General features: G+C 53.0%; 40 protein-coding genes and 1 pseudogene (1 of these 41 running past the window's edge). 28 read left to right on the forward strand and 13 right to left on the reverse strand.

What is annotated here, in order from left to right:
- The first annotated feature begins 189 nt into the window (after positions 1-189).
- Together NTX71_10350 and NTX71_10355 are read left to right on the forward strand one after the other, a co-directional pair.
- On the forward strand, positions 190-1,611 hold the full coding sequence (locus tag NTX71_10350) for a radical SAM protein (GenBank protein MCX6340296.1): 1,422 nt from the start codon (positions 190-192) through the stop codon (positions 1,609-1,611).
- A gap of 604 nt (positions 1,612-2,215) precedes the next feature.
- The gene (locus NTX71_10355) at positions 2,216-3,979 is read left to right on the forward strand and encodes a hypothetical protein (protein ID MCX6340297.1); all 1,764 of its coding nucleotides are present in this window, start codon (positions 2,216-2,218) and stop codon (positions 3,977-3,979) included.
- 24 nt (positions 3,980-4,003) lie between these two features.
- On the opposite strand, the gene NTX71_10360 is transcribed toward NTX71_10355, so the two are convergent.
- Genes NTX71_10360 through NTX71_10395 form a run of 8 tightly spaced genes read right to left on the reverse strand, consistent with a single transcriptional unit; the run spans position 4,004 to position 14,848 of the window.
- Positions 4,004-6,121 (reverse strand): glycosyltransferase family 39 protein, encoded by a 2,118-nt coding sequence (locus NTX71_10360; protein ID MCX6340298.1) that lies wholly within the window; start codon positions 6,119-6,121, stop codon positions 4,004-4,006.
- Between the two features lie 10 nt (positions 6,122-6,131).
- Complete coding sequence (locus NTX71_10365) at positions 6,132-7,550, reverse strand: radical SAM protein (protein MCX6340299.1); 1,419 nt, start codon at positions 7,548-7,550, stop codon at positions 6,132-6,134.
- Positions 7,547-8,296, reverse strand: a complete 750-nt coding sequence (locus NTX71_10370) for a glycosyltransferase family 2 protein (protein MCX6340300.1) — start codon at positions 8,294-8,296, stop codon at positions 7,547-7,549. Before NTX71_10370 ends, NTX71_10365 begins: the two co-directional genes overlap by 4 nt.
- 25 nt (positions 8,297-8,321) lie before the next feature.
- Entirely contained in the window at positions 8,322-9,677 is a 1,356-nt protein-coding gene (locus NTX71_10375) for a radical SAM protein (GenBank protein ID MCX6340301.1), read from the reverse strand.
- A gap of 34 nt (positions 9,678-9,711) precedes the next feature.
- Entirely contained in the window at positions 9,712-11,211 is a 1,500-nt protein-coding gene (locus NTX71_10380; GenBank protein MCX6340302.1) for a radical SAM protein, read from the reverse strand.
- Positions 11,212-11,259: 48 nt separating this feature from the next.
- Complete coding sequence (locus NTX71_10385; protein MCX6340303.1) at positions 11,260-11,979, reverse strand: class I SAM-dependent methyltransferase; 720 nt, start codon at positions 11,977-11,979, stop codon at positions 11,260-11,262.
- 8 nt (positions 11,980-11,987) lie between these two features.
- Positions 11,988-13,421, reverse strand: a complete 1,434-nt coding sequence (locus tag NTX71_10390) for a radical SAM protein (GenBank protein ID MCX6340304.1) — start codon at positions 13,419-13,421, stop codon at positions 11,988-11,990.
- Positions 13,418-14,848, reverse strand: coding sequence for a radical SAM protein (locus NTX71_10395; GenBank protein MCX6340305.1), 1,431 nt, complete (start codon positions 14,846-14,848; stop codon positions 13,418-13,420). Before NTX71_10395 ends, NTX71_10390 begins: the two co-directional genes overlap by 4 nt.
- 288 nt (positions 14,849-15,136) lie before the next feature.
- On the opposite strand from NTX71_10395, the gene NTX71_10400 reads away from it, so the two are divergent.
- The 9 genes and pseudogenes from NTX71_10400 to NTX71_10440 all read left to right on the forward strand — a co-directional run bounded on the left by NTX71_10400 (position 15,137) and on the right by NTX71_10440 (position 29,372).
- Entirely contained in the window at positions 15,137-15,985 is an 849-nt protein-coding gene (locus NTX71_10400) for a glycosyltransferase family 2 protein (protein ID MCX6340306.1), read from the forward strand.
- Between the two features lie 311 nt (positions 15,986-16,296).
- A complete protein-coding gene (locus tag NTX71_10405; GenBank protein ID MCX6340307.1) occupies positions 16,297-18,090 on the forward strand; it encodes a hypothetical protein in 1,794 nt (597 codons plus the stop codon).
- 356 nt (positions 18,091-18,446) lie between these two features.
- Positions 18,447-18,917 (forward strand): annotated as a pseudogene (locus tag NTX71_10410) (alpha-ketoacid dehydrogenase subunit beta).
- A gap of 24 nt (positions 18,918-18,941) precedes the next feature.
- Positions 18,942-20,423, forward strand: a complete 1,482-nt coding sequence (locus NTX71_10415) for a radical SAM protein (protein MCX6340308.1) — start codon at positions 18,942-18,944, stop codon at positions 20,421-20,423.
- A 15-nt stretch (positions 20,424-20,438) separates the two neighbouring features.
- On the forward strand, positions 20,439-21,956 hold the full coding sequence (locus NTX71_10420; protein MCX6340309.1) for a hypothetical protein: 1,518 nt from the start codon (positions 20,439-20,441) through the stop codon (positions 21,954-21,956).
- Between the two features lie 8 nt (positions 21,957-21,964).
- The gene (locus NTX71_10425) at positions 21,965-23,575 is read left to right on the forward strand and encodes a glycosyltransferase family 39 protein (protein ID MCX6340310.1); all 1,611 of its coding nucleotides are present in this window, start codon (positions 21,965-21,967) and stop codon (positions 23,573-23,575) included.
- Between the two features lie 94 nt (positions 23,576-23,669).
- Positions 23,670-25,430, forward strand: a complete 1,761-nt coding sequence (locus NTX71_10430; protein MCX6340311.1) for a hypothetical protein — start codon at positions 23,670-23,672, stop codon at positions 25,428-25,430.
- 141 nt (positions 25,431-25,571) lie between these two features.
- Positions 25,572-26,981: a radical SAM protein gene (locus NTX71_10435; GenBank protein ID MCX6340312.1), complete on the forward strand. Its 1,410-nt coding sequence runs from the start codon at positions 25,572-25,574 to the stop codon at positions 26,979-26,981.
- A 60-nt stretch (positions 26,982-27,041) separates the two neighbouring features.
- Positions 27,042-29,372, forward strand: coding sequence for a YfhO family protein (locus NTX71_10440; GenBank protein MCX6340313.1), 2,331 nt, complete (start codon positions 27,042-27,044; stop codon positions 29,370-29,372).
- Between the two features lie 13 nt (positions 29,373-29,385).
- Here the strand turns inward: NTX71_10440 and NTX71_10445 are convergent, their stop codons facing one another.
- A complete protein-coding gene (locus NTX71_10445) occupies positions 29,386-30,225 on the reverse strand; it encodes a polysaccharide deacetylase family protein (protein MCX6340314.1) in 840 nt (279 codons plus the stop codon).
- Positions 30,226-30,746: 521 nt separating this feature from the next.
- On the opposite strand from NTX71_10445, the gene NTX71_10450 reads away from it, so the two are divergent.
- From NTX71_10450 to NTX71_10475, 6 genes are all read left to right on the forward strand, one after another.
- On the forward strand, positions 30,747-32,165 hold the full coding sequence (locus NTX71_10450) for a radical SAM protein (protein MCX6340315.1): 1,419 nt from the start codon (positions 30,747-30,749) through the stop codon (positions 32,163-32,165).
- A 64-nt stretch (positions 32,166-32,229) separates the two neighbouring features.
- Complete coding sequence (locus NTX71_10455; GenBank protein ID MCX6340316.1) at positions 32,230-33,213, forward strand: glycosyltransferase; 984 nt, start codon at positions 32,230-32,232, stop codon at positions 33,211-33,213.
- The gene (locus tag NTX71_10460) at positions 33,210-34,028 is read left to right on the forward strand and encodes a polysaccharide deacetylase family protein (GenBank protein MCX6340317.1); all 819 of its coding nucleotides are present in this window, start codon (positions 33,210-33,212) and stop codon (positions 34,026-34,028) included. Before NTX71_10455 ends, NTX71_10460 begins: the two co-directional genes overlap by 4 nt.
- Positions 34,025-34,804 (forward strand): formyltransferase family protein, encoded by a 780-nt coding sequence (locus tag NTX71_10465; protein MCX6340318.1) that lies wholly within the window; start codon positions 34,025-34,027, stop codon positions 34,802-34,804. The genes NTX71_10460 and NTX71_10465 overlap by 4 nt, the downstream gene beginning before the upstream one ends.
- 69 nt (positions 34,805-34,873) lie before the next feature.
- Positions 34,874-35,590 (forward strand): glycosyltransferase family 2 protein, encoded by a 717-nt coding sequence (locus tag NTX71_10470; GenBank protein ID MCX6340319.1) that lies wholly within the window; start codon positions 34,874-34,876, stop codon positions 35,588-35,590.
- 31 nt (positions 35,591-35,621) lie between these two features.
- The gene (locus tag NTX71_10475; protein MCX6340320.1) at positions 35,622-37,079 is read left to right on the forward strand and encodes a radical SAM protein; all 1,458 of its coding nucleotides are present in this window, start codon (positions 35,622-35,624) and stop codon (positions 37,077-37,079) included.
- A 70-nt stretch (positions 37,080-37,149) separates the two neighbouring features.
- Here the strand turns inward: NTX71_10475 and NTX71_10480 are convergent, their stop codons facing one another.
- The gene (locus NTX71_10480) at positions 37,150-38,562 is read right to left on the reverse strand and encodes a radical SAM protein (protein ID MCX6340321.1); all 1,413 of its coding nucleotides are present in this window, start codon (positions 38,560-38,562) and stop codon (positions 37,150-37,152) included.
- Positions 38,563-38,752: 190 nt separating this feature from the next.
- On the opposite strand from NTX71_10480, the gene NTX71_10485 reads away from it, so the two are divergent.
- The 6 genes from NTX71_10485 (at position 38,753) to NTX71_10510 (ending at position 46,996) form a co-directional block, all read left to right on the forward strand.
- The gene (locus tag NTX71_10485; protein MCX6340322.1) at positions 38,753-39,781 is read left to right on the forward strand and encodes a radical SAM protein; all 1,029 of its coding nucleotides are present in this window, start codon (positions 38,753-38,755) and stop codon (positions 39,779-39,781) included.
- Positions 39,778-41,202, forward strand: coding sequence for a radical SAM protein (locus NTX71_10490; GenBank protein MCX6340323.1), 1,425 nt, complete (start codon positions 39,778-39,780; stop codon positions 41,200-41,202). The genes NTX71_10485 and NTX71_10490 overlap by 4 nt, the downstream gene beginning before the upstream one ends.
- Positions 41,203-41,208: 6 nt before the next feature.
- Positions 41,209-42,327, forward strand: a complete 1,119-nt coding sequence (locus NTX71_10495) for a radical SAM protein (protein ID MCX6340324.1) — start codon at positions 41,209-41,211, stop codon at positions 42,325-42,327.
- Positions 42,328-42,450: 123 nt separating this feature from the next.
- Positions 42,451-44,052 carry a hypothetical protein gene (locus NTX71_10500; protein ID MCX6340325.1) on the forward strand — a complete coding sequence of 534 codons (1,602 nt, stop codon included), beginning with the start codon at positions 42,451-42,453 and terminating at the stop codon, positions 44,050-44,052.
- Positions 44,053-44,303: 251 nt separating this feature from the next.
- Entirely contained in the window at positions 44,304-44,666 is a 363-nt protein-coding gene (locus NTX71_10505) for a DUF2304 domain-containing protein (GenBank protein MCX6340326.1), read from the forward strand.
- On the forward strand, positions 44,624-46,996 hold the full coding sequence (locus NTX71_10510; GenBank protein ID MCX6340327.1) for a discoidin domain-containing protein: 2,373 nt from the start codon (positions 44,624-44,626) through the stop codon (positions 46,994-46,996). Before NTX71_10505 ends, NTX71_10510 begins: the two co-directional genes overlap by 43 nt.
- On the opposite strand, the gene NTX71_10515 is transcribed toward NTX71_10510, so the two are convergent.
- Together NTX71_10515 and NTX71_10520 are read right to left on the reverse strand one after the other, a co-directional pair.
- Positions 46,993-48,105: a radical SAM protein gene (locus tag NTX71_10515; protein ID MCX6340328.1), complete on the reverse strand. Its 1,113-nt coding sequence runs from the start codon at positions 48,103-48,105 to the stop codon at positions 46,993-46,995. The two genes, NTX71_10510 and NTX71_10515, sit on opposite strands and share 4 nt — an antisense overlap.
- A 7-nt stretch (positions 48,106-48,112) precedes the next feature.
- On the reverse strand, positions 48,113-48,718 hold the full coding sequence (locus NTX71_10520; GenBank protein MCX6340329.1) for a class I SAM-dependent methyltransferase: 606 nt from the start codon (positions 48,716-48,718) through the stop codon (positions 48,113-48,115).
- Between the two features lie 189 nt (positions 48,719-48,907).
- Between NTX71_10520 and NTX71_10525 the strand changes: the two genes are divergently transcribed.
- The 5 genes from NTX71_10525 (at position 48,908) to NTX71_10545 (ending at position 57,493) form a co-directional block, all read left to right on the forward strand.
- Positions 48,908-49,870, forward strand: coding sequence for a radical SAM protein (locus NTX71_10525; GenBank protein ID MCX6340330.1), 963 nt, complete (start codon positions 48,908-48,910; stop codon positions 49,868-49,870).
- Between the two features lie 230 nt (positions 49,871-50,100).
- A complete protein-coding gene (locus tag NTX71_10530; GenBank protein MCX6340331.1) occupies positions 50,101-51,558 on the forward strand; it encodes a hypothetical protein in 1,458 nt (485 codons plus the stop codon).
- Between the two features lie 1,087 nt (positions 51,559-52,645).
- Positions 52,646-54,409: a hypothetical protein gene (locus tag NTX71_10535; protein MCX6340332.1), complete on the forward strand. Its 1,764-nt coding sequence runs from the start codon at positions 52,646-52,648 to the stop codon at positions 54,407-54,409.
- Positions 54,410-54,544: 135 nt separating this feature from the next.
- On the forward strand, positions 54,545-56,284 hold the full coding sequence (locus tag NTX71_10540) for a hypothetical protein (GenBank protein ID MCX6340333.1): 1,740 nt from the start codon (positions 54,545-54,547) through the stop codon (positions 56,282-56,284).
- A gap of 6 nt (positions 56,285-56,290) precedes the next feature.
- Positions 56,291-57,493, forward strand: a complete 1,203-nt coding sequence (locus NTX71_10545; GenBank protein ID MCX6340334.1) for a glycosyltransferase 87 family protein — start codon at positions 56,291-56,293, stop codon at positions 57,491-57,493.
- Positions 57,494-57,539: 46 nt separating this feature from the next.
- Here the strand turns inward: NTX71_10545 and NTX71_10550 are convergent, their stop codons facing one another.
- Positions 57,540-57,671, reverse strand: the 3' portion of a protein-coding gene (locus tag NTX71_10550) for a radical SAM protein (GenBank protein MCX6340335.1). The gene runs 1,317 nt beyond the window's last position; the window shows 132 of its 1,449 coding nt (coding positions 1,318-1,449); the start codon falls outside the window, past its right edge; its stop codon occupies positions 57,540-57,542.

Genomic DNA, 57,671 nt, shown 5'->3' on the forward strand with positions numbered 1-57,671 from the left:
CGTGTTCTCATGTCTAGCCCAGGCATCATCTCCACCTCCTAACAAACGATATACCAGCTTGTTAGGAGATATGTCACCACATTTTCGAGTACCTTTTACTTTTGAGTCAACGAATCCATTTGGAGTACTTTTATTATGAGGTAATGCGGGATATTGTCGAGCTCGGCTGATTCTTGTATAATAGTGTATATGCGCATCATGCTTGTGAACCAGCCCCTAATCCCCTCGGCAAGATATGGCCAGCTTGCTGCTGCGGGATCCTACTCGCCTCCTATGGGACTTTGTTCTCTTGCCGCTGTTGTGAAACACCAAGGACATGAGGTTTCTATCGTTGATGCTCAGTCCCTCGGCCTCGATTATGAGGGAACGCTCCGGCATGTTGAGAAAAACAGGCCCTCACTGATCGGAATAACCGCTTTTACGTCAACCTTCCCCAGCGGCAAGAAACTCGCTGAGATGGTGTCATCTCGCGTTTCGCCAAGGCCGCTTATTGTTTTTGGTGGCCCACATGTGACGGCTATGCCCGAGGATTCGATGCGGGAGTGCAATGCCATTGATATAGTGGCCATAGGAGAAGGGGAAGAGACCTTACGTGAGCTGCTGGACGCCCTTGCACACAAGAGACACGTCTCATCCGTCAACGGCATAGCATTCCGCGACAATGGCACGATCAACACAACCCCAAAGAGGGAATTCATCCGCGACCTCGACACCCTTCCATTCCCGGCGTGGCCCCTTCTCACCAATTTCCCGCGTGCATATAGCACGCAGCATTTCTCAATCGCGGCCGGGCCTTCCTCGTCCATCATCACTTCACGTGGATGCCCAAAGCGGTGTATTTTCTGTGACCGCTCCGTTTTCGGGAGGCATGTTCGAGGGAACTCCGCTGGATACATAGTGGAGATGATGGAATATCTTTACAATATTTTCGGCGTAAGAAGCTTTAATTTTGAAGATGATAGCTTCTTGGTTTTGCAGAAACGGCTGATTGAATACTGCGAGCTGGTAATAAAAAAGAACCTGCGTATCACCTGGGCGTGCCAAACGCCCGTAGATACGGTCTCGAAAGAACTCCTGCCCCTGATGAGGAGGGCTGGATGTGCGATGATAAACTTCGGAATAGAGTCTGGCAGCCAGAGGATACTGGACCGTATGCAAAAGGGAACAAGCGTCGAACAGATCGAGGAGGCGATCAGATTAACTCATGAGAGCGGTATACTCACCCGCGGGCTCATGATTGTAGGTTTTTTCGGCGAAAACAAGGAAACGATGGATGAAACGCTCGCATTTTTAAAGTGTAGCAAACTCGATGATATAAGCTGGCACTATTTCACCCCATTACCCGGCAGCGAAGCGTGGGGACATACGAGAGAATACGGCGCGTTTACACCTCAATGGGAGAGGATGAACCTTTACCAGCCCACCTTTATTCCATCGGGGCTGACAGCCGAAGACCTGATATCATTTGTAAAGAAGTCGTACCGGCAATTCTATTTCAGGCCATCTGTTGTGTCGTCATACCTAAAACGGCTCAGAAGCGTGGGCCAGTTTCGACAGATTTTGAAGGGCACGAGTGCGCTTTTTTCGTACGTCGTGAGAAGAAGGGACTGATGAAACAAAGCGCGCTCCTCCCGAACCCGCCCGGCAAATGCCTGTATGTCAGGGATTATTTCTATTCAAAAATATCGAAAACAGGTTAACTCCACTATCCTGTCGAGCTACTGGTTTTGAGCGGAACTTTATCGGCTGCCGGCTATAACGTCTACGTAATGACGCTCATGCGAGGCGCATCGGCGCGGAAGAAATACCCATGTGGTATGCGCCCGAATTCGGTGTCCGGAGGAAGTGCTACTTCTGCTGGAACAGCAGCTTTATCTATCCCAACGGCGATGTCTGCCCCTGTGAGTCTTTTTACTACAAGCTCGGCAATGTGAACGAAAGCACTTTTTTAGATATATGGCATAGCGAAAAGTATCGTCGGTTCAGGAATGTACTCAAAAGGTCGATTCTCCCCGCCTGCGCCCGATGCTGTAAGTTGTAGCCGTGTTTTTAGAGTCGTTATCCAGAACATGTCTCGTGTGCCATCGGATTTATAGTACAGGACAAAATGACTAAGGGTAAATATATATTTTCGGAAAATCAGGTTTTGCTGATAGGGACTGCCCTCTTTGCATTGATCCGAATAATTGTGCTGTTGTTTTCCAGGAAGGTTTACATGGATGACGTCGAGGAATTGATTGTAGGCAACCTTGCAGCTGATATTCTTACAGGCGGCAAAATTTTGCCACTTCGGCAATACTTCGCTCATGGGTGGTTCTGGGCTGGACAATCTGCCACGGCCTTTATGACTATCGCAGCCTATTATGTTCTCGGCAGTTCGTATTTATCTCTTAAATTGAGTTTCTTGGTGCTGCAACTTATCACGTTTGTGTTGCTCTTTGTAGTTATGGATCGGTATATTAGTAGAAAAGCAGCTACACTCGCCTGTCTTCTTTATCTATTTCCCTCGGCCACATTTATTTACTATCAACTCTGGGTAAATTCGTTTCACCAATGTATTATTACCTTTGTAGTTGCGATACTACTGATCTGGAGGAATGCTCAGATTTCTGTGCATCGAACGTCGCAGATGTTATGGGTCGTACTTCTAGGCTATCTCATGGGTCTTTCAACTCTTTTTTGGGGGAGCAATTTTATTGTGGCAGGTATAGTTGCAATGTTCTGCCTATGGGAGTGGAGAAGGGGCGGTGCGAGTCGGATTATAAAGAACTCTGCCTTGTTGTTGCTGGGATTCATTATAGGATATATTCCAGTATTATCTCGATTTTCTCAGGCACTGGCTCAGCTTAGTGCTGTAGGTTATGATCCAGGAAGAACTATCTCTCAGATTGTTAGAAGGTCGCTCATATTGGCAGGGCCGACATTATCTGCTGTTTATGAGCCATGGGTACCATGTAATATGCTCCTACATCAATTTGCCTATGCAGCAGGAATAATCGCCTACATATGGGTACTGTTTAGGCTGGTAGTGGATAATGAAAAAGGCAGATCTGCCATGCATCTGTTTGTTGCCATCTATCCCCCGATATATGTTCTTATTGTCGCTCTCTCCGCATTAAATGATGCCTATGGATTCAAGGAGTCACTCAATCCCTGCCCCTTTGGGCTGAGGTATTCAAACCCCTTGATTGCTATCTCTGTAATCGCAGAGTCGATAATGATATGTGATTTTACTGGATATAGAAATATTGTAGCGAAGACACTTGGGATTCTTATTCTTGTTGTTTTAATGTGTTTTGGTCTTTTTTCTTTATATAGCATTTTAGTTCCAGTAGAGAAGGGCTATGGTGCCAAGCAGCCTGGCTATTTTGCCCAGGAGATTGGGTGCTGTATTACTGAGCAATATCTGGACGACTGGTCTCGCTTCACCCCGCTAATGGAACGAGTCCTTGCTAAAAAAGAAACCACGTTGAGAAATGATATTGCTCGAGGAGCTGCTTGGCTCACCTGTCTTTATCGAATTACTGATGACAATTTTCATATATCCAATCCCAAAAAGTTTCAGGCATATATAAATATAGCGCAGAAACATGTCCCCGCTGGTCTGCAGCAATTGTTCAAAGAAGAAATTGGGGCTTTTGTCTTCTGTCATACAAATTACAATTTGAAACTATCTCTCGATAAGCTTGCGCAAGGTCTCAGTGAGAAGGATGCCGAACTGAGTTACATCGGGCTGGCGCGTATGCTGCCTGCCTGGACAACCGACCCTTCAAAATTGGAAGAGGCAATTCATACTATTCCACTGAAAAATAAGAATCATCTGGCATACGCTATTGGGCAATATTTCTCGGCCCTGCCTGATCAAGAGAGAACCGTGCGTAGCATAGCCGATAAAATCACAGAGAGAGAATCATTCCTCGCAGGTAGCCGTGATCCCTTTGGCACGCGAATGTATTGGCCCCCGATTCATTGCCACTAGGACCACTGTAGGGGGTGGAGAATATTATAATAATTTGTATATTCTGATTCCCGGGCATCCTCTGGGAACAGATGCCCTTTCTCGTGATGAATACGCGAGGGAAAAATAGCGAGGGTCGTCAAGGTACCTCAAAATAGGCAATTCCTGATAGAGCGGATGAGTATACGCAGTTTCGTTGAGATGGATGTGCGTGATGCCGTGCATCTTCAAAATTCGCACCGCTTCATCGACGGATTTCGCCTGATACAGTTCCTTCGACTGGTACGAGTCGGCGGGAACAATCCTTCTCGGTATGATGTAGAATCGCGAGTCAAAAGAGAAGAGCACTGCATCCCGTGGCAGATTCTTTTCCATCCACTCACCCTCCGGCTGGAGCCACCGGGGATTGATATATTCGATGTAGTGGTAGCTCGGATCTTTGTGCGCTCTATCGATATGCCAGATGAGTGGGAACGCGATCTGCTGAAACACCTGGCCCATGAAGATAACCATCCCGACTGCGAGGAGGTTTTCCTTGATCCATGTAGAGAGCCTCGCGGTGTTGAGGATGTAGCAGAGGATGACGACGACGATCAGGCCCGTCTGATAAAAGTCAAATATCGCTCCGTTAAGGAATCTGAGCCATGAGTGCCAGGAGGCTATGTCAGCAATCGGCCAGTAGTGATCGGTATCCAGGAGCAGTTCACTACGGCAGCTCACGATCTGCCACGCCATCAGAAGAACAATGAGTGCCACGGTTTCAGAGATGCGCAACCCCCTGGTAAACATATCTCTCATCACGGAGCCTCCGAGAACTGCGGCGAGACAGAGGATTGGCAGCAGGAATTTTGACGAATCCCCCGCGCTGGGGGGATATCGAAGAATCAAAAGATAGGCAATATAATAGGCGAAGTATAACGCCACGATGAATAGTTCAAGGGGTGATTTCCACCATTTACTCCGAAAGAGGTACAGTATGAAGAACAGGGGCGCGAGAAAGCCCCAGTGCAGCAGGTCGAACCAGAGCGCGAATCCCTGCAAACCCGGCAAATTAGTTGAATGCTGTATCGCCCATGCATCTATGTTCTTTCCTCCCAGTATGTCGGCGAGGGCGGGATATATAGGATTGCCGAAGAGTAGGAGATTCCGCGCCAGGTGGGGCAGGACAATGCAGAAGGCGGGCAAGCATATCTTGGTGAATCCTCGCACGCCTAGCCGCAGCGGAGTGACATCTTTTCTTCCAGACGGAATCATGCTCATCGCGAAGAGGGCGAACAGAAAAACCGCGGCGAAAAGTGCGCCAGGGTATTCAACCCAGTAGGCAAATCCGAGGTTAACGCCGATGAGGTAAAGGCATCGCTCGTCACCGCTGAGATGAAAGCGTGCGAGAAAGTATATGGCGCCGAGGCAGAAGAAATTCATTACGATAGTAGAACTGGCGAAGACGCTGTAGAAAAGGAACATCTCCATCGAGAGACATATGATAACGGCGCTCAGGGCGCTTTCGCGGTCGTGAACCAGGCCGATTCGGGAGATTCGGTAGACGAGCGAACAGGAGAGAGCCGCGAAGATGAATGAAAACAGCTTGATCAGCCAGTAGTGGGGGTAGCCGAACAGGATATTTTCTATACCGTAGAGTATTGGAATGAATGACGGATAGGCATTGGCGAGTTCGGCACTGCTGAGGCTCACGTCGGTTGGCAGGTTCCCGCTACGGAGTATCTTTTCCGCGATTGGCAGATGGTAGCTCCACACATCCCAGAAGTATATCGGGGCCATAATCTTATAGATAAAGAATACAATGAACGTGGATAGTATGAACACCGAACAGAGCCGCTGGTAAAAATGAGACTTGCGGGAAGGGAACTTCTCTTTCCTTCGGAGCGGGGAGGCCGGATAGCTACCAGAGCGAAAATAAAGAAGTAGTGTCATGAGAAGTGTGAGAGTAACGAGGCAGAGGAACAGCGAATTACGATTGAGAACGAGACTGACCCCCTGGTTAGCCGTAAAGAGGATCAGGGTGATGAGGGCGGCCCCCGAAGGGAATGAGAAGATGAAAAGCTCTCTCCTGTCTCTGAATTCTGCTCCCCTTCCGATGATACAGAGCAGGAAGAGGTACCCGGCCATGATGTCCATGGCGAAGAATAGAAAAAACAGAAGCACAGTCCTCCTCCTATGCCCGGCAAAGGTGTTTCATCAGGGCAAACGCTCCTCTGAGAAGAGCCACTAATTGTCGCCAGCTCCTGATTCTCCTCAGATATGATAGGATAATACGTGGTCTGAGGTAAAATCTCTTCAAAACATGCCGCGCGCACTGGTCGAGCTTCTCGACTGTAAAGCCCTCAGGGACGAATGTGGGGTGGAAGACGCTCATTTTGTTGAAATCCGCGATCACCCTACCGTAGCGCGGGGCCTCTTTCCAGATCGGTGCTCCAGGGAATACGGTAAAGAATGTCACGCTGATGTCATCCAGAGGGATGCCTGTAACAAACTGCAATGTCCTCTCGATAGTTTCCGCTGTTTCCATCGGATGCCCCACCATGAGAAATCCCTTTGTCTTCATTCCACAGTCACGGGCGCGGTGCACTGCATCTTCTATCTGCTCAAGTGTAATACCCTTCTTCTCGAAATCGAGAATCTCCTGGCAACCGGATTCAATGCCGATGAGTATCTGCCAGCAGCCCGCCCTCATCATGGCGTTGAGTGCCGGACGGTCGGGCATCATATCGGCCCGGGCCAGGCAGCTCCAGCTTATGGCGGGCGCCTCCCTGAGTAGCAGTTCCGTAAGCTTCTGCAGGCGGCGGCGGAAGATCATGAAATTATCGTCTTCAAAGAGAATCTCTCGGATGCCGAATCGGTGATAGAGCGTGCGGATCATGTCGATGATGTATTCAGCGCTGTGAGCCCTGCACACATTCTTAAAAACACCGGTATCACAGAAGATGCAGCGGCCGGTGCAGCCGCGCGACGTGATGAGCGAGGTTGAGGGGGTATTCCGAACACTCTGTGGTGCAAGGTAGTAGTAGCGTGCGAGGGGAGGTAGGAGATCCCATGCGGGCAAGGGAAGAGCATCGAGTTCCTTGATGAACGGCCGCGGCGAGGCTTGACGCAGGAGATCTCCATCCCTTGATACGATTCCCTGTATCCTGCTCGTGTCCACATTATCTGCAAGGGCGGACACGAGCTCAGTGAGTGTGTGCTCGCCCTCGCCGACGACACCGTAATCAAAGCCGGGAAAGAGGTGCATCGTTTCCCGTGGTTGGGAAGTGAGGTGCACGCCACCTACAATTGTTGTGATGTTGGGGCGTTTCTCCTTCACTGCCGCGGCGATCGTGGCCGCGCGCTGTATCGAAAGAGTGACGGCGGTGCATGCGAGGATATCCGGTGCCAGAGATGCAATCTTCTCAATAGTCTCTCGCTCGCTGAGCCGCAGCGCCTCCGCATCCAGGATACACACATCCCGTCCTTTTTCCCGCAACACGCTCGCGAGGTAGGTGAGACCGTGCGGGGGTTCCATCGCTCCTGCGGATGCCAGCGAGCCGTATCGTTCTTGAATGGTGAGCGGAGGATTCAGGAAAAGGATCTTGTTCATTCCGGAGGGAGAGTGTGCAGCGAGTGTGGTTCAACCTTGCTGCGCCTGAAAAGTTTTAGTCGGAACGCGATCATCTCTTTGAGGATCGCGAGAATTACCCACGGACCGGAGAGGGTCGATGTGCCTCTGGATCTCGGGAAATAGTCTATGCCAAATTGTGATACGCGATAACCCGCACGAATTGCCCGTATGATCAACTCAGCGTCGATGAGAGACCCATTGGATTCCAGTTCAATGGAGTCGAAAACCTGCCTTTTGATGAGCTTGAAGGAAAAGTTAATATCCCGGATGCGCACTCCGAAGAGGATTCTTATGAGAATATTGTACGCTGCCGAGTAAACGGTCCTGAGCACGCCTTCACTTGTTCGGTCGTGGCGGTAGGCGGTTACAATATCACAGTTGGTGAACTCCATGATCCTCATCGCCCTTTTAATTTCCTCCAGGTCGAATGGTAAGTCCATGTCGCTGTAGATGACGATCTCCTTTTTCGCGCACGCAAAGCCTGTCCTCAGAGTGGTCCCCAGTTTGGAGTTTACCTTGTGATGCAGAACCCTGATCCTGGAGCTTTCCCTGGCCATGCGATCCGCAATTTCACCACAGCCATCGGTACTCGCGTCATCAACGATGATGATCTCGTAGTCGTCCGTAATTGTGTCCAGTGTGCGCGTGGCGAGGCTGACTGTTTTTTTCACATAGTCCCTCTCGTTAAACATTGGAAACACTATGGAGATGCTGTAGTGATTCATATACGTGCGAGTACTCCCTCTATAACTATACGCTTCTTGTTTTGAGCGAATAGCAGAACAGATTCCAAAGGTCTCTCAGCGAAAGCATGCGCAGTAATCGTAGCAGTTTTTTCGGGCGCATATATGTTCTGCGGTAGGCATGTTTGATCAGGTGGCGGAGATCAACATCGCTGACGCCTTTTACTGTGTGCGCAATACCGCCGTAGAAGAGACCCCCGTCCCGCAGAGGGAATTCACGAATTGCACCCTCGCCGGACAGTATATCATAGAGCACAGTGCCGGGAAAGGCAGTTACTCGTGAAAATTGAGTCAGCTCAGTGTCGAGCCCCACTGCATAGTGTATGGTGTCCTCAATATGAATCCTTTGCTCCCAGGGGAATCCGAGCATGAAGAAGGAGTAGGTAGAGAGTCCTTCTTCCTTACACCAGCGCACCACCTGCTTCACCTTTTCTAGATCGAAACCTTTTTTAATCCTCTGCAAAGTCTCTACATTGCCGCTCTCAGGCGCCACCCCTACAATCCAGACCCCGGCGGCCTTGAGCTTCTTCACCGTGTCGCGGGTTATGCGATCCACCCGGATACCGTTGGTGAGCTGGAGGTGCACCTTGATTTTTCTACGCAGTATCTCGTCACAAATTTCTTCGGTGCGCTGGATATCCATGGTGAAATTATCATCATAGATACAGATTTCCTTCACACCGAGATCGCATACCTGCCATTCTATTTCATTGACCACATTCTGGACCGAGCGCGCCCGCCACCGATTCCCCATGGTTTTGAAACAATAAATGCACCCATAAGGACAACCGCGCGAGGTAATCAGGCTTGAAATGGGCAGTGCTCTCTTCACTGGTGAGTAGTAACGGGTGATATCCACCTTGTCCAGCGCGGAGAAGGGAAGGCTGTCGAGATCCTTGATGAACTCCCTCGGCCCGGTACAGATAATCTCGCCTGACCTGTCTTTAAAGCAAAGGCCCTTCACCTCGGCCCATGGCGCGCCCGATGCCAGTTCGTACATAATTTCTTCCCCTTCACCCACTGCGACTGCATCGATGCAGCTTTCCTGAATGAGCCTGCGGGGAATGGAGATAGAGAGCGGGCCTCCTGTAACGATCAATTTTTTAGGCCACGCATGTTTGACATTCCTGGCAATGTGAAGAGATTGTTCTACGTTGGATATGTTGATGCTCAATCCGATGATGTCTGCATCAGCGATATCGCGCTCACGCAGCTGTTCAATATGACAATCCGTTACAGTGGCGGGGATGCCTTTTGATTCAAGATAGGATGCGATGCCAAGGATGCCGATGGGAGGAAGGCGATTGATGAACAGGCGCGGATCCCGCGGCGCCTGGGCGATCAATAATATTCGGGAGGTCATAGTAAAAGTATTTTTTAGCCGGAGTCGGGCGCCTTTAGGCTGCCCTTCTCAGGATGAGCTTACTGAAGCCCGTTCGCGCAAAAGCGCCGATCATGTCCATTGCTGGAATTATCCTGTAATCAAACGAGAAGAGTATCAATCTGAGCCACGTGACTGGCTCGATAATCGCAACGATAAAGGGGTAAAGGCATGTGGTCATGAGCGCCACCGCGGGGCGGTGACGGTGTGCGACAAGAAAAGCAATAAGCGATTTCGGCAGGAGTGGACACATCCTGATGATTTTATTGAGGAGAATGTGTTTGTATTTGAAGTAGTTTTTTGAGCAGGGGTTTTCAATGGGAAGATTATCGGCTACGGCGTGAGCGTAAATTTCAGTGCCCTGATAGAAAGTGAGCGAGTAGAGCTGAAATTGAAAAGGTCTGGGGATTTTTAAAATGAGATTGATGGTTTCAAGAATATCTTCTTCAGTCTCAAATGGATTATCCAATATGATATCGTACAGTGCGGCGATGGTGTATTTATTGGTGAGGTGGGCTGCGCGCAATAGCTTTTCATTAGGAACGGAGCGCAGATAGATATCCTTCTTGGTCCGTTCCGAACCGGACTGCAAGCCGATAAAAATCCACGAAAGACCGCTCGCCTTCAGCAGGCGGATCTTTTCTTCGGTAATGGTGTTGGGTGTGCCACAGCAGATGAATCTTGTGCGTATCTGTTCCTGATACTTCTCGGCAAAATCTTTAATCCAGTTGCTGCCATGTGCGAAAAAATCATCATCATGGATGATCACATACACGATGTCTGGATACAATTTGATGGCGCATGAGAGCTCTTCAATGACATTGTCCACTCTCCTCTCTCGCACGCGATGAACTCCATAGAGTTTGGCAAGGAAAGAATTGCAGCAATAGGAGCATGAAAACGGACATCCCCTGATTGTTATCAGACTGTAAAATCTGCCTGAAAATCTGGAATATTTCTTGAAAAGATCGTTGTCCATCGGGACAATTCTATTGCGGTGCAGAATAAAGCTTTTTTCAGGGTGATGCTCGGGAAAGGGAAATACGTCGAGGTCATTATTGAGCGGTCTCAATGCGTTGATTACAACCCTGCCTGATTCCCTGAAGGCCAGGTTTAAGACAGCGCGTGGGGAGCGCCGCGCGTCCAGCGCAGTTGCGAATTCCAGAAAGGAAACCTCTGATTCGCCGATAAAAACGTAGTCCGCAGAGTTCAGACATTCTTCCGGGGCTATAGAGGGGTGTATCCCCCCCCACACAATGCAGATTTGAGGAAACGCCTTCTTGATCTCGGAGGAAATGAGCTGTGCCTTATCATAAGAGTCGCTCATGAGGCTGATGCCCACTATCCCTGGCGTGAATAGCTGAACGAAATCCTTGATGACGGGGATAGCTTCCGCATTAAATGAAGGGAGGAAGAGGATGTGAGAATCCACTCCGTTCTTCCGCAGGTAGGAGTGAATATATTTCAGGCCGATCGTGTCTGTATTAGGCTGTAAAGAAATAAGCAGTATTTTCATAAAAGTATGGTATGCGGGCACCGGGAGCCCCGTTGCCCTGCCACGCTATTATGTCGCAGACACTGAAGTCGTTCTATCGACAGGCGGAGCATTGATCCCTTCCTTCCGACATACGTAGAGAATATGCGGATGCAGATAACCATTATCTATTCTCTCGACGTGGACATGTAAATGTAAAGCGCTGAATATCTTGGCAAACTCTTCCTGGCTCCGGAACTGCACTCTCTGTCCGTTGGTAATGCCCAGAATCTTTACGGCAAGCACCTCCTGAGCATACGCCCAGGCATATTTCCAGCGTGGCGATGTATCAGTGGTTTTGACGAGCAAAAGCCCGCCGGGTTTTAAATTCGTATAACAAGCCCCAATGATCCTATCCTGGTCTCCCGGACTGAAAAGATAGAGCACGTCAATAAGGAGAATGGCCTCGGCGGGCAATAGGGCGAAATTCAATATATCTACATGTCTGAATTCGACGTTGTGGATATTTCGAGCGGCCTGGCGCGCGATGGATATTTTATCCTCGGATATGTCGCACCCTATTACCGTGCGCCTCGCCGAGGTGAGAGCCAGATAGAGCGAGAAGAGACCGTGGCCGCAGCCGAGGTCATAGATTGATCCAGCCGCCGGGACAAGGGGCTCAATACGGTCAAACGGGCATGTGAGATAGCGGATCTTATTGTGGAGCCTCGCTGCGAGGGGCAGACCGTGGTAGTGGAGAAGAATTTCAGGCATCCTGTGCGACGACCGCGTGCTCATGATATGTTCCATTCCAAGACTCAACCGGCTTTACTTGTGAAAACTCTCCATGATAGCTGCAGGTATTCCCTGAACGATATCTTGTAATAAAAGATCTTGTATCTCAGGCAGTATGCTTTATGCAATCGCCTCGCCTGGTTGTAAATCCAACTAAAGGGTAATCTTATCAAGATGAGAGACATCCTGTACAGCCATGGGAACGCGACTATAAGTGAAAAGAGCTTTTGCAGGTTTTCTATTTTTCTTTTATCGGGTAGTTTGAGCGGCGAATGCACATGATAGGTTTCTGCGAATTGGGTTGTTGTCGGGGACAGGAGCCCCATCTTTATAGAGGTGTCATATATCTCCGTCCCCGGATAGGGAGAGAGCAGTGAAACCCATGCGTAATCGGGGCGACAACGGATATTCAGATTCAATGTTTCGAGGCACTCCTTGAGGCTTTCGCCGGGAATCCCGAGCATGTTCTGGATAATGAAATTGATCCTGTATTTTCGCAGCCTCTGTGCGAGTGTGAGCAAAGTTTCTTTGGAGATAGGGCGTCGAAGAACATTATTGCGGACGTAGTCATTGCCCGCCTCCGCAGCCCATGCAATGCTGAAACAGCCGGCATCTTTCAGGTATGCGATTTCTTCCTCGGCAACCTGGTCCGGACGGATATTGCAGTTGAAGGGCAGACCGATCTGCTTCTTGAATTTAAGACTGAATTCCTTGAGCCATTCTTTGCTGAAGACAAGAGAGGAGTCATGGAACAGCACAAATTCGAGAGGATACCGCTCCTTGACCTGTGCAATCTCATTCACGACATTGTCGGGGCTCCTGAATCGGATGACCTTGCCTTTCCCCTGGTAGATCCTGTTATAGAGATGATTGAAGCAGTAGGAGCATCTGTGCATGCATCCGCGGGAAGCGATGAACGTTTTCATCTTTGAGGAGCGCGCCGTGGGATATGAGTAAAAGAGCTCCCGATCCGGGAAGGGTATGCTGTCCAGGTCTTCGATGAGAGGCCTCACATCATTGCGGTAGATCGTCTTATCCCGCTTGATATGGAAATTTCTGACAGTGGTGATATCGTCGCCTCTCTGGAGTTTGTCGGCGAGCTCGACAAACGCCTCCTCTCCCTCTCCGACGCATATGGCATCAACGCCTTCCTCATCAATCATAGCTGGGAAAAATGTGGGATGGGGGCCGCCGAAGACGGAGAAGACGCGGTGGGCGTTTTTAATTTCCCGGTTGATTCTCAGGAAAAGCTCGTGCGCTCCGGTGGTGATGCTGTAGGCGATGATATCGGGGCTTGCTCCGGCGAGGTGCCTTTTTATCTCTCTATCGGTTGCACCACAGATATCCACGCGGTGCCCCGCTTGTGAGAGGGGCGTCGATAAGTACATGATCCCCAGCGGTTCAAAGCCGCCCACGGAATAGTTCCGCGCTGCATCTGATATGAAGAGGACGTTCATGGGCGCCTCGAACTCGTAAAAGAATAGCGAAGCATTCTCAAGCCCGCCGTGGCGTAGGTGATCATCATGGGGACGGATTTGAGTTTCTTAAAAACCCTGATGGTGTGGATCGGGCGCAGGAGGAGCTTCCTATTTGCCCATTTCTCGAGGCGGGCGACCTCTCCAGCAGAAAGGTACAGTGTCCCCATAGAAGGGGTGGAATAATCTCCTCTCACGGCAGATCTCTTGTCTATGAGCCTGTTCTCAACAGCGATCTTATGGAGCTCTGAGCCGGGGAACGGACAGGCAATGCTGAAGTTGGATATGTCCCCATCGAGCTCCTTCGCAAATGCAACGGTCTGACGCACTGTCTCCCTCGTCTCCCATGGCAGGCCGATCATGAAAAAGAGGTAGGTGAGAATCTCCTTCTCTTTGCACAGCCTGACGGCCTCGCGGCACTGATCGAGCGTGATACCTTTCTTCATCATATCGAGAATCGCCTGGCTGCCGGACTCAATGCCGAATCCGATGGCGAAACAACCTGCCCTTTTCATCCAGTCGAGCCTCTCGTCGTCGATCGTGTCCACACGGCTGTTCGTCGCCCAGCGGATCCGGAGATTCTTCTCGATGATTCTCCGGCACACCTCGACGACCCAAGGCTTCTTGAGTGTGAAGGTGTCCGCCCTGAACCAGAAATCCCGTATGTCGTATTTACTGACACACTGCTCGATCTCGTCAACGAGCGACGCCGGGCTGCGAAAAACAACGTTTCTCCCGTAGAGGTTGGGCACGAGGCAGAATATACACTCGAAGGGGCATCCCTTACTGGTAAGGATGAGTCCCATTCTCTTTCGGGTATCGGGCATGAGGTAGAGATTATTCTTGAGCAGGTGCCGCGCAGGGAAAGGAAGCTCGTCGAGGTTCTCCAGACCGGGTCGATCGGGGTTGACGATGATCTGCTGGCCTTTGCGGTAGGTGATCCCATTGACCTGGCTTAGGTCTCGGCCCGGGGCTATTTCTGTGATTATGAACTCCGGTTCTCCACGGATAAGTATATCTATCTCTGGGTGGCGGGCCATTTCTATCTTGCCCTTGTCCGCTGAGATGACGCCCTTTGCAATGGTCATTATGCGGGGGTCAGTACATTTGGCAATTGCAAAGGCCCGGCAGTCTTTATCGAATGTAGGGGCGACCGTGCTCGCGATGAGCAGGTCGGGAGCTAATTGTTTCAAATCCCGCTCAAATTCGCTCCAGCCCTTTTTCTCTGCAGGGTAGTCTTTGATTGTGCACTCCACGCCGGCCCGCTCAAGCGCCGCCGCCATGTACGCGAGGTCCATGGGGGGGCGGATCATAAAGACCGCCTCGCTCTCGATCGGCGCCTGGCAGCGATCAAAACGATCATAGAGGCCGGTCGGTGGGTATATCAACAATGCCCGTTTGATATTCATATGGTCAGGAGAATTATGTAATTCATGTATAATTCTAGCATATCTCCCATGCATTCGCGATTGGTACCAATCGCCGCCACGCTTTATCCCGAAATGGCGGATAACAGATTGAAACGTTCACCTGATGGGTGAAATGTAATCAGAAGTACTTCTCCCTGTACGGGCTTGATTTATCAAGCCCGTAACGCGGGTCGGATGAATCCGCCCCCTACATTATCCGCCATTTCTGGTTTATTGCGTATACTGCTGCTCTGTGTGATATACTTGTACCATGGGGTTCAAGCCCGCATGAATGCCTCCATAATAGTTCCGGCATATAACGAAGAGGGGACGATCGGCAGGACTGTTGCCGAGCTTAAGAAGCTCGGTCAGGACTACCAGATCCTCGTCGTGGATGATGGCTCGCGCGACAGCACCTCCGCGCGGGCGCGCGAAGCCGGCGCGGACGTGTTAAAGCATCCCTACAATAAGGGATATGGCGCCGCACTCAAGACCGGGATTATAGAGGCCGCACACGATGTCATCGTAACATTCGATGCGGACGCCCAGTATGAGACTCGCGATGTGCCGCGGCTGCTCGATCAAATTTCAATCTATGACATGGTCGTGGCGGACAGGAGCGGAAGCAGGGCCGCCAGCATCCGCCGCATGCCGGGCAAATGGATCCTCGCCGTGGTCGCCAATTATCTCATAGGTCACCGGATCCCCGATCTCAATAGCGGCTTCCGATGCTTCCACAGGGAGAATGTCAGGAGATTCTTCCAGATACTCCCCAACGGCTTTTCATTCTCCACGACGATAACACTCGCATATTTCAAGGAAGGGCTGAGTGTCGGTTATATCCCGTGCGGCGTGAAGGCGAGAGATTCGGGAAGGAGCGAGGTCAGGTATCTGCGCGATGGCGCCCAGACACTTTTACTCATTGCCCGCATCACGGCGCTCTTCAACCCGTTGAAGATTTTCGCCCCTGTCGGAGGTCTCCTGATTGCCGTGGGCATCATCTACGGGCTGTGTTCGATTTTTACTATTGCGCATATTGCGAGTGGGGCAGTGCTGTCCACCCTTGCCGGCATTATCGTGCTACTCTTTGGAATCCTCGCTGACCAGATTGCGTGTATACGGCGCCAGATCAAGTAGCAGCCCCTCATCTATTGAACATACTGATCATGGGAACCATCCCGTTTCTATGAGAGGAACGCATGTGCGGAATATTTGGGATATCTATCCGTAGTGATTCCGGCTTTTCGCCTCGCGCCATTTCAAATGCGGTGAGTACGCTTTTTAGATTTTCCGAATCAAGAGGCAAAGAAGCAGCGGGGCTTGCGGTATTTTCAGGCAACCGCGTAGATGTCTTCAAGGATGCAATTCCCCCCTCCCGTTTGATAAGGACTCAACAGTACAAGAGACTCACCGAACGAGTCCTAACTGATTTTTCAGGCAGCGGGCCTTTGCGCGCGCTCACTCTTATCGGCCACTCCAGGCTTGTCACGAATGGTTCGCAGGAAACTCACCATAATAACCAGCCGATTGTCGCGGGCGGGATTGTAGGAATTCACAACGGGATAATTGTCAATGCGGGTGAGCTTTTTACGCGATTCCCTTCGCTCAGGAGGGAATACGAAGTTGACACGGAGGTGCTGCTGCGCCTTATTGAAATGTTCCGCAAGGAAGGAAAGTCAGTCCAAGAGGCGGTGGGGGAGGCATTCGGGCTTATCGAGGGGGCCGCATCGGTTGCACTTGGATTTGCCGACACCGATTGTATTGTAATGGCGACCAATACGGGCTCACTCTATATCTGCTGTAACCGATCCCGCACCGCGATGGTCTTTGCCTCGGAACGGTACATACTCTCCCGGCTCATGAAGCAGCGTTTCGCAAGAGGATTCTTTAGCGAGGCAGACATCATGCAGCTCAAGCCGGGGTTTGGATACTGCGTGAGTCTGATCGATCTCGCGCAGGGAGAGTTCCCCCTCCGGCAGCCTCTACCCCGGGGTGGCCTTACCATATCCCGTTGCACGACAGGGTCGAGGACTATCGTCGATCATATCCCCGAATCCGCACGGAGAGAGGCGCCGCGGGTGATGCGCGGGCGCGCCACCCCTGCCGCGGTGAAGGAGTTTGAGGCGCTTTCCAGGGCGAACGAGGAGGCCATCGCCCGTTTGAGGCGCTGCACCAGGTGCATCCTTCCGGAGACGATGCCGTTCATCACATTCGACGATGAGGGAGTGTGCAACTACTGCAGAGGCTATAAAAAGATTCAGGTGCGGGGGCACGAGGTATTGCTTGAGGCCGTGAAGCCGTATCGCCGGACAGATGGCGAGCCGGAGTGCATTGTATCTATCAGCGGCGGGCGGGACAGCACCTATAGCCTCCACTATGTGAAGAACGTGCTCGGTATGAATCCGATCGCATATACCTATGACTGGGGTATGGTGACGGATCTGGCGAGAAGAAATATATCGCGTATCTGCGGCAAGTTGGGAATCGAGCATATCTTGGTATCCGCGGATATCGCCAAGAAGAGACGATATATCAGGAAGAATGTTGAAGCATGGTTGAAAAGACCCGATCTGGGCGTAATCCCCCTCTTCATGGCGGGCGATAAGCAGTATTTCCACTACTTGAACAAGCTCAAGCGGCGTACAGGAATCAGGCTCGCGATCTATGCGGAGAACCCGCTCGAGCGGACGGATTTCAAGCTGGGGTTCTGCGGTGTGCGGGAGGACAGGAAGAGGAGTTACGCCGACATATCTCTCATGAGAAAGGCTAAGCTCGCCGCGTATTATGTACGGCAGTTTCTGCTGAATCCCAGGTACTTAAACCGGTCACTCTTCGATACGATGTTCGCCTTCATTTCAACCTACGGCATCCAGCACGATTATGTTTTTCTATTTAACTACATTCCGTGGGATGAGAAGACGGTGACCTCGATCATCAAGGAACAATATCACTGGGAGGTCGCCCCCGATACGCCGACCACATGGCGTATAGGAGACGGCACTGCCGCTTTTTACAATTATATCTATTATACAGTGGCCGGTTTCACCGAAAACGACACCTTTCGGAGCAACCAGGTACGCGAGGGGATGCTCACACGGACCGAGGCGTTCGAAATTGTCAGAAAGGAAAATAGGCCAAGATTTGATTCCATTCTCTGGTATTGCGAAACGATAGGGATTGATTTTGAGCGCACCATTGCCGGAATACACGCGATCCCGAAATATGCCCCCATCAGCGGGTAGGCGTGAGGCTACTATCATGAATTTTAAGACTTTTCGATTTGCTAACTTCATAATAAGATTATTTTGTTGACGTTTCTTCATACTAGCCTTATTTTTTATACCACTATACATCTTTTTGCGCATAAACATTCCATTAAGTGCTAGTGTGGTGTCTCGGAAGTAGCATTCAAAAGTCCTGCCATTGCGAGGAGCGTAGCGACGAAGCAATCTCATGATTGCCAATATGTTGAGATCGCTTCGCTTTCGCTCGCGATGACAGACATATGCTAGGAATTTCCGTGACAAGACACTAGTTTTACGACCACACGGGGGAGGTTCCGGAGGAGCCTTACACGGTCCCCCTCGGGAAAGCCGCTGTCAGGAGAAAGGGTAAAGATGCCACCATCGTCGCCACATCGTACATGGTGTACGAGTCGTTGAGGGCCGCCGAGATCCTGGCGCGGGAGGGGATAGAGGTGGAGATTGTGGATCCGCGCTCGCTCGTCCCCCTGGATAGGGACGTGATACGCATCTCGGTGAGAAAGACCGGACGGCTAATCGTCGCAGACACGGGCTGGAAGAACTGCGGTTTTTCCGCGGAGATCGCTGCTCTGGCCGCGGAGGACTGCTTTGCAGAACTCCGGGCCCCCGTGAGAAGGGTGTGCCTCGCGGACGTCCCCATGCCGACGAGCTGCGCCATCGAGAAGCTGGCTTACCCGGGGCCGGCGGAGATTGCCTTGGCGGTGAGGGAGATTGTGTCGGGCAAGAGCCGTGAAAAGCTTCTCGAGGAAGGCCCCCCAAGCGCTTGCGACGGATTGCCCGAAAAGCAGTTCCACGGCCCCTTTTAGCCCCTGCAGCGGAAAGTGCCACCAGTGAAGATCCTTTTTATTTACAAGATAGAGAGCTTCATCGCCCCGCTGGGGCCGATGGTCATCTCCGCCATCGCGCGCAAAGCGGGGCACGAGACGTTCCTCTGCGATATGCGGAAGGAGGACCCGCTCGCGCGGACCGAGGCGCTCAACCCGGACATTGTCGCCTACAGTTCCTCCACGGGCGAATCGAAGCACTACCTCCGGTTGAACGTGAGGATCAAGGAACGTTTCCCGGAGCTGTTCACCATCATGGGAGGCCCCCATCCCACCTTCTTCCCCCGCTCCGTGATGGAATCCACTCTGGACGCGGTGTGCGTCGGGGAAGGGGAGGGGGCATTCCGGGACCTCCTCAACGCCATCTCGGCAGGGAAAGCGATCGCGGGCATCCCCAATGTCGTGTCGAAAGGAGAAACGGAACCGTCCTCCGTCCGGGATCTCGTGGCGGACCTCGATTCCCTCCCCCTTCCCGACTACCCGCTGTTCTACGACGCGACACCGATGGGGCGGTATCCCCTCAAGAGCTTCATGGCGGGCCGCGGCTGCCCCTACCGCTGTACTTACTGCTTTAATGCGAGCTGGCGCGCTCTTTATCGGGGGAAGGGGAACTATCTTCGGCGGCACTCCGTCGGCTACGTCATCGAGGATATCCTTGCAGTTCGGTCCCGGTGGCCCCTCTCCTGCGTCAAGTTCTACGACGATATTTTCTGCTACAAGGCGGACGCGTGGCTCGATGAATTCTCGAGAGAGTACCGCGACAGGCTGGGGATCCCGTTCTTCATCCTCACGCGTGCCGATCTCCTGACGGAGGAGATGGCAAAACTCCTGAAACACGCCGGCTGCCGTACCATCAGCATGTCCATCGAAGCGGGAAATCCAGATATCCGGAACAATGTCCTCGGGCGCAACATGACGGATGGGCAGATTCTCGATGCCTATCGCCTCTGCGAGAAGTACGGTATCTACACTTTCACGAACTGCATCGTCGGCCTTCCGGAGTCCACCATTGAAAAGGATGTCGAGTCGGTAGACCTCTCGATCAAAGCGAAGGCGACCTGGGCGGAGTTCCCCATCTTCTTCCCCTACCCAGGGACGAAACTCGGCGACCGCGTGATCAGCATGGGGATGTACTCCCCCCGACTACGCCCGGATGCACACCGCGTACATGTACCGGTCCCCCCTCTCCTGCTTCACAAAGAGGGAGAAACACGCACAGATGAACCTGTCCGTGCTCGGCGCTGTGGCGGTCGTCTTCCCCCGCCTGAGAAATCTAATCGTTACGCGCCTGATCTTCATGCGGCACAACCGGTGCGTCACATTTCTCTATTATCTGATCAAAATGTGCGTCCTCCGCCGGAATATCTACATGCCCGAGACGGGGATGCTGACCTCTCTCCGTATCTTTCTTGGGAGTCTTCGTCAGGAGATCTTCCGGCACGAGAAGGAAGACAAGGCATGGGACGCATCGCACAGCGCGCCGCCTAACCACGAGGGGAAGATATGACAGTACGCGGGTTGATGTCCCTGAGGAGATTGCGTGTGGTAGGAGTGCTCGTCTATCCGGTCGCCTTCTTCGCCGTCATGGCATATATGCTCCTTCTTGCGACCGACTATAACGCCACGTGGGCGCACCCGGAACTCCCATTAGGATACGTCCCGAACGCATTACGGTACGGGACGGCGTTCTCGATCAGGGATTTCATACGGGGCTTTGACTACATGCAATTTGATGGCGCTCCCCGCCCGAGATTCGTATCCTATTCCTTCCAGATTATCAATGAAAAGTTCCGTATCTGGCTTTTTCACTACGTCATCCCGCACCCATCCCTCTCGCTCACGTGGATATTCACCTTGATCCTCTCTCCCGTTCTGCTGTTCGCATTTCTCAGTCGCCTGGTCCGAACCCCCCTCGCGGGATGGATAGGAGTCACGCTCTATTTCGCCTCACCCGGGTGCCTCTCGGGGATCGCCCTGTTGTTTCAACCTGCAAAACCTCTTGCAACCTTCTTCAGCATACTCTGTCTCTATTGCGCATTGCGGGTATCTGCTGCGATTGAAGCACGGGGCTCCCTTTCGATGAGGGCGTATTCCGTATACCTGTTTCTGCTCTGCATGATGTTTCTTTCGTTCTGCATCGATGAAACGGCATGGTTCCTCTATATCATCATCCCCGTCTTGTTTCCCGGCATATTCACCCGGGGTGACGGGAGGCCGGCGAGAGTGATGTGGTATATCTCTACGGGCGCGGCTTATTCCATATTCGTGTTATATCTGATGCCGCGCATCACGACTGCGCTGGGCTATGGGGGGTTTGAGTTCCTGAAATTCACCACGGGTAGGAAAGACTCATTTCATGCGGAGAATTTGATATACAATGCCTGGAAATTGACGTCGTGTCAGATCATCTTCTCCATGAACCTGTTCGGTCACGACATCCCCACTGCACAGTCTGCTCCCGCCGGCGCGTATCAGGTTGCGTCATGGGTCTACGCCGTCATCTTCGCGGGATGCCTGGCATGGCTCGCCCTGCGCCTTCCGCGTTGTCAGAGGAAGGTATGCGGGCGCTATTTCCTGGCCTGGTTTCTGTTCGTCGTTTTTGAGACTATGCTGCTCACCAAGCAGGGTCACAAGACGGTCATCAATTCAAGTTACTACTACGGTGCCCTCGCATCGGTATTTCTGACAATCCCACTGGCCATAGTCCTCTCGTCGTCTACCGAAGGCGCCTCCGGTATGCTCAGCAAGGTGCTGTTCTCGCTCATCGTCGCGGCATCCCTGTACAACTTTGTGTTCATAAATGAATCATGGATTCAGGAACATAGCCGGGTTGTCTTCTATCAAGAATTCATGCAACCAGGTGAACTCGAGACATGGGGGCCGTTGGATGCGAAGGTATCGTATGACATGGTGCGGAAGGCATGGCGCAACAGGCATGATAAAGACATGCTGAATAAGATGAAGTCGAGCTTCCCGCTGAGGGCCTGTTGGTTGTTCCGCGAGTTAGAATATATACGGTAAGGAAGCATATGAAACCATCCAGAATGCTTATCGCCGCCGGGCTGGTTGCGGCGCTCGCCTTCGTCGAGGCGCTCCATGCCGTGCGGTATATCCGGCTGGACAACGACGGCATGCGCTTTGCGCTCGTCGCGGATCAGATACTTGCGGGGCGGGGATTGCGGAGTCCCTTGATACCCTTCTCCCTGCGTCCGGATTCCCTCGGTACCGTTCTCTATACCGAGCAGGGTCCATTCCTCTCGATCCTTTATGCAGTGATGGGCGGTGTGAGGCCGGGGCGTGTGTGGCCCGGCCAGATCCTGAACCTGTGCGCGCATCTAGCAACCTCTCTTTTCTCCTTCCTGATCGCCCGTCGCATTGCCGGGAACATTGCCGGGGTGGCTGCGGGAATTGTCATCGCTGTGAGTTATCCTTTGCTTGATCCGGTCGGTCAATTCTGGTCGGAGGCAGTGTATATTGCGTTTGCCATGATGACCGTCGGGATGCTCCAGGCAGCACGAGAGGAGAATCGAGGATGGCGTTCTTTTGTGGGGAGCGGTATCGCGGCCGCATGTGCATATGCGACTCGATTTATAGGATGCGCCCTGCTGCCCATTTTTTTCTGGGAATCCCTCTTTTCCTGGCGACGTACCGGGCGGCGGGCGGCGGTTCGCACAATCCTCCTGACTGTTCCACTGCCTCTCTTAGTTATCACAGTTTTGTTGACGAGGAACTGCGTCCTCATGGGCAGTATTCGCGGTGTATGGTTTCCCCACACGGAGAGAAGTTGGAGTGAGACTCTCCGCGGTATCATAGAAATGAATAGAGAGCAGTTCGATATCTCAATTCCTGGGGTACGGGTCACGCTGGCGTTTCTCCTGCTGATAATTCCGGGAGCGGCACTGCTCTGGCCGCCGGGGGGCGCATTAAGGATTGCGCGGCTCTTTGCGCGCGGTCTTGATCTGGTGCTCATCACCATTGTCTGCTATACCGCCGCGCTGGCGCATGCGCTGGCTGATACTCAGCCAAACTACGAGATTCGCTACGTCGCACCGTTGACGCCTTTGCTATGGATCACCGCGATTGTCGTAATCGCGCGTGGATGGAACTGCCTCACGCAAAGGGGAATGCGGCGGCTGGCGAGTGCCGGTATTGCATTGAGCCTGATACTGATCATTATCGGCGAAACAGAGAGGAGCTGGAGATTGCTGCCGCACCATGCGCCGAGCGGCGACTACGGCTTCGAGAGCGGAGCATGTCAGTGGGTTGTAGCACACAACAGGAAGGGTTCTCTCGTCGTCACCAACACCCCCTGTATGTTGGCTTTTTTCAGCGGCATCCACACAGTAGGTTTGCCGTTGAGGCACCCGTGGCTCGCCTTCGAAAAGGTCCCTAACGATCTGGAACGAGTCCTCCCCGAGAAAATGAAGGAGATCGGTGCCGAGTACCTGCTTCTGTTCAGAGCGATAGACGGTTTGCCGAGGGAGGAATGGAGTGGAGTGGAGAACGGACTGCCGGAGGATGTCTGGGGTAGATTCATCTCCGATCTCTCTCGTCCGTTGGCGGGCGAGAAGGTAAAAGGCTTTTTCGTCAAGGTGTACGAGTGCCACGAGGGTGTGGTATACAGGATGACGGAGCGCTGATCGTTCAATGAGGAAAACCACCGTTTCAGCCGCTGGCGCGGTGCTGCTCCTTATACGTAACATTTTCCAATAAGTCAACAGGAGGGGGAGCGCCGTGGAGCGGGTGATTACGAATATTTCCGCCGGGCGTGAGGAGAAACACCGCCTCTTCGTCGACTTGTGCGCGGCTGCGGTTTTCCTCGCCATAGCGATAGTGGCTGCCGCGGCCTGTTGGGGAGGTCGCTACGTGTATCTCCGCGAGGGCGGAGACGAGGCCGGCCAGTGCGCCTTCGCCGCGGCCGCCGACAACCCGGGATCCTTCGCCGGGGATGAGCTGCTCGGCGACCCCGGCAATCGGACTATCTACAACGTCCTCCACATCCACCTGCTGAGATATCTGCGGCGCATTACCGCCGACTACGGCACCGCTCATGCCATGCTCCAGGGACCCGTGGTGTTTCTACAGCTGCTCGGGTTTTATTTGCTCGGCATCGCGCTTTTCCGCAGCCGGTACTGGGCCCTTCTCCTCACCGCGGCGTGCGCGAGCACGTATGAATTCGGCGGCGAGTACTGGGGGATATGGTTCTCACCCCTCCCGAGGAGCCTTTTCCAGGCTTTGCTGCCGTATCTGCTCCTGTGCGCCTGGCGGTGGAGGACGAAGCCCGCGCGATGGCCTCTGCTTATGGTGATGGCGGGATTCTCCGTATTCATACACCCCGTGAGCGGCCCCCCCGTGGGGTTCGGGCTGTGGCTCGCGCTCTGGTTGTGCATGCCCACGTCTTGGCCGCTCCTCAGGCGGATGGCGTATATGCCGGCGCTCGGCGCGGCATTCATGATCGGAGCATCCTTCTATTTTGTGGGGCATCGCTACTGCGCGGTGCCGCCTGAAGAGTTCGATTCCTATTATGCGTTGTGCGTGGCGGCTCACAATGTCGCGAATATGTCCCTCCGCGCGCCGTTTGACCTCTTTGTCCGCCTCCTGCCGTTGGAGTGCTACTTCTCGCTCGTGCTCGCCGTCGGCTCATGGCTGCTCCTCTATCGCCTGAGGCGTCGGGTGCCAGAGGGTTGTCTTACGGTTTTGACCTGGATCGGCGGGGTAATCATCTTTGTAGCGCTGTCGGAACTCTATATGTACGTACTTTATTCGCGCCACATCATTCCGCATGTGACCTGGTTCTGGCGGTCGTTGCGCTTTGTCTTCCCATGGCTGTACCTCTTCACGCTCTGGCCGCTCGCGGAGCTCTCATCGGTGTTCGCGGGGGGGGGATTCAGGAATCATCTACGGCGTGGCCTCATCTGCGCGATAGGAGCCCTCTTTGTCACGGCCTGGCTCTTCTCTTTTCCCCCCGAGATCAACACCCGGTGGTCGCCCAGCAGGTACAGCGAGGAACTGTACCGCGTACAATGGCACGGGCGATGTCCCGAGCGTGTCCTCTGGGATACAGTGCGGGATACCTTCGAGAATCGGGTGCCGCTGGGGAGCACGGTAATGGTCACCGACCCCACGATGGCGTGGATTTGCAGGTTTCACCTCCTGAAACCGGTCATATACTCCGCCACTGACGGCGGGTTCCTCGTACCGGTGAACAGGGACGCGGCGCGTGCCTGGTATGGGAAACGGGAAGAATTCCAGTCGATTACTCGGATCGCGAAACCGCGGGAAAAGCTCCGAAGACTGGTGGCGATGGCGCGGCGCTACGGCGCCGCAGTAATCCTCACCGATACCCACTTTATCGTATGCCCGGGCACACCGCATACCCTCTTCCCGAATTCGCTGGATGAGGCATTCTTGGAGAGCCTAGGCATCAGACAGATGGGCGCATGGGGCGGTCTCCGGCTCTACGGGGTCGACCGCACCGGCAGGGGAAGAGGGTGAGGAGCGGCGGCACCCTCTTCTCGGGATGAAAGTCTATCTTGCTCAGAGGACACCCGCGAGATATACTAATCACACCAATGCGCCGGTTTTGTAGCTCAAATGCCGCGAGATATCTATAACCCAGCCCTGCGACGGAATACAATGAATATAGTGCTCATAAATCCACCCATCCTTGTAGATGAGGTAATGCGCGATTTTAAGAAATTTGAGCGCATGCGGGGAATTTACCCCCCGCTGGGGCCCTTGTATATTGCTGCGATAGTAGAGCAGATGGGGCACGAGGTGATTGTGATAGATTGCGATGCCGAGGAAAAACACATGCAGCGTATAAGGAATGTGTGTGAATCGCTGCATCCGGATGTGGTTGGCTTTTATGCATTCACATGGAACTACCGCGGCGCGGCACAGCTGGCAGCCTTTGTCAGATCCATCTGTCCGAAGGTGAAGACGATTATCGGCGGCCCCAACGCCACGTCATTCCCTGAAGAATCGCTCCGGTCAGGCGAATTTGACATTGCTGTCATGGGGGAGGGAGAGGAGACTGTAAAGGAACTCCTCGATGCCCTGAAGGACGGAAGGTCCCTTCACGGTGTCGCGGGTATTGCTTTCAAAGAGGGGGAGAGAGTCGTCAAAACCACGCCCCGTGAGTTTATCATTGACCTGGACTCCATACCGTTCCCCGGTCGACATTTCGTTCCCATGGGCCGCTATTTTGATGTATTTACCCGGGCGCGGAGATTCGCCACGATGATCGCCACGCGGGGCTGCCCGTTCCAGTGCACATTCTGCAACCGGAATGCCAGGCTCGGCCGCGTGCTGCGGGCGCGCTCGCCAGACAATGTTGTCGCCGAGATGAAAAAGCTCCGGAACGACTATGCGGTACGGGAGGTAATGTTTTTTGATGATAATTTTATTCTCGATAAATCTTGGGCTTATGATTTCTGTAGAGCCATCGAGGATGCAGGCCTCGATATGCTGTGGGAAATACGGACGCGTGTGGATACCGTTGATGAAGAGATTTTAAAGGCTCTCAAAAGCGCAGGATGTTACAGGATCAGGTTCGGCTTCGAGGCGGGGGACAACCAGATACTGAAGAATATGAAAAAGGGTATCACTGTGGAACAGTCCCTCGAGTGCGCGCGCCTATGTCACAAGATCGGGATCGAGATGTTCGGCTATTTCATCCTCGGCGCCCCCGGCGAGACCGAAGCGACAATGGAGAAGACCGTCAACCTTGCCATTACGATTGAGCCCCGCTTTGCTTTGTTCAGTAAATTTGTCCCGTACCCCTGTACCGAGGCGTTCGATTGGGCTGTCGCGAACGGCTACATCGAAAAGAACTACTGGGTAGATTTTCTCGCAGGACGGGACCTTGATTCTCACCCCGCGTTGGATCAGAAGCAGCTTCCAGCGAAAATTGTTGAGGAATATCTCAACATGGCCAACAGGAGATTTTATTTCAGGCCGGGGTATCTCTTTAGTATGCTCAAGGAGATTAAGAATCCCTCGCGGTTCTGTCAGCATCTCAGGATTGCCCGCAGCCTTCTGTAAAATGGATGCATCGCTTGTATGAATAGGCATGCGTTACACATTTTTTTGATAGTTTGCATTTTGTTTATTCTCCCGCTCATTTACTACGGCTGGGGCTTTCCCTTTACCGAGTTGCTTGAGCCGGCAGAACCGGGCAAGCTGGCCGAACGGATATATTCACAGGAACTTCTCGCCCGGGGGGAGATGCCGCTGTGGAATCCGTATTTGTACTCAGGCCATCCGCACATGGCGTGCCTCCAGCCGGCAACATTCTATCCCCCCAACTTTCTGTACATGATCCTTTCTCTTCAGGTCGCGTCCAACCTCATACTCTTGCTGCACTACTCCGCCGCAGGCATATTCACGTTTTTCTTCTGCATGACAATAGGATTGTCCATGGAGGCCGCGCTTCTCTCCGCGATATCCTTTATGTTTTGTGGCTACCTCACTGCTCATCGGCCGTTTCCTGACATTATGAACCCCTCCATTTGGCTGCCGCTCATGCTTCTTCTGGCGCACAAGATTGTGGAGCGCCCCTGTTTCAAATATGCCTTTCTGGCGAGCCTTGTCCTCTGTATCCAGATTTTTGGCGGCCATACGCAGCCGGTCCTCTACACCATTTTTATCTGTCTGGCGTACGTCTCGTACCTCAGCTTCAAAAGATATAGCGGGCGAAAACGATGGATGCCTCCATTGGTATTTGCAGCGACTATCGGACTGGGGGTTTCTCTTGCCGCGGTGCAACTGCTTCCTCTACAGGAAGTCTCGTCGCTTTCCATCAAGCGGGGGGTGGACTACCAAGAGTTTATTAAATATTCATTTCACCCACTGCTGCTTCCTACCTTGATATATCCCTTCCTGTTTGGTGCGGATTTCCCCTCTCTGTACGAGGGCTGGTACCAGGGGCCGTGGAACCTTGTGGAGATGTCGGGGTACACCGGCATTCTTCCGCTTTGCTTCGCGCTATGCGCCGTTATTATTCTCGTGCGCAAAGAGGCCCAAGTGAGATTCTGGGGGATCGTCGCGGCGATAGCGTTGTTCTTGGTCCTCGGCAAGCATAATCCATTGTACCGGATCACATGGTATTTCCCTTTTTATAATATATTCCGGGCTCCCGCGAGAAACTGGTATGAATTCGATTTTGCGATTGCAATCCTTGCCGGATTCGGCCTCTGGCAGGTAATGAAGAGGGAGAGATCGCAGCGAAGAATAGTGATGTTGGTTGCGGGTATGCTTTTGGGAATCGTGGTGATCTCGATATGCCTGTTGGCATACTGGGAACGGCATGGCGCAGCGCTGCTCGATGCTATTTCAGGTCAGGTTCCGCTGAACGCCGATAAAATGCTGAAAATAATCACGATGAAAAGTAACGCCGTATTTATTCCAATAATCCTCATGCTGACGTCCCTGTGTGTAATGCTCCTTATTGTGTTCCGGGTAAAGAGAAACGTTGTGTTCACGGCTCTATTCGCAATTCTCTTCATAGACCTCCTGTCGTGTGGGAGCTTCTACTGGCGATATGGAAAGAGCGGATCCGCCACGTTTGCAGAGTCGCGCAAGCACTTTGCACCGCTGCTGGACTACATCAGGAATAGAGAGACCGATGCAAACGGATTCCGGATATGCAGCATGATGAGGTCCGAGGATGACATGACTGATTGCTACCCGGTTATTGATAGATTTGGCCCCTATCGAAGCATCAACGGCTATGGCATGATGCTCTCGAGGGATTATGCGCGGTTGTTGCGAACCGATATTGTGGGCACCACACCGGAAGCCCTGTTTTTCAACAACCGTATCCTCTCCATGCTCGGCGTGAAATACATCATCGCCAGGCGAGAGGAAAAGAAATTTCTCGAATCCATCAGGGCGGAAAACGGGAGAGGCCTTTACCGTGAAGTAGCGCCCGCCGGCACTATAGCCCTCTTTGAAAATGCCTCCCCCTTTCCCCGCGCCTGGTGTGTCGGGAGAACGCGCCCCGTGGGAAATTTGGACGAGGCGGTGCGTATTCTATGGTCGCCCGATGTAAAAATCGACCTTTCGCGTGAGGTCCTCATTGAAGGGGCGAAGCCATGCGATAGTACCTCTGAGGGGGAGGCACGAGTGGTTTCCTATGAACCACAGAGGATAGAGATACGATGTAAATCTTCCGGCAAATGCCTCCTGGTCCTATCCGAGCGATTTTTTCCTGGATGGCAGGCATATGTTGATGGGAGCGTTGTGCCGATATACAGGGCCAACGCGATTCTGCGGGGGGTCTGCGTTCCGCCGGGTGAACACACCATAAAATTCATCTATAAACCGCGCTCATTTGCGGTGGGTGCCGCGATCAGCGGGGGTACGCTTATGGGTTTGCTTGTTGCAGCCGTTGTGCTTGGCTTGAAAAGGGGCAATAATTCACGGATCGTCTGAATGAATAGGAAGATCAGTATCTTCTCCCCTGTGACCAGCGTGGTGCATTCCCATTTTTTGCTATTTCAACGGCGATATCCCGCAGATAAGTGAATCGGTATCCTCTGGATTTGAGAAACCTCACAAGCTTCTCGAAGGCTTTGGTCTTGTCACGCACTAGTCTTCCCCTGAGGTATCCGATCTTTTCCTTGAGCGGGAGCATATGATACGACGGCACATTGCTAAAATCGTAGAGGTGCATGCAGATGTTTAAGAATCGAGGGCAGCCCAGGACCGCCATAAGCGTTTTGTAACATACCGAACCGAGAAGATTGACGTGGCTGGCGGTGACGGGCAGGCGCACGAATGGCATTACCGAAAGGGGGATCTCCAGCAGGCCCGTCTCCCCGTAGATGAACGGATGAGTCGGAAAATGCAAATTGTTGTACCTGCCGGGAAGATAGGAAGGGAATATCGAGGAGCTGTAAATCAACCCCTGTGTTGCGAGGAAGCCGATTTCCGCGGGGGATACTATACCCTGGGGGGCCCGATACCCCCGGGGAGACTCGCCGAAGTAACGCTTGTATGCGTCTATACCCTTCCGGATGTCCTCGATTTTACGCTCGGGTGGTTCGCGCAGCGGATGGCTGTAACTGTGCGTCTCAAAGCGGGAGCCGAGCGACTGCAGCCTTTTAATGATGGGGAAGTTTCCATCGAGAATCGATCCGGTAACGAAAGTGGTGAGTTTTATTCCGTATGCCGAGACCATCTGTTCAAATGCCTCCGTGCATTGGAGGCTTTCATAGTAATCACACCCCGTCATGCCGGCGTAGTCCGCTTCGAGATCAAGGCTGAAACACGCGATTCTGTCCATGTGCGTATCGCTCAACAGGTTGGATGAGCACCAATGAGACTCCCCATTCAACTTTCGTTACACATCGTATGGTGCTCGATTGGCGTGTACTCCCGGCGCACAGGAAGCACGCGATGCCGGGATTGATCTCACTTGAGCGCAGCTTACTCTACCACAATACAGTCTGAAAAATAAGCACCTTCCTTGCCCCGAAATGGCGGATAACAGATCGAAACGTTCACCTGATGGGTGGAATGTAATCAGAAGTATTTCTCCCTGTAGGGGCTAGATTTATCAAGCCCGTAACGCGGGTCTGATGAATCCGACCCCTACATTATCCGCCATTTCGAGCTTGCATGGATCGTTGATGTTTTTACGTGCAGTGCGTCGCTCGACCGGCGATGGGATCTATTAATCCGTTGAGGGGCGGTATTTATTTTGGTAGTATCCTCTATGCGTGGACTCGCGTGGCTGAGGTGTTTCATAATCTCTCCCCGCGCAAACCTCAATTGCGGTGAGACTGCCTCATCGTATTTATCGCCATGAAGATCCTCTTTGTCTATCCCGAGATCGGCACGCGGAGCTATCTTGAGCCGCACCTCGGTCTCTGCACGATCGCGGCGGTGCTCAGGGCGCGAGGGCATCAGTCGCTCCTCTTCCGACCGATGCGTTTTTCTCCAAGGAAATTCCTCCGGGAAGTGGACTTTCACAGGCCGGACATGGTTGCCTTTTCCTGCACCACGCATCAGTACCCCTATGTGCAGAGATACCTCGATCTGTTGAAAGGAAATCGGCATATCCCAACAATCATAGGTGGTGTCCATGCGACGATGGCAAGCGAAGAGGTTATTGCGGAGCCGAATGTTGATATGCTATCGAGGGGCGAGGGAGAAATGCCCATGCTGCGAGTGGCGGAAGCCATGGCGGCAGATGAAGATACATCCAGAATCAAGAGCATATGGGCCAAAACGAGAGAGGGAGAAATAATCCGGAATGAGATCGGCCCGCTCGTGGAGAACCTCGACGAACTGCCGTTCCCTGACAGGAAATTTTTCGGCATTGAGGCCATTCTAAGAAAAAATGGTTACAAAATGGCGGTGCTCGCGGGGCGCGGATGTCCGTACTCATGCAGTTATTGCAGCAATAGGGCGTATGGGGAGCTTTACGGAAAAAACAGCCATTATGTAAGAAAACGCTCGGTTGGCAACGTTATTGAAGAATTGAGAATGCTGAAGGGGCAATATCATATCAAGATAGTAGCCTTCCAGGATGAGGTATTCGTTCTGGATCGCCAATGGCTGAGAGAATTCTCTGAGCGATACCGCAGGGAGATTGCGCTCGGCTTTCAATGCCTGGCACGCCCGGAACAGATTGACAACGAAACAGTGTCACTCCTGAAGGATGCCGGTTGTCTCAGTGTGAGCCTGGGGGTGGAGACGGGGAATGAGGATATGCGACAGCGCATCTTAAACAGGATGACCTCCAATGAGCAGATACTCAATGCGTTCAGATTATTGAAAGAATCCGGGATTGACAGGCTTTCTTTTAATATGATAGGGATCCCGGGCGAGACGGCTGCAACAATAGAAGAGAGCATCGCCTTCGCCAGGAGACTTGATCCGGATTGGATTGGTTTAACGCTGTATCATCCATATCCCGGGACTCCTCTGGCAGAGCATTGCTATGAAAAGGGATATGTTATAAAAGAGGAATTCAACCCCAGCTATGGGGCCGATGAGAGCATGTTGGCACTCCCCTCAATCTCGGCAAAAGAGCTCACGCAGGGGTACCGCAAATTTGAGAATTATGCCTTTGCGTTGTATGTTAAAAACAAGTATCCGTTGCTCTACCCATTATATGTCGCCATCAGGCCGATCCTGAAAAGCCCGCTCCGGAGGCGGCTCATCGAGCTTTCGTACAGACTTATCCACGAGCGGGGATTATTTCGCAAGAGCTACTGACAGTCTGTAGAGAGAAGACGGGGACGCTAGTCTATAAGGTATGGCACGGGTAATCTGAATAAGCATGAATAAGAACAATCATCTTCCTGCGGTGACGGTAGTAGTATCAGTATATAACAAAGCAAGGACTGTAGCAAAGTGCATATCGTCCATCCTTGAGATTGACTATCCACTGAAAGAAACACTTATTATAGAAGGATACTCTAGTGACGGCTCGTATGAGATCCTGAAGCAATTTGAAGATAAGGCGCGCATTGTAAGAATCAAGGGGAATTACGCGACCGCACTGAACAGGGCACTGGAGCTGGTCTCTACGCCCCTTGTTGCGCTCACCGATGCTGATTGCACCGTGGATAAGGGCTGGCTCCGGGAACTCGCCGAGGGATTTGCCGAGGAGGAGGGCGTTGTTGCGGTGGCAGGTTATGTGGGGACGGGGCAGGGGATTACTCTCCTTGCCACGCTTATCGGGATCGAGTTTGAGGAGCGATACAGGCGCTTTCCCAGATACCTGCTGAGATCTCCCACCATGAACCTGTGTGTTCGGACGGAAGCAGCGCGCCAGATCGGATTTGACCAACATTTGCCGGTGGCCATTGAAACTGATTTCGGATACCGGCTTACCAAACTTGGCAAAATACTCTACCAACCCTCTGCCGTCGTGCTGCACTATCCTCGTACGACATGGAATGGCTTCTTTATGCAACAGGTGGCTTTCGCGAGGGGTGCGTTTATGGTATACCGCATGCACAAAGACAAACTGAAGGGCGACCATATCTCGACATTCTCCATGATCTGGCAGGTTCCCCTTTTCTGTCTGGCATGCTTATTCCTTTTTATGGGACTCCTTGATTGCACGTGTGGCGCCATCTCCTTAGTTCTCTTTGCGGCGCTCTTCCTGATTTATGCGCGCGATATGGCGAGACTTCCTATCAGGAAAAAGCATTATCCGATGATGGCGGCGATCCTGTGCATGCGGACTGTTGGCTGGGCGGCGGGGGCGATCAGTGGGTTAGCGACACCTATGGCGCAATGGATGCGGAAAACATGATGCGCACTGGAAAGTATGCATTTCTCACCCTCGACTTTGAGCCCGATCACTGTGATCTGGTGAAGGGCAATCATTACGATGCATTTCGGGGGATTCCTAAGTTTCTTGGCATGATACGGAGCCGAGGTATAACCGTTACCGTGTTTGCCACGGGTATAGTCCTGGAGGAAAGGGAGGCGGATATCCGTACCCTGGTAGAGGCTGGTGCTGAGGTGGAATTGCACTCGTACAGCCACAAGAGAGGAACAAACGGAATTACTGAAATCACAAAAGGGATTGAGGCGTATCGTCGAATATTCGGTCGTTCTCCCAAGGGGTACAGGGCTGCGCGAGGAATGATCTCAGATGAGGAAATAGCGTGCCTCGCCGCGCAGGGCTTCCATTTCGACTCGAGCCTCTTCCCCTCGTTTTTCCCGGGTAGGTTCTGCAATATCGCAAAGCCGACGGCCCCTTTTTTCTATCCCGGGACATCACTCTTGGAAATCCCTTTTTCAGTTATTTCTCGAATCAGATTCCCGGTATCACTGAGTTATATCCAGCTCGCCGGCTTCCCCACATTCCGCGCGCTCAAATGCATCTTCGGGCTGCCTGATATCCTTATCATAGATTTACATCTGCATGATTTATTCCCACCGGATATCTTCCGTTCATTGCCCGTAAAATGGAAACTGGTATACTCTAGGTGTTTCATGCGGCATCGCGAGAGAGGGTTGAATGATCTGGAAGATCTGATCCGGATGCTGGAGGGTGAGGGGTACACATTCGGGATCCTCGGGGACCTGTATCGCGATTACGTGAAGGCAGCGGGCATATGAGAATTGTGCTGGTCACACAAGAAGAGCCGTTTTATCTTCCGTTATTCACACGGCTGTTTCTCGAAAAGCTGAAAGGGAATATAGTGTTGGTGGTCGGACTCAGCGCGGTCCCCCCTCAGGAAAATCGCTTTCTTATGGCGAGAAGATTCCTTATCCTGTGGGGCGCACGACTCTTTGCATACAAGCTCTTGAGGTACTCGTATTACAGAATCCTTGACTCCCTGCCAATCCAACTCGGCACCGCAATTTATTCAAGCCGGCGACATTGCATACGTATGCATATACCATACATTGCGCCTCAGTCTTTGAAAGGTGCTTATGCCATGGAGCGTATTAGGGCATGCGTCCCGAATCTGCTAGTTTCCGTAGCGGCAAACCAAATATTCAGCAAGGAGTTATTATCGCTGCCCACGCTGGGATGCATCAATCTGCATGCCAGCCTGCTCCCCCGCTACAGGGGCATCAATCCGACTTTCTGGGTGCTTGCGAAAGGGGAAGAAATAACCGGTGTGACCGTGCACTTTATGAATGAGAAGTTTGACGATGGTGATATCATACTGCAGAGAGAGATCAGCATAAGCAAGGACGATACGTTGCATAGTCTCTATTCCAAAGAGATTATCCTCGGACTGGATCTCCTGTGTGAGGCAATTAGCTTATTGGAAAAGGGAAGCGTGCCTCGAAAGCCAAATGATTCACGGTATGCGACGTATTATTCTTACCCCACTCGATCGTCCGTAAAAGAGTTCAGAGAGAGGGGGAGACGGTTTTACTGAGCGGAGCGCAGAAGAGCATCGAGGAATGCCGCATAGGGGAATAGTTATCTGACCGTATGGATCACAACCATGAATAGCATCACTGCAGACAAGATTCTTATCATAATCCCCGCGTATAACGAGGAGAGAACCATAGGCGCGGTTATCCGCAGCATCCTTTCCTTGACTGAATTCCGCAATGTCCTTGTTATCAACGATGGCTCATTTGATCGGACCTCGCGTACGGCTTGTACGGTGGGCGCACGCGTGTTGGAACTCCCGTATAATCTGGGGATCGGCGCGGCTGTCCAAACCGGATACCTATTTGCCGAAAAGGAACGCTACGAGTATGTGATCCGCGTTGATGCAGACGGCCAGCACGAAGTGTCGCAGATGTGTACATTGCTTGCCCCATTGCTGGCCGGCGAGGCTGATATGGTTATCGGATCCCGGTATCTCTCATATGGGGAGTATCGTTCTCCATTAGCCAGAAGAATCGGCATAAAAATATTGGCGGGTTTTGTTTCCTGGATTATAGAGTCGAGGATCACGGACGCTACATCTGGTTTTATAGCCCTGAATCGCAACGCTGTGGCAATTCTGGCCGAGTCATCCCCTGATGAATATCCCGAGGTCGAATCCATCGTGCTGCTGCACGAAAAAGGATTGCGCGTCAAGGAGGTCGGAGTGAAGATGGGCCATCGCCAGGAGGGGAGATCGTCCATCACCGCCCTTGGATCTATCTACTACATGGTGAGGGTAATCCTGGGCCTCACCATTGAGCTTTTGAGAAGAGACTCGTCCTGATCTTCAGCTCGGTGCGCATGGCAAGAAAGCAATGAATATATTGCTATTGAATCCTCCGTTCATCGGTAAATTCTCAAGGGCATCGCGCAGTCCTGCCGTCACAAAGAGCGGCACGATATATTATCCGTTCTGGCTCGCCTACGCCGCAGGCCTTCTCGAGCAAAGAGGATTCAACATCCGCTTGGTGGATGCCCCCGCTGATGGGTTGACCCGAGAGCAGATTTTAGTAAAGCTGACGGGCTTTACACCAGACCTCATCGTCGTGGATACCAGCACCCCGAGCATTTATGAGGATGTGAAATGCGCAGCATTTCTTAAACGACAGTATCCGCACAATGTAATCACCCTCGTTGGTACCCATCCATCGGCACTTCCGGAAGAAACGCTGTGCCTGGACGGCGCCATTGATGTTGTGGCGCGAGGGGAATATGATGAAACCCTTGTCGAACTTGCGAAGGCAGTTGACGCGGGAGGAGATTTCTCCGCGATTAAAGGGATCAGCTACCGCGCGGGCAATCTGGTGCGGCACAATGCCGCCAGGGCGTTGATAGAAGATGTGGACAGACTTCCCTTTGTGACATCGGTGTACAAGAAACATCTCACCATACGCAACTATTATTTTGCCGCAGCCCGTTATCCGATGGTGATGATCATTACCGGCCGCGGGTGCCCCTACCGGTGCTTCTTCTGCGTGTACCCGCAAACCTTTCACGGCCATCGTTACCGGCCGCGAAGTCCGGAAAACGTTGTTGCGGAGTTTGAGTACGTGAAGGAGAACCTCCCGCAGGTGCGGGAAATCGGAATCGAGGATGACACCTTCACCGCCATTGCCGAGCGGAGTGAGCGGATATGCGATCTCCTGATCGAGCGGCAGATTGGTCTGCCCTGGTATTGCAATGGGCGAGCCGACATCAGCTACCCGCTGCTCAGGAAGATGAGGAGGGCGGGGTGCAGGCTCATCACGGTGGGGTTTGAGAGCGCCGATCAGGGAGTCCTCAATGCGATACACAAGGGATTGACAGTAGAGCGGATGCTCCAGTTTGCCATGGACGCGCGCCGGGCGGGGATACTCATACACGGCTGCATCATGATCGGCAATCCCGGAGAAAATGCCGATACCGTCCGGAGAAGCTTCGATTTTGCACTGCGCACACGGTGTGACAGCATGCAGTTTTACCCCCTATTCGTTTATCCGGGCACTGAGGCGTATGACTGGGCACGTCGATCCGGCTACTTGAAAAGCACCAACTTCCGCAACTGGCTGGATGTGAAGGGGGATTATGCGTGCGTGCTGGATCTCCCCGGACTCCCTGCCGGGAAAATTGTCGAAATCTGTAAAAGGTTCTATATTCACTACCATTTGCGCCCATCGTATATCCTCTACAAAATCTGGCAGTTTGTGACGCGGCCCTCGGAGGGGCTCAGAACACTGCGTTCAGGGCTCCTGTATCTGCGCTTTCTATGGCGGGACAAAATCGGGAGCGCCTGATGCTCGCAACCAGCTCGTGCGCATCCGGTGAGAGGGGGTATCTTCCGCTGCCGTTGCCGGATACGGTGGCTTATCCTCTCCGGGATATATTCCACAGCGAGGTAACGCCGTCAGCAATTGACCTCCAATTACGGGGCGAGAGGAGTTGACTCAGGTACTTGAGAAAGAAGCGGGGTCTGAAGTAAAATGACATGAATGCCTTGCGATGCAGGGAGAGGAGTTCTTCGCGGCTCATTCCTGGAGGGACATAGGTTGCTGATTCATAGCACTTATACTCATCGAAGCAGGTTGCCGCTCTCCCCTCTCTGGCTGCAATCTCGCTGAACTTCGTTCCCGGGAACGGTTGGGCGATGGTGAATTGCGCCGTGTCCGGATTGAGTTTTTTCGCGAATGCGATCGTCTCCGCTACGGTTGACGCTGTTTCTCCTATGTTCCCTATCATGAAATAGCCATGAATCTTGAGTCCAGCCCGTCTGGCAATGCGTGTGGCCGTGAGCGACTGCTCCAGGGTTATCCCCTTGTTTATGTTGTCGAGTATCATCTGACTTCCGGACTCATAGCCGAAGTGAATCGCCCTGCATCCGGCCCGCTTCATCGAGATTATTGTTTCTTCATCCACCGTGTCAACCCGAGCCTGCGCCATCCAGAGCGGATCGATCCTCCTGAGGAGGATCTCTTCACAAATTCCGAGCACATGGCTCTTCCGTACAGTGAGTGTGTCGTCAGCGAAGCCGAATATCCCTATGTTGAGCCGCTCCATGCAATCATTGATCTCATCAACCACGCGAATCGGTGACCGATAACGAATCGTTGAACCGAACACAGCCGAGCTCCCGCAGAAGATGCAGTGGAAAGGGCACCCCCGGGATGAAATGATATTCGTATAGTATGGACGAACCCGTCGGCGTAAAGAGGATGCATGTTTATAGAGAGTTATCTTCAATAGATCTCTTGCGGGGAATGGGAGCGCATCAAGGTCCTTGATAAAACCCCTGCGCGGAGTTTGTTCGATGTTCCCATTCAATCTGAGGGAGATACCTGCGCACGTGTTCAGGGGCTTTCGGGCTGAAAGGAGGGAGGCTAATTCCTGGACTGTTTCCTCTCCTTCGCCCACCACCGCGATGTCAGCCCCCGTCGCCTTTAGTGTATCCGCAGGGAGGGCGGTGACGTGCGGGCCCCCAATGACGACAGGAACCGACGGCATTAATTTTTTAATAGATGTTATTGCATCCGCAGACGAGCCGAGCATGGGAGTGGTAAAGCTGATGCCGACCATGTCCGGTTTGCGAGTCCACACTGCGCGGGCGATGGCGGTATGGTCATGAACGTTCTCTGCTTCGGCGTCAATAACCGTGACCGCATGATTGTTGTCCCGCAGCGCGGCGGCGATATAGAGCAACCCGAGCGGAGGATCGAGATAGCGGACACCGCGGATTTTTCTGTAGATATGCCGGTATAAAGGGTGGATGAGAACGATATTCATTGGATGGGGGATCCGAGTCTCACGATGCCCCATTGTAGACGATGGAGCGGGGGCGGACAAGAAGAAACTGCTCCTGCCTGGAGATCGCGCCTGGGGATCGCGATTTGAACACGTTTCACCATTTTGATATACTCGTCGCATGTATCTGTCTCAAATTGCGCGCGTGGGCACAGGCTTATTCAGAGCACGCATGTTCGGTGCGCATATCCCCCTTGCCGTATGGATTGACGTTACCAATCGCTGCCCCGCCGGTTGCGCCTACTGCGAGGTCTTCAAATCGGGGAAGGGGGACATACCCCTGCCCGGCCTCCTGCGGCTCATGGACGAGCTCCGGGAGCTCGGCTGCGTGCGCCTCCATCTCACCGGGGGCGATCCCCTCATCAGGGACGATATCGGCGAGATCATCGACCACGCCCGAAGGCACAACTTTCTGCTCACCCTCTCGACCAGGGAGCATTTCGTGCCGAAGAGGATCGCGGACCTGGAAAAGATCGATATGCTCTTCTTGAGCTTCGAGGGAGAGGAGAGCGTGCACGACGAACTGAAGGGGAAGGGGAGCTTCCGGGCGCTCATGGATGCGTTCGCCCTGCTCCGTCAGCGAAAGGTGAAGTTCCTGACGACAACTACCCTGACGAAGCGGAACGTTCAATCTGTCCCGTTCATCCTCGAGACCGCCCGGCGCTACGGCTTCGTCGCCAATTTTCAGTGCCTGCACTATCCTCTCACCGCCGCCTCGTCCTCCGGTTTTCGCACCACCCATCCCCTGGCGGACCTCCTCCTCACGGAGGAGGAGCACCGGGCGATCGGGAGAAAGCTCCTGGGGCTCCGAAGGGTGGGATTTCCCATCGCCACCTCGGCGCCGTGCCTCCGCTACATCTTTTTGGAGTGGAAGAACCATCAGGAGGTGTTTCTTCCGCACCGGCTTCGTCCGGGACTCCGCTGCTGGGCGGGGAGACTCTTCTGCCAGATCGACGTAGAGGGGTTCGTCTACCCGTGCGGCTCGACGTTCGAGCGGGGACGGCGGGACGAGTATCTCAACGCCCTCGACGTCGGCTTCGGGAAGGCGTTCGCGCATCTTGCCTCGAGCCCCTGCCAGGCCTGCCTGCAGGCCTGTCATGTCGAGCTGAATCTGCTGTTTTCCCTCGACATCGGAACGCTATGGCACTGGTTTCGCACTCTTGTCGCCCCCCGGGGGCGCGCCGAAACGGGGGACTCATGACCGCGCGCAACGGCATCCGGGTGGCCCTGGTGAATCTCCCGCAGGTTGTCCCCGAGCTCATGCACATCTCCCGGGTGCGGAAGGCATACTCCGAGACCGCCCAGATCCTTCCCAACCTCAGCCTCGCCTACCTGGCGGCGCAGCTCGAGCGCGAGGGCTTCGAGGTGCGGTATGTCGAGGCGTTCGCGTTGAAGCTCTCGGTTGACCGGATCGTCGAGGCGCTGCGGGACTTCGCCCCGCACGCGGTCTGCTATAACCTGATCACCGAGACCTTCCTGAATTCTCTCGCTTACATCAGGACGATCAGGGAGCGCATCCCGGCGCCCGCGATCGTGGGGGGGATGCACCTCTCCCTCTACCCGCACGAGACGCTTTCCCATCGGTGCATCGACTACGGGATCGTCGGCGAGGGCTGGAAGAGCCTGCCCCGTCTTTTGCATTCGCTCGCGGAGGGGGAAACCGATCTCTCGGGAGTGCAGGGGCTCCTGTACAGGACGGGCGATGAGCTCGTGCAAAACGCGCCCAGCGAGGGGTGCACCCCCCTGGAGAGCGTTCCGTTCCCGGCGCGGCACCTCCTCCCCAATGACGCCTATAACTGCGTGATGTCCAAGCGCTTTCCCATCACGGTGATGATCTCGAGCTACGGCTGCCCGTTCAAGTGCTCCTATTGCGACGTGGGGACCCTCTCCTTCCAGATGCGCAGCGCGGAGAGCGTGATTGCCGAAATGACCGAGTGCAGGGAGAGGCACGGCATCCGGGAGATCTGGTTCCAGGACGAGACGTTCACTCTCAACGCGAACCGCCTGTACGCCATCTGCGAGGCGCTTATGCGCTCGAAGCTGGACGTGATCTGGTCCATCAGAACCCGGGCAGATCTGGTCACCCTCGACATGCTCAAGGCCATGAAGCGCGCGGGCTGTTTCAAAATCCATTTAGGCGTCGAATCGGCCGACCCGGCGGTCCTCGCCGAGCTCGGCCGCACCATCCCCCTCGAGAGGATACGGGACGCCTTTTTCTGGGCTCGTGAGGCCGGCATCGCCCCGCTTGCCTTCTTCATGATCGGCAACCCCCTGGAGGACCGCGCGGCGCTCGAGCGGTCGATCAGTTTCGCCGGGAGCCTGCCGTGTGATTTCATCCAGGTCAACAAGCTGACCCCCTGCCCCCCGTCCAAATTCTATACCCGCGTCGTTCGGGAAACCGGGCGCGATTACTGGGCGGAATATACGCGGGGCAACAGCGCCGCCATCGCGGAAATGGGAAACTATTTCTCCCTGTTTCCCCCCGAAGAACTCGATGCGTGGCAGAAAAAATTCTTCCGAACGTTCTACTTTCGCCCCTCCTATATTGTACGGAGGATCGTCGAGGTGCGGTCATGGAAGGAGTTTAAGAGTCTCGCCAAGGCGGCGCTCTCGATCACCTGACAGCCCATGCGCAAGAAATATCTGCGAGTACTGCTGAACCGCCTGCGATCCGCCGGCCCCGGTGCGCTGCTGCGCCAGGGGTGGAACGCCATGGCCGTCGCCCGGGCCGCGGCGGCGGGCGGAGCGCCGCCGGCCCCCGTCTCGGCGACCCTTGTCCTCACCTATCGCTGCAACCAGCGGTGCGTCATGTGCAACTTCCCCGGCCGGGCCCGCAGGGACACCCCGGAGATGTCGACCGTCCGGGCGCGCCAGATCATCGGGGAGCTCGCGCTGATGGGGACTTCTGGGATCTCCTTCTACGGCGGAGAACCGCTGTTGAGAAAGGATATTGTGGAGCTCACCGCCCATGCCCACTCCCTGGGGCTCATGACGCATATCTCCACCAACGGGATGCTCCTGAGCCTTGAAACCGCCCAGGCCCTCGTGCGCGCCGGGGCTGACCTGATTTCGATCTCCCTCGACGGAGGCGTCGCCGAAACCCATGACCGCCAGCGCGGAGTGCCCGGCGCATTCCAGGCGGTGCAGTGCGCCGTCGAAAGCGTTCGCGCCGCACGCGCCGCCGTCGGGAGGCGCTGTCACTGCGCGCTCGCCGCGACGCTCACCGCGGGGAATGCGGATGAGACCGGGCGGATCATCGCCGCCGCACGGGCCCTCCGGGCCGATACGCTCTCTGTTTTCGAGGCACAGGAATTGTCGGGCCTTGCGCCGTGGGGTTCCGGGGCGGAGACGGAAACGCTGCGCCGCGCCCACACGCTGCTGCGGGAGGAGAAGAAGAGAGATCCCAACTTCATCGACAACTCGGAGGAGTATATCCGCACCTGTCTGGCCCTTCTCGACGGAAAGCCGCCGCCCGCGCGGTGCTGCGCGCCCTACTCCGACATCTTTATCGACACGTACGAAGACGTGTATGCGTGCAATTATTTCTTCGGCATGGCGCGAATGATCGGGAACCTTCGCGGCGGCAGCGTGGCGGCGTTCTGGCGCTCCAACGACTACCGGAAGGCGCGGGAGGATCTGCGGAACTGCGCGCTCTGTAACTATATGTGCCATCGGGAGCTAAGCCTGATACTCAATCGCATGAACATCTTCCGCATCCCTCGCGGCTTTTCGCGAACCGCCGTGTGATTCGCCCGCGCACCGGCATGCGGCGGCGGGTGAAGGGTATCAGGCTCCCCATGATGGGGATCAGGGCTTGGGACGTCGATTCTGAACAATGGTTACATTCTCTCCAACTCTAGGAGGACCTTCATGAGTGCACATGCGAGATTCGCAATTGTGCTGACCGTTGTATTCCTCGTCATTGCGGCCATGCTCCTCCTTCGCCACGAAATGTATACAGATGAACTCAACCCGTGGCTGTACAACACGCGTAGCCCCTCGCTCCCCGCGATGTTCCGTATCTCATCGGTCGAAGACCAGCCCCGCCTCTGGTACCTCATGCTCTATCCGCTAAGCCGTGTGACCGATTCGCCGTTCGCCATGCAGTGGCTGCATTGGCTCATTGCAGGAGCGGTCGTCTATATCTTCGCCCGATATGCCCCGTTCACCAAAGGGCAGAAGGTCTTGTTTGTATTCGGTCGTATGATGCTATTTGAATTCGGAACGCTTGTACGGTGCTACTTGATCGGCATTCTACTGCTGTTCATCTTCTGCAGCCTTTTTCATGCCCGCCGTTCCAGATTTGTCTGCCTATGCGTGATCCTTGCCCTCCTGGCCAACGCCAATATCGGCGGCCTTACCATCGCCGCCGCCGCGGGATTGGCACTCGCACTCGAGCAGATCGGACCCCGCAGGGATCCCCCTCTTCGCGCCCTGACAACGGTTGTCGGATTTTACGCTCTTTTCCTCGGATGTATCATCGCTGAGGTTCAGTGCTTCCCGGGGTTTTACCTAGGCGGAACCATGAATGGCGCTCTCCGTCTTTATCTGCCCAGGGTCCTTGATCTGCGGAATCTTATCAAAGGCGCTGTGACAGTCGCCGACGGTTTTATTCCCCTCACGAATCAGTATAGCCACCTCTTGCCGTTCGATAAATATCCCGACATTGTGAAAATCATCATCGTCTCATTTATAATGCTATGGGGACTGTTGCTTTTCCTGAGGACACGTACCGCCTTCTTTTTTTGGCTGTTCTCGACCATCGGAATAGCCCTCTTTTTCGCATTAATTCCCGCGCCAGGTAACCACCGACAGTACGGATACCATTATTTTGTTTTTATTGCCGCGATCTGGATGATCCGGAGGGAGGATGACCGACCGTCTCGTTTCCTTCTTTTCGGAAAGCTCACCGACCGTGCCCGGTCTTCCGCCGATCGCATGCTGTACGTCCTTCTCATCATTCAGATCCTCTGCAACATTGACCCTGTATATGCTGATTGGCGGCTCCCATTCTCATGCGGTCGAGCAGCAGCCCGGTATATCAGGGAAACGGGCCGGGAGGATTGGCTGCTTGCGGCGTGTAAAATATTGCCCGCTACATCGGTCGCGGCGTATCTCGGCAGGGATATATATGCCCTCCCCTACGATAGAATCTTCGAAGTTCCTATGGCAATGAAAATGGATGAAGAGGAGGGGGATGAAAGTTTAAGGAAAGACGCCCTGACAAGAGTGCCGGGTCTCCGGGATAAATACGGCAGCGATATTCTGTTTATATTCAACTATTGGCCTCTTAAAGAATCCTTGAGGCAGCAGTATGGCTTGATCGAAGTGGCCCGCTTTGAACATGCGCTCGTGACGAATGAAAACTTCTTTCTCTATACATTCGACTCCGCTGCAGACGCGCGTATGCGCTCAAAGCTCCAAATGATCAGGCGCAATGAAGGCGGCAACGTCCAGGGGGTAACGCCGTAACTGTGGATGCGCACGATATTCATGCCGTGGTTGTCCCTTCAGTTGCACCCGGAATTGCTATAGAGGTTTTACCGGCATCGGGCAAGCGCGAAACAGCGCCATGTGAACGACAGACGGGCAGCGCATTACTCCTTGCGGGCAGATAGGTTATGAAAATATGGTAATGCGGGGAAGAGGAACTGCGCTCTGTCGGATAGCTCTTTGTATATGCTATACTTTCCAACGAGGATTCAACTGCAACGGAGGTGCATATGGCAAACAGGCTGAGCATCTTTTTACTATTAACCAGTGTGGGGCTTATTCTGTTCATTGTTGAGCTTGTGCGGAGAAGGCGGCTCAAGGAAAAGTATAGCGTGCTATGGCTCGTGATGGGCATCGTGATTACAGCAATGATTATATGGCCGCGGTTCGGCATTTTCTTGAAAAATATATGCGGGGTCGAGGCCCTCTCGAACATGGTGTTTCTGGCAGCAATGATTTTTATTGTGGTGATGTGCATTCACTTTTCGATGTGCATTTCCATGCTGACGGAGCAGACGAAGACACTTGCCCAGGAGATAGCACTCCTTAAATGTGGCGGTGGGTCGGGGCGATCGGAGAAAGACCGTTGCTGATGGACGCCGGCAGAAACACAACCATACGCCACGCGGCATTGCACGCGGGAACGGTGCTCTTTTTTATCCTTGCCGCGCTCTACATGACGTATCCCCTGATCATCGGGATGACAAACACGGTGGGGCATCCGTGTCTCGGTTTAGAAGGGGCGTACTGGATCGGGGAGGGATCGAAAATATGGACGCATCCTCACGACCTGTGGGCTGCGACATTCTTTTTCCCGCATCGCGACACCCTCATAACCAACCAGTGGACGCTCGGGATTTATCTTATGGCCGGGCCGGTGTATCTCTTCACGCGCAACGCGATCCTTGCGTCTAATTTTTATCTGCTGCTCGGCTATTTTCTGAACGGCCTCTGCATGTTCTTTCTTACAAGGCATCTTCTTAAGAACACTTACGGGGCTCTTGTCGCCGGCTTCGTGTTTGCCTATTGCCCGTTCAGATTTTCCGCGCCGATGCTCACCGGCATCATGTCGAATTACTGGATATGCCTGTCGCTCCTCTTCCTCCACAGGTTCATGGAATCACGGCGCGAAGGCGCCGGAAGGCCGGTGCGTCTCTCCCGGGATGCGTTATTCGCTGCATTCTTCTTCGGACTGCAATGCATCACCGACCCTTTTACAGGAATATTTTATTCGCTGATGCTGGCGCTCTATCTCGTCAGTCACTTTGCTGCGGGAAGATTGCGCCGTACACCCGATATGCTTCTCAATATCATTGCAGCCGTCGCGATAGTAGCGTGTATGATCTCTCCGCTGTTCTATCCCTATATGGAAATGATAGGTGTGCGAGGGAGCGAAGATATGGCGAGGGGACTTGAGGAATCTCAGATCTTGTCATGTGATCTTATCTCCTATCTCGTGACGCCGCCCACCAATTTCGTATATGGCTGGATACCTCATGTCTATAAGGTGTCGCGGGCACAGTACCTCTTTCCCGGATTTGTCGCCGGTTTTCTTTTTATTGTCGGGCTTGTCCGGAAGAAGGGTTCACATCTTTCAGGAAGTGGCGAAAAGTTATTTTTAATCATCCTCGGCATTCTCGGCATCCTTATCTCCTTCGGCCCCTATATTTCGTGCGGGGGGCAGAGGATATGCCCCGGGCCTTATCTGCTCCTCTATCGCTGGTGCCCCTTATTCAGAAGTCTGCGGGCGATAGGGTGGGCTGCGCAATTGTGGCTCATCCCGTTCGCGATTTTCTGCGGTGGGGGGGCAGTCGCGCTACTCGGGTGCATTTCAGCCCGGCGGATAAGGGCATTGACAGGCGTTTCCATCATTTTGTTTATCCTCATCGAGTATTTCAATAAGAATGCATCAGGTGATTACTTCACTGCGCAAAACTATCATGTGGATTTGCAAGTGCCGCAGGTCTATGAGTGGTTGAAACTGCAGCCAGGGGAGTTTGGGGTGCTGGAACTACCGATGCCAGACAATGACGGCGAGTTTGAAGTATCAGGGAATGAAACCTACTATATGTTCTGGTCTCTTTACCATGGGAAGAGGATCGTCAACGGAGACAGCAGTTTCAGACCGCCCGAGTACTGGCCCTTGATTGACATAATGGCGCATTTCCCCTCAAAAGAATCAATTGCCATCCTGCGGGCGCTGGGTGTGAAATATGTAATTATTCACCCCGACCGCTATGATTATGACGAGTTTGAACATAGAAAGATAGGGGATGGGATAGGGAAGACAGTGGTTGAACGTACCCAGCAGTTGCCGGACGCGCTGAGGTTCGTGGGAGGATTTGGGCATAGCGTTGTCTTTGAACTGCTGGCGAGAGGAACCCCGCCACCGCCCCGGCGGGAAGGTACATGGAGGGAAATCAAGCCGGCGGGTGACTGGAAGTTGACGAGCACGATCAATCAGGATTTATTGCCGCTCATATTTGATAGGAACATGGCGACTGCATGGACTGCCTTCCACGGGTGCAATCTATACAACAACAATAATACGGTGGAAGTTGACATGGGAAAAGTGCTGGAGCTCTCGCGGATGGTACTGTGCTATCGGGGCTTCCGCGAGTTCCCAAGGGGAGTATGGGCACAAGTTTCAGAGGATGGGAAGTCATGGGATACTATTGATGTTCTTCCCTCCTACAGGGATCTTGTTGTCACACTCATCAATGATCCTCATAAGCGAGAATTGGATATGGTGTTTGCCCCGCGCAGGGTGAGGTACATTAGGTTGATTCAGACATTGCCATCTCTGTGGTGGTCTATCAGCGAGCTCCGTCTCTATACGAAAGGTGATAATGCTCGGGAGACAATTGAGGAGGGGGATGCAAAGCCTGCGCAGGTGAAGGCAGGCGTCTCGCGTATGGATTAGTGCCTGTCATGAGCGCCGGGAGATTCGTGCCGGCCAAGTCTGAAATCGTAGAGCAATGTTTTCCCCTCAGGGGAGTCCCATCGCACCGGAAGCCGGTCCTTGTCACTCATTAGATTGACGTAGGCTTTGATAAATTCCTGCTCTTCCGCAATCCAGCATTTGGGGTGATACCGCTTAAAAAGGTAGGTTGATAATCCGCGCGCCCTGATGATTGCCAGCGGCTCCTCGAGTACATTCCCCAAGGAAATGTGAATGAACGGGCAGGCAAGTACGTCACCGTAACAGGTGATATACAGCATTTCATGCACCGCGCCGCAACCCCGGGGGCCAAAATTGCTGTCGAGGTCGCGCATCATGAAGGGATAGGCCTCCCTAAGCTTGTTGTAATAAGCAATATCCTCCGGACGCATCAGAAAATGCTGCGATTTCATCCAATTACCTGCAGGCGCTGCGAAGAGAGTATTGATCACTATCTTTTTCTTGTGTGCGAACTCCAGCAGCTTTTTAAACCCATCTGAATAGAGCGCGGTGCGGGGTAGGGTCATGTTGATGCTCACCGCAAAGCCCATGGATAGCGCCTCCTCGAGGGCACGCATCGCCTTATAATATGTGCCGGGAACTCCGCGGAATCGATCGTGTTCTTCCGGTTTGCCACTGTCCAAACTCACGTTGATCGTATCTACGCCAGCGCGCTTCAGCGATAGCATCCTCTCCCTGGTGAGCAACGTGGCGTTGGTCGCAATAGGGATTCTATTCCAACGCGGGCGGAGGGCCTTGATGATCGTTTCTAGCTCTGGATATAGCAGCGGTTCTCCCCCCTGTATGCTGAACGCAATGCAGCCCAGCCGCATTGACTCGCCGGAAACGCGCGAGTAGTCTTCAACACTCATCGTCGGGCGGCCCCTTCCCCACGCGAGACTGGTAGTGAAGCAGTGCTTGCATTTGAGATTGCAGAGATAGCCGATAGAAAAATCGGTGCCGCGGAGCAGATTGCTGCGGAAAATATAGACGCGGATAGCAGAGTAGAGAAGCCGCATGATATACAGCGGCTTGCGCCATGGCAGGGCTTGCCGCATGAGGATTTGGAATCTGATTATGGCTCGGTGCATTGTTTCGCTAGGTAGTTGTTTTTGAGAAGAGGAGAACCTTTATTCCCCCCCACAGCAGTTTCCCTCGATCAACAGGGAGAAAAGAGTATCTGCCAAATTCCTCTATAAATGACGGGATTTGGTGAGGATACTCAGGCACGTTCATGCTGTGTTTGACCCACTGCTCGATGTGTGATAACAGTTTGACGACAGGAATCGAGTGATCAACTTGCACGATCATGATGTAGCGCCTGCTTAATCGACACAACGCTGCAATGAACGGACGATAATCTTCAAAATGCTCAATGAGTCCATCGCTGAACACCAGGTCGTAAGCGCCCGAATGGGTGAGCAGGTTCTCGTGGCGCACCTTGAGGCCTTGCGCCCTGCACATCGCCACCGCGGCGGGAGAGAAGTCCATACCAACGGCGTTGCCGGTGAGCTCCGAAAGCAATCTTAGCGTGCGCCCGGAACCACAGCCCACGTCAATACAATTGGTAACCTCAAGCCCGTTAAGGAGACGCCGTATCTGCCCGAGTTTCCGCCAGGTGATGTACAACCCGAGGGGGGTATATTTTCCTCCTCGCCCCCAGAACTTCTCCCAGTTGGCATAAATGGATGAATAAGGGTCCATGCTGACGTCTCTGATTTAATAAGATATTATTATAACAGATTCCCGGCTATTATGCATTCGCCACCCGGCCGTCACTTGCTCCTTGTGATGCTCTATAAATTGATGTATCATTAAAATCAATGCATAAGTGCAGCGCAGGTTCGCCATGATTATTCACTGAGTTGCGCATTATGGAGCCCATGTTGTACTGTGGATATCATTACAAAAGCAAAAAAGTTTGTCCGCCTCTCATGCGGGTTGAGGTCGAAGCTTCCAGAAGATGTAAGCATCGAGATTACCACGCGATGCAATCTCATGTGTCCGATGTGCTATCGCTTTCATCTTGGCATTGTCGAGAAAGACATGCCTTTCCCTGTTTATACGAGGATTATTGCCGAGATGCCGGCGAAGCTTCGGAGATTGAGCCTGACAGGGCTGGGCGAGAGCCTTCTCCATCCTGATTTTCCTCGAATGCTCGAGCATGCCAAGGAAGGGTTGCCATGGACAAAGGTAGATATCGCCACGAATGCCATGAGCCTCGATAGGTCTCTGCGCAAGTTGCTAATTGATTCCGGCATATGGATGCTCACCTTTTCTGTTGAGGGCATCGGAGAATATGCAGACGGCATTACCCATCCGGTCAGAGAGACGGCGGTAGAAAATTTTCGGGCGTTTGCAGAAGCAAATGTGAAGGCAGGCAAGCCCGTGAGAACGCGATTGCAAACAGTTATGGTGAATGATTCACAACTCCGCACGATAGTTGATTTTGCGAGGAGTACCAGTGTGGATGTCATCAATTTCGCGAGAATGGATGTCCCTGCCGGGGCTGGAATTGCCCGAAAGCCGGAAGGGGAGATCAGGAGACTGTACACCATGGCGAGGCGCATGTGCCGGAGGGCAGGCATAAGCTATTTTTGCATAAATGACCAAAACATATTCCTCCGCATAGCGACTCGCTATGACAGGGGATGTGTGCTGTACGATAATTACGCGTATATTGACGTGGATGGCAACGTGCTCCCCTGCTGTTTTATGAGAGATTGTTCTTTCGGAAATATAAAGGCTGAATCATTGCCTGTGATCTGGCGCGCTGAGAAGCATCACGCATTTTCTCCGCAGAGGACAGCCGCCTGTCAATCCTGTGACATCTCTAAGTTCCACTATAATCACTAAGGTTCGGCCGCCGGTGGCGATTGATCTTGAGTTTCTCTCGAAATACAGTACCCTATTCATGTATCGCGGTAGGTGTGTAAAAATTTCACGTTGGGCTTGTCATCTTCTCAACCGAGGCAATTGCCTCTTTTAGGCTGTTCCTAAAAACTGGGGATAGTCCAGGCCCGTTTCAGGATTGACACCCCATTTCCCTATACTATAATTTTTACCGCAGCACAGAAGTCCTGTAAATGATCGCGATGGTGCGCATGAGCATTCACCTCTGCAGACTGTCTCATACACGATTACGCGCGTTGCTGTTCGGAATCGTGGTTGGCCTTATCTTGGCCGAGCTGATAAGCCATGCCTACCTGCGCCGCACGCTCGCATGCCAAGCGCAATACCGGGTGCGGTCGCAGGTTTGGGATCCGGAACACCTTCGTTTTGCATTGATTGGCAGTTCCGTTGCCCAAGGGTATCCATATGAATCATACGCCAACCTACTCAGCTACGCCGTTGCCAAACTGTCTGCTGACCGCCCCTTGGTGATCGATAATTACACCGAACCCGGCGCGCCACTGACGGAATCCTTGGCAAACTTCTGCTCGAGGGCTCGATTTCTACCACACCTTCTTGTCATCTGCGCCGGGAATAATGAGTACAGTGGATTTCTCGGGCAAAGGGAGTACCCGACGCCAGTGGTGTCTCCACGTTCACCGCTAGAGCAGTTGATGTCGGCCAGCTCATTCGGCACCCTGCTGCTCCACTGTGATTATATCAGTCACCGACTCCGTTTTCCGGGTGACCACCGACTTCTGTTTGCGCCGGCCCCGCTGCCGCAGTACGAGCGGACATTCACCGCCGATCGCTTCCGACGGCAGGTCAAGTTCCTTCTCGATTATTGTCGGCGCCAGGGGATACCGGCGGTGGTTGTGGTGCTTCCACCGGGCAACCTATGGTTTCCCCCGTCACGATCTTGGTATAAGGGTCCCCCTAGGGACCGCGACCAAGCCGGGCATCAATTCTGGGACGCCATGCGGCATCTCTATGTGGATGGCAACACCAAGGCGGCCCAGGCAGAGCTGACTGATCTCAGCCGGAAATGCAGTTTCGCCCACTTGAGTTATGAGCTGGGCCGGCTCGCCGCCCTTGACGGCGAGATTGGTGCCGCGCGTGCATGGCTGGAACAAGCCAGGGAGCAGGACGCGTATCCGGTGAGTTGCACGGAGGAATTGCGTACCGTTCTTCGCGATGTTGCAGGTGCGGAGGGCGTTCCCGTAGTGGAGATTAGTCGGGTAATGGCGGGTCTCACTGACAACGTGCTGCCGGGCTATGAGCTTTTCTGGGATGCACACCATTTCCGAACCCCGGTGTATGAGGCGTTGGGCAGTGAGCTCGCGATCACTATTCACCAAGCGCTGGCGTCTCGATATACATTAGCGCTATGGTTGAAACGGACCTTAGATTTGCCCACCGTCGCTCACTTGGAGGCGACGACCACCGAAGCAAATTGGTTTGTGGATTTTTCAGTCCGGAGTCCCTACAGGATTCATCATTTCACAATGGCTCGCGAATACTCCGAACAATTACGTCAGGCAGACGCTATGTTTTATGCCGCAGAGGCGGCTCGCCACAATGTCGACTTAGTGTCGCTTGATTTATTGCTGGCCCAAGAAAAAAAGCTCATCACCCGGTTCGCCCAAAATTAGAATGATCTTCTTTTCTCACGAGAATCTGGGGATTTGAATCCTACAATGGTGTATCCCGAAATGGCGGATAACCGATAAAAGTCATCACTGGAAGGTGTTGTCAGATGGGGACTCATTGGGGGAGTCTTGCCTGTCGCCCCAGGCGGGTAAACCGGCAGCTTGCCCGCCTTCGGTGAGGCAGGCTCCGTGCTTCTTCGTTTACCCTGTGGTAAAGCAGTAGAGGCGTATTAGCAAAAATTGGGGATAGTCCAGCGCCGGTACTCATTGATGTGCTGCTATTGCACCGGCGGGCTTTTAGATGGAACAAGTCAACTTATCCATGGATATTGTTGCAGGCAAATGTCTTCGAGAGGCAGAGTTCAGGCATGTTTAACCTGATCTATTCATCAAGTCGAGATCAGAATGATCTTCATACTTGCTAACTCATTGAATTGTAGGGGCTTGATTTATCAAGCCCGTTTTCAACGTGGGTTCGATAAAACTTGTCCTGAGCTTGCCGAAGGATCGAACTCCTACAACAGGGGGATGAATAATTCAGGCTAACGATCTATGTGACGTTCAGTGAGAACAGGCCGATCCTTGAGGCATTGGGGATTGTCGATGAGCTAATCTCCATCAGAAGGAGCGGGGCAGGGGTGTTTCTCTCTGACACAGTAAAGGCGGGAAAGCGATAGAACAAGAAAGAGTCCACAGGACACACATGACAACAGAGAAGAGAAAAGGATCCCACGACGTGAAACAGCAGATCTTTCCACTCTCTCTATTTGAGATGGCAGTGATTGCCGGCTTCTATATGTATGGGATAACACAATGGAGTAGCATACCCCATGTGGCGTTCGATGCATGCCTCTGTGGATCACTGCTGTTGTATTGGTCTGGAAGCCGTACTAAACTTTTGAGGGTACTGCTGTCGCCCCTGTGTGCATTTCCATTATCATATCTCCTTATCCTCGTCTGCCTCTGGAAAAGGTTTACCCCCTCATTGAGCGCTCTTATCTGGCATGACGATGCCCCTAATATTTACTATTCCACGATAGAGGGATTAAGGATTCTGTCTGAGGGGGGAGTGGTTGGATGGAGATCGATAATGCTTGGGGGGTACCCGAGCATTTTTAACAGCAATTCCAACCTCGCATTGTTCTCGTGGCCGTTCATGCTCATCTGGGGCAATCAGACCGGCTTCAATGTCTTCATTTTTAGTACCATGATGATGTTCCCGCTGCTCTGCTACTTCTGTGCGAGGGCGTGGATTCGTTCCTGTCCGAGCGCTTCTGTGTGGGCGCTCTATTTCTCATGCGCATATCTGATCGGATACATGGGTGATTTCTTAGGGAATTGCACATTCGACAACATGATCGCTATCGATCTCTATGTTCTCGCGCTCATGTTCGCGCGAGGCTTCCTGGATATGAAACCGATGAGCGGTTTCTACCTCGCGATCGCGATTGCACTGAGTGGTTACGCGCACCCCGCCTTTTTTGTGCTGTGTCTCTTGACTGTCTGTGCGCTCGTTATAGCGGGTTATAGAAGAATTGCTTACGTGGGCCGCCTGGCAATACTTCTTGTCGTTGTGTTCTTCTGCACGCTGCCGTACGGATGGTTTGTCCTAAATTACACGCGATACTTCGTCGAAAACCAGGACAAGTTCGCTGTTGTCGCGGTTGACACTTCCTTCCATGCGCGTATCACCATGATCATACATGGCTTGAGGGGAATGCTCGATATGCCGGGAAGCCTGGCCCCGGGCATAGTCTTACTTCCGATCTGCGTGTGGCTCCTCATGCAGAGGACAGACAAGGAGATGCGTGCGGCGGCGTGGGCATATCTCCTCCTAATAGCGATTATCGGTGTCGGGATGGAATTCACAGCTATGACCTTTCAGAGGATGCTGCGTGGGATGCCCGTCTTCTGGATTCTGTTCTTATCCGCGCAGACATCTCCAAAAGTGTCAGGGAATGGACGCGGGCGAACCCTGGCATCAAGTTTTTTGTTTTTCATAGTGGCTACATCTCTTGTAATGTCTGTTCCTTCTGCCATTTCCTGGTCAACCCCGCGTCTCAAGAGCCTTGACAGGTACAGTCGCCCTTTCCTGGAAATGATTGAGGGGCTGGGAGGGAATCTGGTGCTCTTCGAGGGGCAAGGTGGATTGAACCATGCAACCGAGACTGCCATGGCGCGGCGGAGCGAAAAGTGGTCCGATGACGTCCATCTTCTCGGTCCGATCGCACTTGCCACCGGAAAAAACTTTTTTTCATGGGATGCGGATGGATTCCATCCCAGCATCTTTCGTTCAAATGCAATCCCGTGTGGGACATATAAGGGCCGTTTCCTCTCCGAATATCCGCCACAGGAGATAAATGCCCTTTTGAAAAAGTGGGGGATCAAGTATCTCGTGTTGTGGAGCAATGAGGCACGGGACTATTTTGGCCGGCAAGGGGGTTCATACAAACGCATATGGAATATTGACACCGGGGAATTGCAGAAAGCAGGTTTTGAGCCGGTGCGGTGGGAAATTTACGAGTTTTTTGATGCCGATCCGAGGAGCGTGGTGGTCGCCTCTGGATCTGGTGAGATTGAAACGAAGGATTATTTCACGAAGATTCTGCGTCTCCGGGGCGTGAAAAAGGGCGAGAAAGTGATCGTGCGCATGAATTATTTCCCGGCCTGGAGGGCGTTCTGGGAAGGGCATGATGTGGACTTGTTCAATGAGGATGGGCAACTGGCGATGCAATGCCCGGCGGACGGGAATATGATTATCCGTTTATACTTCCCCAGGTACACAGTATTAACCATAATGGCGGTGCTGTCGCTCGCGGCATGTTTCTTCTTAGCGAAGAGGGGATATGTGTAGGGGTGTTAGATTTGAGAGAGAAGCAGGGCTCAATGTGCTTGCTATCCTTCCTCTGGTCATATGGGATATCCTCTCGCGGCGTGGGGTGCTGTAGTTCTCACTCCCCTTGAAAGGTGAAATGATGGGGTGGTGCGCATGGTGACTTGGAACTATCGACACATGGAACCTGCCTGCCTGGAAACCTCGGGGAGAAATGCACGGAACCATCAACCCGATATGACCGCCTATCCAGAAGAAGCATTCGTAACACGCATCTGCACGATGGTACTCCTCCCCCTCTTCTTTTACCTTGCATGTTTCAGTGCCCTGACCTATCCTCTCATCACCCGTGTCGCAACACACTATATCTCCGATTCCGGGGACTGGTGCATGGATGCGCCTCAGAATATATGGAACATGTGGTGGGTCAATAAGGCGGTGACAGAACTCCACCAGCCTGTGTGGCAGACAAATTACCTGCACTATCCACATGGCAGCACGCTCCTCGGTCACACGCTTAATCCTTTCAATGGGTTTGCGGGTATTATCCTCCAGAGATTTATGACCCTCCCGCAGGCCTATAACACGATGGTCATATTCAGTTTTATCGTGGGGGGGTGGGCGGCGTTCTATCTCGCCTACCTATTCTCACGCTCCTACGCCGGCAGCCTGCTCGCGGGGTACATCTTCACCTTTTCACCCTTCCACTTCGCGCACGCCCTGGGGCACCTCCAGCTCGTCTCTCTCGAGTGGATCCCCCTCTTCATCGCGGCCTTCTATCTCTTTCTGGACAGGCCTACTGTGATCAGAGCGGCTGCGTCGGCATTGCTGCTCTTCCTCATCATCCTGTGCGACTACTATTATGCCTTCTATTCAATGGTGACGGCCGTCATCATCGCGGGGTACTGGATGTGGATGAAGAGAGACTTTCTCCTCCTGGTCAGGAGGGAGTACCGCAGGCCGATGGCGGTGTTTGCAGCCCTCGGCCTCGTCACCACAGGGGCGCTCGTAGGGTTTTTTATTCTTGCCCACCGCAGCGACCCGTTCACCGGCGGTCACTCGGTCGAGGAGAATTCGATGAACCTCTCGTCTCTTGTTATTTACGGGGGACATTGGCGTTTCAGGGAATTAACGCGCCGCTTCTGGGAGGGGCTCCCCCCAAACCCCGTTGAGACGAGCGTGTATCTCGGGTTTTCGGTGATCGCCGTACTGGTGTACGCGTGGGTGAAGAGAAGGAAGATAGCGGCGCATGGACTGGGTCTCTGGTATTTCATTCTTCTCTTCTTTGTGATTCTGGCGCTCGGGCCCGTGATGCGCATCGGAGGCAGTGCGCTCACGTGGTTCCCTCTCCCGTACAGTGCTCTCACATACATGTTCCCTCTCCTGAATCTTTCAGGATGCGCCATGCGCATGATGGTTATGGTATACCTCTCCGCCGGCGTCATTGCCGCCATGGCGTACCCTCTTCTGCGCCGCGGGCTTCTTGGGAGTAAAATGGTTCTTGCCGTCTTCGTCATCCTCTTAGTTCTTGAGTACCTGCCGTATCCACTGTCCGCGCAGCGGGCGAGGGTTCCCGCCTATGTCCAGGTGTTCAGGGCCCTCCCCCCCGGCGCGGTAGCGGACTGTCTTAACGATAAATACAGTGCGCACTACTATCAAACACTGTACGAAAGACCGCGCGTCGCAGGTTACCTCTCGCGCTATCCTGCGAGTGTGGAGCGAAAATATACTGAAATTGACGAGGTGATGATGATGGATATTCCCCGATATTCAAAAAAGTTATATGACGAGTACAAGCTGCGCTATATCCTCACGAAACCGGATTATCCACCCAATCCGAAATTAAAGCTGCTCTATACCGATGCGGAGTGTAGGATCTATGAACTCCAGCCGTGAGGTGCTATGAGAGCGATGTTGGTTAAAAAAGCGGCATATGCATTCGTCCTCTTCTATTTCCTCTATCTGGTAGCTCATATTGCATTTGATAAAAGCGATGACTACCAGTGGGACTTTAGGTCAAATTGCAATGCTGCGAAGGCCTACGTCAGCGGATTAAATCCGTATTCGGGTACGTACTTACAATTCAATCGCGCCTATCCGTATCCCCCTCACACATTGTGGTTTTACAAGCTATTCACATTAGTAAACTGGAATACGGCGTTCTATCTTTTCTTGTTTTTGAAAGCTGCATTACTGGGATGGCTCATCTACCTCTGGCGCTCCAGGTTTATTGGAGAGGAGTGTGATGCCCTCTTCTTCTTATTTTGCATAGTGGCATACAACAGTCCTCTTTGTACAGACCTGTGGGTTGGCAATAATACGGTGATAGAGCAGTGTGTCCTCTGGTCTGCCTTCTCCTTTTACCTTCGGAGGAAGCTCGTGCCCTTCTGCGCCCTGGTTGTGCTCCTGGCAGCATGGAGAATTACCGAGGCCTATTTTCTCATTCTTGTGCTATTTTCTACCGACAAGAAAAGATATTTATACATGGTCGGTTCCTGTGTGGCGCTCGCGGGTATTTTATTGCTCTCGTTTCTCAAGAATCCGCAATTGTATGCGTCATCCGTGAATGGGATTATGAACCTCGCATTTATTAAGCAACATGGGGGTTTAGAGTGTCCGTCCTCATACTACTTTCTGCGAAGCTTATTTGATTTGCTGGCCAAAAAGACTGGGCTTGTGGTGCCGAGTCATATTACGTGGGGCTGCTATATCGGCATAGCCGTAATTGTTATTTCTCTGACGTATCAGGCGTGTGTCAGAGTGAGCGCGGCCCGATCAAAATCGGATGTACAGAAAATACTTGTATATCTCAATTGTTTTGCATATGTACTCGTTCTTCCTTACATCTCAGATTACTGGTACGCTCTCCTTATCGTACCTACGTATTACGTGATGAAGAGAGCTACTCGGTTGAGTACCTACATTCTCCTGTTCATTCTGGCGAGCCTCTCAAAAGAGGGCAAATTTTTCTACGATGATGTGGTTGGACTCATGTGGAACTATTACCCGTTGCTTATTGCGTATGCGATGTGGGGAATATTCCTCGGCATACTTTGGGGGGACAACGCGCGCGCATATGACAGGGTACCAGAGGCGACACGATGAAAGTTGAAGGTGGAGGTGCTACCTTATAATCTTGTCTTGCGCAGAATTATATGCGTTCCTCTGTAGATGCCTGTTTCTTTCGCAAAAGAAAAGATGTCAGGTTGGGGAGGAGGCTCAGGATGACCCAGAGGTATGAAGGGTTGCACAGTGTCTCTTTCATTGCCCTCAAGATGAACCG

Source organism: Candidatus Auribacterota bacterium (assembly GCA_026392035.1).
Taxonomy (GTDB): domain Bacteria; phylum Auribacterota; class Tritonobacteria; order UBA1439; family UBA1439; genus JAPLCX01.

What these genes read in the sequence shown, in the direction of transcription:
- NTX71_10350 (MCX6340296.1), top strand. Translation starts at nt 190, where the DNA reads ATGCGCATCATGCTTGTGAACCAGCCCCTAATCCCCTCGGCAAGATAT.
- NTX71_10355 (MCX6340297.1), top strand. Translation starts at nt 2,216, where the DNA reads ATGGATGACGTCGAGGAATTGATTGTAGGCAACCTTGCAGCTGATATT.
- NTX71_10365 (MCX6340299.1), bottom strand. Translation starts at nt 7,550, where the DNA reads ATGAACAAGATCCTTTTCCTGAATCCTCCGCTCACCATTCAAGAACGA.
- NTX71_10370 (MCX6340300.1), bottom strand. Translation starts at nt 8,296, where the DNA reads ATGAATCACTACAGCATCTCCATAGTGTTTCCAATGTTTAACGAGAGG.
- NTX71_10375 (MCX6340301.1), bottom strand. Translation starts at nt 9,677, where the DNA reads ATGACCTCCCGAATATTATTGATCGCCCAGGCGCCGCGGGATCCGCGC.
- NTX71_10380 (MCX6340302.1), bottom strand. Translation starts at nt 11,211, where the DNA reads ATGAAAATACTGCTTATTTCTTTACAGCCTAATACAGACACGATCGGC.
- NTX71_10385 (MCX6340303.1), bottom strand. Translation starts at nt 11,979, where the DNA reads ATGGAACATATCATGAGCACGCGGTCGTCGCACAGGATGCCTGAAATT.
- NTX71_10390 (MCX6340304.1), bottom strand. Translation starts at nt 13,421, where the DNA reads ATGAACGTCCTCTTCATATCAGATGCAGCGCGGAACTATTCCGTGGGC.
- NTX71_10395 (MCX6340305.1), bottom strand. Translation starts at nt 14,848, where the DNA reads ATGAATATCAAACGGGCATTGTTGATATACCCACCGACCGGCCTCTAT.
- NTX71_10400 (MCX6340306.1), top strand. Translation starts at nt 15,137, where the DNA reads ATGAATGCCTCCATAATAGTTCCGGCATATAACGAAGAGGGGACGATC.
- NTX71_10420 (MCX6340309.1), top strand. Translation starts at nt 20,439, where the DNA reads ATGACAGTACGCGGGTTGATGTCCCTGAGGAGATTGCGTGTGGTAGGA.
- NTX71_10425 (MCX6340310.1), top strand. Translation starts at nt 21,965, where the DNA reads ATGAAACCATCCAGAATGCTTATCGCCGCCGGGCTGGTTGCGGCGCTC.
- NTX71_10435 (MCX6340312.1), top strand. Translation starts at nt 25,572, where the DNA reads ATGAATATAGTGCTCATAAATCCACCCATCCTTGTAGATGAGGTAATG.
- NTX71_10445 (MCX6340314.1), bottom strand. Translation starts at nt 30,225, where the DNA reads ATGGACAGAATCGCGTGTTTCAGCCTTGATCTCGAAGCGGACTACGCC.
- NTX71_10450 (MCX6340315.1), top strand. Translation starts at nt 30,747, where the DNA reads ATGAAGATCCTCTTTGTCTATCCCGAGATCGGCACGCGGAGCTATCTT.
- NTX71_10455 (MCX6340316.1), top strand. Translation starts at nt 32,230, where the DNA reads ATGAATAAGAACAATCATCTTCCTGCGGTGACGGTAGTAGTATCAGTA.
- NTX71_10460 (MCX6340317.1), top strand. Translation starts at nt 33,210, where the DNA reads ATGATGCGCACTGGAAAGTATGCATTTCTCACCCTCGACTTTGAGCCC.
- NTX71_10465 (MCX6340318.1), top strand. Translation starts at nt 34,025, where the DNA reads ATGAGAATTGTGCTGGTCACACAAGAAGAGCCGTTTTATCTTCCGTTA.
- NTX71_10470 (MCX6340319.1), top strand. Translation starts at nt 34,874, where the DNA reads ATGAATAGCATCACTGCAGACAAGATTCTTATCATAATCCCCGCGTAT.
- NTX71_10475 (MCX6340320.1), top strand. Translation starts at nt 35,622, where the DNA reads ATGAATATATTGCTATTGAATCCTCCGTTCATCGGTAAATTCTCAAGG.
- NTX71_10480 (MCX6340321.1), bottom strand. Translation starts at nt 38,562, where the DNA reads ATGAATATCGTTCTCATCCACCCTTTATACCGGCATATCTACAGAAAA.
- NTX71_10485 (MCX6340322.1), top strand. Translation starts at nt 38,753, where the DNA reads ATGTTCGGTGCGCATATCCCCCTTGCCGTATGGATTGACGTTACCAAT.
- NTX71_10490 (MCX6340323.1), top strand. Translation starts at nt 39,778, where the DNA reads ATGACCGCGCGCAACGGCATCCGGGTGGCCCTGGTGAATCTCCCGCAG.
- NTX71_10495 (MCX6340324.1), top strand. Translation starts at nt 41,209, where the DNA reads ATGCGCAAGAAATATCTGCGAGTACTGCTGAACCGCCTGCGATCCGCC.
- NTX71_10500 (MCX6340325.1), top strand. Translation starts at nt 42,451, where the DNA reads ATGAGTGCACATGCGAGATTCGCAATTGTGCTGACCGTTGTATTCCTC.
- NTX71_10505 (MCX6340326.1), top strand. Translation starts at nt 44,304, where the DNA reads ATGGCAAACAGGCTGAGCATCTTTTTACTATTAACCAGTGTGGGGCTT.
- NTX71_10510 (MCX6340327.1), top strand. Translation starts at nt 44,624, where the DNA reads ATGTGGCGGTGGGTCGGGGCGATCGGAGAAAGACCGTTGCTGATGGAC.
- NTX71_10515 (MCX6340328.1), bottom strand. Translation starts at nt 48,105, where the DNA reads ATGCACCGAGCCATAATCAGATTCCAAATCCTCATGCGGCAAGCCCTG.
- NTX71_10520 (MCX6340329.1), bottom strand. Translation starts at nt 48,718, where the DNA reads ATGGACCCTTATTCATCCATTTATGCCAACTGGGAGAAGTTCTGGGGG.
- NTX71_10530 (MCX6340331.1), top strand. Translation starts at nt 50,101, where the DNA reads ATGATCGCGATGGTGCGCATGAGCATTCACCTCTGCAGACTGTCTCAT.
- NTX71_10535 (MCX6340332.1), top strand. Translation starts at nt 52,646, where the DNA reads ATGCTTGGGGGGTACCCGAGCATTTTTAACAGCAATTCCAACCTCGCA.
- NTX71_10540 (MCX6340333.1), top strand. Translation starts at nt 54,545, where the DNA reads ATGGTGACTTGGAACTATCGACACATGGAACCTGCCTGCCTGGAAACC.
- NTX71_10545 (MCX6340334.1), top strand. Translation starts at nt 56,291, where the DNA reads ATGAGAGCGATGTTGGTTAAAAAAGCGGCATATGCATTCGTCCTCTTC.